Source organism: Streptomyces griseus subsp. griseus (genome assembly GCF_000720255.1).
Classification (GTDB): domain Bacteria; phylum Actinomycetota; class Actinomycetes; order Streptomycetales; family Streptomycetaceae; genus Streptomyces; species Streptomyces griseus_I.
Map to the genome: position 1 here is coordinate 57672 of NZ_JOJE01000048.1, position 57671 is coordinate 115342.

Consider the following 57671-nt stretch of genomic DNA (forward strand, 5'->3'; position numbering starts at 1 on the left):
GCGGATCCTTGCGCAGGGTCAGTCCGAGATCACGGGTCCACAGCCGCTTGCCGTTATCCGCGGAGTATGCAACGGCGCTGCCGTTCTTGCCGAACGCCAGGATCACGCCGTCCGCGACCGCACCCATCGGCATGCCGTCGACCGGGTGCTGCGACACCTTGCCCGAGCCGAGGTCGACGCGGGTCAGGGTGGCGGGCCCGGGGTCGCTCAAGTACTCCTGTCCGCCGGCCAGACCGCCCAGCAGCACGGCATCCCCGTCCGTGCCCAGGTAGACCGTCTGGCCCTTGACGTTCGCCACGGTCCGCGCCTCGCCGGTCGCCGGGTCCAACCGCACGACGGTGCTGCGTTGCGGGGCTTTCTCGCTGTCCGGCGAGCACATCAAGTACGGGACGCCGTCGATTGCGGCCCGGTCGCAATCGGCCTGCTTCCATGAGTGCGTCCACAGCGTCCGGCCCGTCCTCTCGTCGAGCGCGGCCACGCTCTTGAAGGTCGGGGAGTTGGCGAGGACCCCGCCGTCGAAGAGCACGGCAGAGGAGCGGGAGCGGCTGTCGTCGGCAAGCTCGTGCTTCCACAGCACCCTCCGGCTGCCGATGTCGAGGGCGACGAGATCGGTGCCGGCTGTGGGGGCCCCCGGGGCGTGATCCGCGTACGTGTACAGCACGCCGTTGCGGACGCCGGGCAGTGACCCTGCCGGAGAGCTGCCGCCGTTCACGTCCTTCGCCTTCTGCTGCCACTGGACCTTTCCGGTACCGATGTCCACACCGATTCCGTCGTACCGCGCCCCGCGGCAGTAGACGGCCCCAGGGCCGGTGCTGCAGGCGTCCCAGGAGGTGCCGGGCATCGTGGTCTGCCACAGCAGTTTGCTCTGGTTGCTCATCCGCGAAGCCGGCGGCTGCTGTGCCCTGTTGTCGTCGCTCGCGCCAGTGGCAAGGACCCCGCCGAAGGCGATGCCGGCCAGGCCGAGGGCCGCACCGGTGACGCGCACGAGGTTGCGCCGCCGCCGGCGGCGGACGATGCGGTCGGCGATGTCCGCGGGAGCGCTGGGGCTTTCGGGAGTCCACCTGTGCAGGACATCCCGGATTGCGCGGTCCAGCTGGTCGGCGTTCATGTGTGGGCTCCCTTCGCCAAGCTGCTGTTCGGGGCGGTGGCTGCGGCCCGGGACGGAGCATCCAGCTCCGGCGCGAGACTGCGCAGACGGGCCAGCGACCGGTGGGTGGTGCTGCGCACCGTGCCCACCGAACAGCCCAGGGTGCTCGCCACTTCGGTCTCGGACAGGTCTTCGAAATAGCGCAGCACCAGCATCGTGCGCTGCCGTGGGGTCAGTCGGGCGAGCGCCTGGCCCACGGTGATCCGCAGATCGGCGGCGGACGTGCCGTCGGCGACGCCGACGTCCTCCGGCAGCGCGGCGAACGTCGCCTCGCGGTGCGGGCGCCGCAGTCGCCAACGGCTGATCTGATGCCGGTACATCACCTTGCGCACGTAGCCCTCAGGGTCGTCGATGTGCCGCCAGCGCCCCAGCGCCTTCATCAGCGCGATCTGCACAAGGTCCTCGGCCTCGTGCCGGTCGCCGCCGGTGAGCAGGTTCGCCAGGCGTAACAGGGTGCTCCACCGGGCGTCGACGAAGTCCCGGAATCTTGCGTGGTCCTGTGGATCCATGGGCCCTCCCGTTCCGTAACACCCCCAAGGACGCGCGACCCACACCCGATCTATGCCTGCCGTTCCGAGCTTCTTCCGCGGAGTCCCGCTCGCATGTCCCCGGATGCCCACAGGAAGCGACGCCCGCCCACCCTCACCAACCCCGGGGCCCATATGAGTAACGTCGACTGCCACACAGCGTTAAGTGTGCTGTGTCAAACTCCGTCACCGCCTCACCCACGCCCGCGCTGCCGTTCCTGCTGACGACGAAGCAGGGGCACGCGGCGCGCACGCTGCTCTCGTACGTGGCCGCCCTTCCGCTGTCCTCGCCTGACGCCCAACTCCTCGCGGTGACCGTGGCCATCCGGGCCGCCCGAGGCGGTGTCGGCAATCTGACGGGAATCGATCTGCGGTCCATGAAGCTGACCGACCCGGAACAGGTTGTCGCCGATCTGCGCGGCCTGGGCTGGCAGATCCCCGACCAGTTGCTGGTCGGAGACCCGGAGAGTCCCGTCTCCGTCACGGTGCCCGCCCTCACCGCTCAGTCCGACCACCCCTTGCCTTTCGGCAAACAGATGCGCTCGCGGGTATCCGGCTGGACCACACGCACACTGGCTGCCAAGCCGGTCAGGAAGGCCTCGCCGGCGACACGCCTCGCCGCCCTCTTCCTGGCCGCCCACGCCTCCTCCATGCTCAACGGCACACTGCCCAGTGACCTCCCCGGCGCATGCCGGACCGCCCTGCCCGACCTGCTGGTCAAGAATTTCCTCACCGACCTCTCCGGCGACCACTACCGCCTCGATGCGGGGGTCCGGCACCTGACCGGCCTCCTCCCCCACCCCGCCGACCCCGAGGAACCAGCAGCCCCGGCGCCGCCGCGGCGTGTCGCCGAGCAGCCTCAGATCAGCCCGGCGGAATGGGCCCAGTGGAAGGCCCAGGTCAGCCCCGCCCTGAGGCGGCACGCCGAAGCGGTCGAGAACTGCCCCGTGTGCAAGCTGCCCGCCGACCAGGTCGCGACCGCCTTCACCGCCACCCGCCCCCTCGTCCCGTCCCCGCGGCACGTGCGGGAGGCCTACGGTGTGTGGAAGGAGCAGCACCCTGAACGCGGCCCGCTGGCCGCGCAGTTCACCGTCGCCTTCCGCGCGGAACACGGCCACGGCCCCTCATACAACCAGCTGTGCACCGGCCTGGGCTGGAACCTGCCTCGCACCGTGCGCACGTTCATCGTGCGTCGGCTCCTCGCGAACGAGTGGCTGACCGAGACCGCGCCCAAGCCGTGGACACTGAGGCCGGGGAACACCGCCCAGGCCCACGGGATCTCCCTGCCGCCCCAGGTCCGGTCGCGGTCTTGATCCGTTGGGCACTGGTGCAGTGCCCTGGCCTGGCCGGCGCGGGGTGGTGGCCTTCGACGTGGGGTTGGGCAGGAGCCGGTCAAGCCACCCGCAAAGGCGGCCGGCGATGCACCTGCCTCCCCCATGAGATGGCCTGCGAGTAGCCCGCGGGGAACTCGGCCGCCCTCAAGCACCGCGCCCGGCTTGATGTGGTCCTGTCCGACGAGGCGTACTCATCCCGCGTGATCCGCGACCACCTGAATCCCAGCGGACCGACACCAGGGCCGGGCGGAGCCACGGGCTACCAGGAGGCCAGTGAGCCATCCGTGTTGCGCCAGACGGGGTTGCGCCAGCGGTGGCCGCGTTCGGCGGCGGCCCGGACGGCGTTCTCGTCGATGGTGATGCCGAGACCGGGCGCGGTCGGGCGGTCGATGTAACCGTCGCGGAACGTGAAGGGCGTGGTGTCGGCGAGGTAGTCCAGCAGCCCACTGCTGTCGCCGTAGCCGATGCCCAGGGCCTGTTCCTGAATGAGGAAGTTGGGGATCGCGAAGTCGAGTTGGAGGCTGGCCGCGAGGGCGATCGGGCCGAGCGGGCAGTGCGGGGCCACCAGGACGTCGTACGTCTCGGCCATCGCGGCGATCCGGCGGCTCTCGGAGATGCCGCCGGCGTGGCTGATGTCGGGCTGGGCCACAGCGATGCCGTTCGGAGAGCACCGAGCGGAAGTCCCAGCGGGAGTAGAGCCGTTCGCCGGTGGCGATGGGGATGGAGGTGGAGCGTGCCACGGCGCCGAGGTCGCCGGAGAACTCCGGGAGCACGGGCTCTTCGACGAAGAGCGGCAGGAGCGGTTCGAGGAGCGGCAGGACGCGGCGGGACATCGCCCCGCTGAACCGGCCGTGGAAGTCCAGTGCCAGGTCGCGCTCCGGTCCGATGGCCTCGCGGACCGCGGTCACCCCGGCCACGATGGCGTTGATCGCGGCGGGTGTGGCGAGCGGCTCCAGTTGGCCGCAGGGGTTCAGCTTGACCGCCGTCATGCCCTTGGCGACCTGCTCGGCCGCTGACTCGGCCAGTTCCTCGGGGGTTTCGCCGCCGACCCAGCCGTAGACACGCACCCGGTCGCGCACGTGACCGCCGAGGAGTTGGTGGACGGGGACGCCGTGGGTACGACCTCTTCTCTTGGATCTACCGCTCCACCCTCTCGCTCTCGTCCGGGAGAGTGATCGACGCCTGCGTCCTGCCGCTCCCCTCGGGCGGCTACCGCATGTGGTACAAGGACGAGGCCGATCACGCGCACACCTACGCGGCGGACAGCGCAGACCTGGCGCAGTGGACCGTCCGGGGCCCCGCCGTCGAGTGCTCGGCGCACGAAGGCCCGAACGTCTTCGAGCTCGGCGGCAGTTACTGGATGCTCGTCGACGAATGGCACGGCTTGCGGGTTCTGCGCTCGCGGGACCTGGAGACATGGGAACCGCAGGGACTCATTCTCGACCGCCCGGGGCAGGGCACGGACGACGCGACGTATGGATTCCACGCCGATGTCGTCACCAGCGAACTCGGCGCCTTCTTCTTCTACTTCACACACCCCGGACGAACCGACGAGGGCGCCGTACGGCACGGCGACCACAACGACCGCCGAAGCTCGATCCAGGTCGCCCGCCTGCGGGTGAACGGAGACACCCTCGTGTGCGACCGCGACGAAGCCCTCGAGGCCCCCATCCTGCCTCTCGAAGGGCCGGTCCGATGACACGAGTCCAGCGCCGTCGGTTCCCGCGAGGCCGGCGCCCGCCCTTCCCCCTGTCCGCAGGAAGCGCAGGCGTCCGTCCTTGGGAAGGCGGGGCTGGTCATGCGGCTCCGCCCCGGGTTTCCCCTCCGACTGCTTCCTCGTCGCGGGTGCCGTCCGCGGCCGAGTCGGAGCGGGCCGAGCCGAAGCGGAAGGAGGAGAGGCGGAAGTCACCGTGCAGCGTCAGCCGCAGGTCGTGGACACCGTCGCCGGGCACGGTCGCGTCGGCGGTCACCGTCGCCCAGGTGTAGCGGCTGCCCGTCGCCGGTACGGCCGACTCGGCCAGGAGCTGATCGCCGGCCCGGACCTCGATGCGTGCCTCACCGGACCCGTCGCCCTCGCGAGCGACCTCCGCCTCGAAACGGGCGGAGCCGGACAGGTCGACGGAGTCGAACAGCAGGGTGGCGGGGCGCGCGGGATCGGTCGGGGTGACCGCGTCGCCGGCGACGCGGGTGGCGTCGACGAGCGTGACGTTCGCATGGTCGTCGAAGTCGGCTGCCCGGCTGCGCCGGCCGACCACCACCCGGGGGGCCGGGGCCGCGCCGGTCACCGTCAACGATGCGGTCAGGACGACGTGTTCGGCGGAGCGGGCGATGAGGACCTCGTAGGCGCCGGGGTCCACGGTGAACGCGCCCGTGGCGACGTCCCAGTGCGCGAACCGCTCGATCGGCAGCCGGAAGGTCAGTTCCCGGCTCTCGCCGGGGGCGAGCCGTACCTTGCGGAAGTCGGCGAGCCGCAGCCGGGGCGCCTGGTAGCGCGCGTCCAGCGCCCGGACGTAGAGCTGGACCACCTCGCTGCCGGGCCGGTCGCCGGTGTTGGTCAGCGTCACCGAGACGTCGAGTGCGCCGTCCCGCGCCGGCGTCGACGTGGACAGCCGCAGGTCGCTGTGGGCGAAGGCGGTGTAGGACAGGCCGTGGCCGAAGGCGTACCGGGGTGCGCCGCGGTGGTACTGGTAGGTCCAGCCCGCCTTGATGACGTCGTAGTCGAGGGGGTGCGGGAGTTCGTCGTCGCCCCGGTACCAGGTCTGGGGCAGTCGGCCGGTGGGATCGGCCTCCCCAAGCAGTACGGCGGCCAGCGCGCCGCCTGTTTCCTGCCCGCCGTGGGAGGTCCACACCACGGCGGGCAGGTACTCGTCGGCCCAGTCGAGGGCGTAGGGGTAACTGCTCATGACGATCAGGGCGGTCTCCGGGCGGACCTCGGCGACCGCGCGCAGCAGCGCCTCCTGGGTGCCGGGCAGCGCGATGCCCGTACGGTCCTCGGTCTCGCGGCCGTTGATGAGCGGGTGGTTGCCGAGGACGACGATCGCGATGTCGGCGGCCTCGGCGGCCGTGCGGGCTTCGGCAGTGCCGTCCCGCAGCAGCTCCCGCCGCCAGCGTTCGGCGGCCTGCGGGGTCTCGGCGGTGACGGATACCCGGCCGTCCGCGGGGTCGACGACCGCGTAGCGACCGGTGAGGACGTTGCGCAGCAGCACACTGTCGGCGTCGTCGGCCGGGTCGGGCTCCAGGACGAAAGTCTCGTTGATGAACCAGGTCTTGATGACCTCGCGGTCCGCGACGAGCGAGTCGTCGTCCTTGCGGCTGAGACAGCGGCCGGTCTCGGCGTCGCGCAGGGTCAGCACACCGTCGCCCCACTCCGCGACGTCGTAGGCGGTACCGCCGAGCCGTTCGCCCGAGGTGCGGGAGCGCAGCGCGATACGGTCGGCGCCCTCCACGGTGACGACGTCGCCGCCGTCTCCGAGCGCCGCGCGCAGCCCTGAGGCGATGCCCACCCGGTAGGGCAGGGTGCCGCTGTACCAGTCCTCGTGCAGGCTGTCGGCGAGCGGGCCGATGACGGCGACGCGGGGTGCCCGCTCCGCCTGGAGGGGCAGCAGGCCGTCGTTCTTGAGCAGCACCACGGACTCGGTCGCGGCGCGCAGGGCGAGGGCGCGGTGCTCGGGAGAGTCGATCGTCTCGGGGCCGATACCGGTGTACGGGTCGAGGTCAGGGTCGAACTCGCCGAGCCGGAAACGGAGTTGCAGCTGGCGCCGGGCCGCGCGGTCGATGTCGTCCTCGTCGATCAGGCCGCGTTCCAGGGCTTCGCGCAGTCGGCCGACCACGGTCGAGCTGTCCTCGTTCTGGTCGGTGAAGCTGTCGATGCCGGCTTTCAGTGCCGCGGCGTGGCCTGCGGGGTGGTCGTCGAAGTAGTGCTCCTGCTCGACCAGGTTGGAGGGTGCTTCGGCGTCGCTGACGACGAACAGCTCGTGTCCGGTCGGCGCGGCCCAGCTGCGCAGTTCCGTCTCCAAGAGCGGACTGACGTGGCAGGGGCGGCCGTTGACGAGGTTGTAGGCGGCCATCGCGCCGGTCGCCGCGCCGGAGGCGACGATGGGGCGGAAGGCGGCCAGGTCGTACTCCTGCAGGACACGGGGGCGCAGGCCGGAGGAGGTGACGCAGCGGTCGTCCTCGTTGTTGTAGGCGAGGAAGTGCTTGAGCACCGGGGCCACGCGCAGGTAGGTCGGGTGGTCGCCGGACAGGCCGCGGCAGTAGGCGGTGCCGAGCCGGGCGGTGTGCACGGGGTCCTCGGAGTACCCCTCCTCGTTGCGGCCCCAGCGCGGGTCGCGCAGCAGGTTCACCACGGGTGCCCACGCCTGGAGACTGTGGGTGCCGACGCCGTTCGCGGTGGGGCGGTGGTGGTGGAAGGCGCGCAGTTCCACCGAGACGGCCTCGGCGACCTCGTGCACGAGGTCCTCGTCCCAGGTCGCGCCGAGCCCCACGGCCTGTGGGAAGACGGTCGCCTCGCCGAGCCAGGACACACCGTGCAGGGCCTCTGTGCCGGTGCGGAAGGCGGCGACGCCGAGGCGCTCCACGGCCGGAGCGTACTGGTGCAGCAGCGCGATCCGTTCGTCGAGCGTGAGCCGCGCGAGCAGGTCGTCGACGCGCTTGTTCATCGGCAGCGCCGGGTCACGGAACGGAAGCCGGCCGACGGCGGACGGGGACGGAGAACCCACGAGGCATACCCCTATGAGCAGGCTGGTTGCGAAGGAGTGAAGCGCTTCGACGCTGCCACCGGCGCCCTGGACTGTCAATGAGCGGGGAACAAGAAAGTTTCTCGGGGCTATCACCCTTGTTTCGCGAGAAACATGTCATTAACGTTCGCCGCCAGGTGAAGCGCTTCGACGCTCCGAAGGGGAAGGGCCATCGCAATGAACACTCGACGCCGCACCCCAAGCCACCAACGCATCGAAAGGACTTGACTGCGTGTCAGGCAAGCAGCAGGCGGAAGCCACCGTCAGCAACCCCGTGATCCCCGGCTTCCACCCGGACCCCAGCGTCTGCCGCGTGGGCGACGACTACTACCTCGTCTGCTCCAGCTTCGAGTACTTCCCCGGCGTCCCCGTCTTCCACAGCCGCGACCTGGTGCACTGGACGCAGATCGGCAACGTCCTGGACCGGCCGAGCCAGCTCCACCTCACCGCCGACACCCCGTCGTCCGCCGGTATCTACGCCCCCACACTGCGCCATCACGACGGCCGGTTCTGGCTGATCGTCACCAATGTGACCGAGGGCGGCGGCAACATCCTGGTCACCGCCACCGACGCCGCCGGACCGTGGTCGGACCCGATCCGCCTCCCCGGGGTGCCCGGCATCGACCCGGATCTCGCCTGGGACGAGGACGGCACCTGCTGGTGCACGGTCGCCGGGGTCGCGCAGGTCCGCATCGACCCGTACACCGGGGAGACCTTCGGCCCGCCGCACCGGATCTGGTCCGGCACCCCCGGCTCCAAGGCCCCTGAAGCGCCTCACCTGTACCGGATCGGCGACTACTGGTACCTGCTCATCGCCGAGGGCGGCACGGAGCGGTGCCACGGTGTCTCGATCGCCCGCGGCCGCACCCCCGACGGCCCGTTCGAGCCCTGCCCGGCCAACCCGGTCCTGACCCACCGCGGCACCGACCGTCCCGTCCAGAACACCGGCCACGCGGACCTGGTCCAGGGCCCCGACGGTTCGTGGTGGATGGTTCTGCTGGGCGTACGGCCGGGCGGTGGCACCCCGGGCTGGCACGTACTCGGCCGGGAGACGTTCCTGACACCGGTGACCTGGGTGGACGGCTGGCCCGTCGTCGGCGAGGCGTCGCCCGACCTGCCCGCGCCCGCCTGGCCGCTCGTCCCCGGCCCCGTCGAGCCCGGTCGGGACGACTTCGACCTCAGCGAACTGCGGCCGCAGTGGATCTCCCTGCGCGATCGTCCGGCGGAGCGCTGCACCACCAAGGAGCGCGCCGGATGGCTGACGCTCCGCGCCCGCGGCGGCTCCCTGGACGACCCCGACGTCATGTTCGTCGGCCGCCGCCAGCAGCACCCGGCCTGCCGGGTACGCACCCTCGTCGACGCGACGGAAGGACGCGGCGGCCTGGCCGTCCGGCTGGACGAGGAGCACCACTACGAGATCGAGGCGTCCGGTACGGAGGTGCGAATGCTGAGCCGCGTCGGCCCACTGAGCACCGTCGTGGCGTCCCGGCCGGTGCCCGCCGGTCCCGTAGTCCTCGGCATCCGGATTTCCCCAACCCCGGTGCGGGGCCCCCGCAGCGGGCCCGACACCCTCGCCCTCGGCATCGAGGAGCCCGACGGCACGTTCGCCCCGCTCGGCACCCTCGACGGCCGCTACCTCTCGACCGAGGTGGCCGGCGGATTCACCGGCCGGGTCATCGGCCTGTACGCCGCGAGCGGCACGGTCCACTTCGACTGGTACGACTACGAGCCGCTCGCCCCCTGATCCGTACGACCACGGGCCGCTCGCCCTTCGAACCGGCGCCGTGCCGAGAGCAACGAGACGACCGGCCCCCCTCGGCCACCTGCCGCTCCCTCCCCCCACGAGCGGATCCCCGCTCGGCCAACCGAGAAAGGTCAGAGATGAAGGGAACGCACCAACTCGCCGACGGCCGCCGTAGCCGCGGACCCGGCCGTGTGCTCGGCCTCCTGCTGGCACTGGTCGCCGCGATCGGGCTGACCAGCACCACCGCCCTCGCCGTACCGGCGCACAACGACGCGTCCGTCGTACGGCTCCCCCGGCTCGCCGCGAGCCCGATGGACACGGTGGCGGCGATGCAGCCCAGCTGGAACCTGGGCAACACCCTGGACGCCATCCCCGACGAGACGTCCTGGGGCAACCCCCTGACCACCAAAGCCCTGTTCGACACCATCAAAGCCCAGGGCTTCCGCAGCGTCCGCATCCCCGTGACGTGGACCGACCACCAGTCCTCCACCGCCCCCTACACCATCGACGCGACGTGGCTGAACCGCGTGAAACAGGTCGTCGACTGGGCCCTGTCCGACGGTCTGTACGTCGTGATCAACGTCCACCACGACTCGTGGCAGTGGATCGCCACCATGCCCACCGACCACGACAACGTACTGGCCCGTTTCAAGGCCTCCTGGACCCAGATCGCCGCCAAGTTCAGGGATTCCCCGCAGTCGCTGCTCTTCGAGAGCGTCAACGAACCGCAGTTCAACAACACCACGGACGCCCAGGGCAACCAGTACCTCAACGAACTGAACACCGCGTTCCACTCCATCGTGCGCCAGTCCGGCGGCAACAACGCGACCCGTCTGCTCGTGCTGCCCAGCCTTGGCTGCACGCCCTCCCAGGAGCGCATCGACCCCCTGGTCAACGAGATCAGGTCGCTGAACGACCCCAACCTCGTGGCCACCGTGCACTACTACGGCTGGTACCCGTTCAGCGTGAACATCGCCGGCGGCACCCAGTTCGACGCCACCTCGCAGAAGGACATGACCGACACCTTCGCCCGGATAGGCAACTCCCTCGTCTCCAAGGGGATCCCCGTCTACCTGGGCGAGTACGGCCTGCTCAACTACCCCGACTACAACCACCCCCCGCGTGTCGAACAGGGCGAGGCACTGAAGTACTTCGAGATGCTGGGCTACCAGGCCCGCACCACCGGGGTGACCACGGCCCTGTGGGACGCCTTCAACTTCCTGAACCGCTCCACACTGCAGTGGCGTGAGCCCGAGCTGATCAACCAGATCAAGTCGAGCTGGACGACCCGCTCGGGGAGCGCCTCCTCGGACCGTGTCTTCCTGGCGAAGTCGAGTGCGATCACCTCGAGGACACTCACACTGAACCCGAACGGCACCGCCTTCCAGGGCATGTGGCAGGGCAGAACCAAGCTCGTCCAGGGCCGGGACTACACCGTCTCCGGCAATCAGCTCACCCTCACGGCCACCGCGCTGACCCGGCTCGCCGGTAACCGCGCCTATGGGATCAACGCGACGATCGAGGCCCGCTTCTCCCGTGGCCTGCCCTGGAAGATCTACGTGACCACGTACGACAGGCCCGTACTCTCCAACGCGACCGGCACCACCGGCGGTCTCACCATCCCCACCCAGTACCGCGGTGACCAGCTGGCCACCATGGAGGCCAAGTACGCCGACGGCAGCAACGCCGGCCCGACGGACTGGACTCCCTACCAGGAGTTCAACGAGGCATTCTCCCCCGACTACCCGGGCAACGGCCTCATCCTGACCTCCAAGTTCGTCAACTCACTGCGTGACAGCACGCAGGCGACGCTCACCTTCCATTTCTGGAGCGGAGCCACCGTGACGTACCGCGTGACGAAGTCCGGAGGCTCGGTGACGGGAACCGTCGCCTGATCGTGCCTCGCCCCGGGTGCCTCCCCGGCACCCGGGCTCTCCCCCGGTCCGCTCAACTCTTCGGCGGAGCCGTGCTCTCGCGGACGGTGAGGGTGGTGGCGATCTCCACTCCGACCTGGGGCACGTCCTCGCCCCGGCCCAGTGCCAGCGCCAGTTCGGTGGCGGCCACCGCCATGTCGGCGAGGGGCTGGTGCACCGTGGTCAGCGGCGGATCCACCCAGGCCACGGCCGGTACGTCGTCGAAGCCCACCACGCTCAGGTCGTCCGGGATGCGCAGACCGAGTTCACGGGCGGCCTGGTAGACGCCGAGGGCCTGCATGTCGTTGGAGGTGAAGACGGCGGTGGGGCGATCGGACCGGGACAGCAGGTCACGGGCCGCGGTGCAGCCGTCCTCGCGGGTGAGGAGGGTCTTGACCATCAGGTTCGGGTCCACCGGCAGACCGGCTTCGGTGAGCGCCGAGACATAGCCGGCGGTCCGCGCGAGACAGAAAGGATGATCAGGTCCGGTGATCATGGCGATGCTCCGGTGCCCCAGTTCGATCAGGTGCCGGGTCGCGGCCTGGCCGCCCCTCCAGTTGGTGGCACCGACGAACGGCACGTCGTCGGGGAGTTCCCGGCTCGGGTCGAAGACGACGAACGGGATGCCCTTCGCCTTCAGCTGGTCCCTCTCTCCCTCCGACAGCCACGCCACCGACAGGACGCACTGTGGGCGCCGCCCCACGGTCTCGTCGATGGTCCTGACCGGTGTGTCGTGAAGACCGAACTCCGACACCAGGACACCGACCTTGTTCCTGCGGGCCGCCCGTTCGACGCCGCGGATGATCTCCACGGCCCACATGCTCTCCAGCTCGCGGAACACGAGCTCCACGAGGTTGCTGCGGTTCTTCGGCGGCTTGCGGTAGCCGTACCGCTGGATCAGTTCCTCGATGCGGGCCCGGGTCTCGTCCGACACGCCCGACCGGCCGTTGAGCACCTTCGACACGGTGGGGACCGAGACGCCTGCGGACTCGGCGATGTACGCGATGGTGACCGCTGCCGGCCCCTCACCGCCGGTGCTCTGTTCGTCCGGCTCTTCCGTGGAAGGTGCTTCTGATCGGTTGTCCGGCACGCGCCTTTCCCCATCCCCTCGCCCGGTGAAGCCGTCATTGTGGCACCCCTCACGCTACCCAGGGGTAGCGAAAGCATACCTGGACTTTCGTGGCTTCACAGAGGCCGCGAGAGGCGCCGCTACATGCCTGCTGACCAGTGCAGAAGGTGGACCACAACACCTCCCGCAAGACATGATCACCACGAGGAGCGTCGCGATACTTTCGCGTCGCGCAGAGGAGTGTCAGGCAGTCGAAGGACCTTCCCCAAGGGCCGGGAGGGCCGTGCCGTCTGGCGGCACGGCCCTCCCGGACACCGGTCAGAGGCTGACGAGTTGCCACTCCTGGTTGGTGCCGCTCCCGATGGGCCACTGGATGACGCTCGCACTGTCGTCGGTCGATCCGCCGGCGACGTCGGCACACCATCCCGTGTGGACGTTGACGAGCCGGTAGTAGCCGCTGGTGGCCGAGGGGACCAGCATCCACCACTGGCTGTCGTCACCGCTGTCGGTGCCCTGGGTCAGGGTCGCGCCCTGGATGGAGCTGGGACTCTGCAGGAGCTTGCCGCTCTTGACGTTGACCAGCCGCAAGGAACCATCGGTGTTCGGCAGGAGGCTCCACTGCTGGTTGGCCCCGCCGCCATAGGGATACTGAATGAGGGTCGCGCCGTCGGCGGTCGACGCGTTTTGGACGTCCAGGGCCTTGCCGCTCTTGCGGTTGATGACCTTGTAGGTGCCCAGGTCCGCGGTGAAGGGCCGGTCGTAGACCTCCAGACTGCGGATGGACGCCCACACGTTGGCCGGCAGGCCGGTGACGGTGACGCGGACGTAGCGTGCCTGGGCCTGGAAAACGGCCGCCTGGACCTGGCTGGTACTCGTTGTGGCGGTGTTGTCGACGAGTGTCGTCCAGGTGCTGTTGTCGGTGGAGCCCTCGATCTTGTACCGGTAGTTGGTCTTGTCCATCTCCCAGGCGATCCGGGTGCCGGTGAGCGACCGGGTCGAGCCGAGGTCGACCTTGAGCCAGTGACCGGTGTTGCCGTCGTTGGCGCACCAGCGGGTGGAGGTTTCCCCGTCGACCGCCTTGGTCGCGAGGTTGCCTTTGGACGTCTCCTGGCTGTCGGCGGTCGCGGTCTTGCCGGCGGCGATGTCGGCCGGCTGCACGGAGCGGTCCAGGGTTACGCCGACGACACTGTCCTGGGGGTGGGTGGTGCGGTCGATGCCGTTGATCGTGACGCGGCCGTCAGTGCTTACCGTGAACGCCAGGTTCCCGCCGGAGCGCACGTCGAAGACGCGTGTGACCTGGGCGTCGCCGATGGAGGGGGTGGTGAAGGTGGTGCCGCTGTAGCCGGGCAGCAGATGGGTGTAGAAGGTGTTGTCCTTGTAGGTGAAGCCGTACTGGCCGTCGACCGGGTTCCAGGGGCCGCCGCGCGTGTTGTAGACGGACTGGCCACAGGCGGTCATGAAGGTGCCGATCTGCCGCAGCAGACTCGCCTGGGCGGCGGGAACCGTGCCGTGCCGGTCCGGGCCGACGTTGACGATCGCGGTGATGTTGCGGATCCAGCAGTTGACCAGGATGTTCATCGCCGTGCCGTAGCTCATCACGGACGCCGAGGAGTTGTAGCCCCAGGACCCGCAGACGGTGAACGCCTTCTCGACGAGCCTGCCGGTGCGGATCGCCCCGCTGGGGACCGAGCCGCCCTCGTCGCTGTCGTAGTCGCCCATCCAGCCGGAGCGTGAGGTGGCGACGATGTCGGGCTGGTGCTTGCGGACCATGCCCATCAGGCCCAGCGGCTTGCCGCTGGCGTCCTTCTCACCGTAAGTGTCGTCGACGAGCCACTGGTTGGCGGTGTCACGGAACTGGCCGGGCTCCCAGAAGAACTCGCCGGAGGCGTCGCTGCCCTGCTCGGCGATCCACCCGCCGTCCCACCACAGGTCGTCGATCACGCCGTACTGGGTGACCAGCTCCTTGACCGACTCGTACACCTCGGTCTTCATGATCCGCGCGTTCTCCTTGTGCGCGGGATCGGTGGTGTAACCCCAGGGGTTGGTCGCGCAGTTGGTGCCGGTGACGTCGTAGTAGCCGGGGTAGCGCCAGTCGATGGGCGAGTAGTACAGGCCCACCCTCAGTCCGGCCGCCCGCACCGCCGACACGTAGTCAGCGACGAAGTCACGGCTCAGCGGTGCCTGACCGGAGTTCCAGCTGTTGGGGTGGTTCAGCGGCCACAGCGCGAACCCGTCGTGGTGGCGGGTGGTCAGCGTCGTGTACTTCGCTCCGAAGTCCTTCGCCAGCTGCGCCCAGGCCGTCGGGTCGAAGGCGTCCGCGGTGAACTGCTGACTCGTGGCGTCGGTGACGAACTTCTGGTAGTCCGTCGGCGTGACGGGCGCGTTGTGCATGTACCACTCACCCTTGGCCGGGCCCGAATACACACCCCAGTGGATGAACATGCCCAGCTTGGCGTCCTGCAGCCACTGGACCTTGGAGTTCGGCTGCTGCTCCACGCCCATGTCGACCTTGGGGATACGCAGCGGAGGCAGCGGCAGTGGGGTGGCGGCCGTCGCCGCGAACGCGGGCGTCGCCCCCGCGAGGGAGCCGACCGTGGCAGCCACTGTCATGGCCGCCATGCCGGCGAGAACTGATCTTCTGGAGATGGATTCCGGCACCGTGGTTCATCCTGTTCGATCGCAGGGTGGCAGCGCGGCTCGGCCAGTGGGTCCGGGCCCGTAAGAGCCTCGGACCCACGGCCCGCTCCACTGAGACATCGGATGGATTAACGGATAAGACGAGTGCCCCTGTCTAGCCGTGTGCAGCATTTTTCTCCGCTGTCCCCTTGCATGATCCCCCGAGCGGAAGACTGACGACTGGGACCAACATCGGATGTATTGAAGGATTGACGGGGTTGCTGCCGCGCCCTACCGTGCTACACGGAAACACACAACTTCTGTCAATTACCCACGTTCGTTTGTCCATCGATGCCACACCAAAGGCCCACGCGCCGTTTCTTCGCAGGCTGCACCATCCGCGATGCTGCCCGGGGGGCCGCAGCCGCTGTGGTTGTGGCGTGAACCCCGCGCAGTGGAACCCGGTCAGCGTCGCGAACCGGTCCGGCGGCTGTCACTTCCTGGCCGCGCCGGGTTCCCCGCTGATGGATTCCTGGCAGGCATCCGCGTAGGTGGGAGAGTCCTTGATCAGGTCGTCGCAGAACGCGGCGACGTCCGTGCCGATGAGTTCCAAAACTCCCTTGCCCGCGGCGACGCCCCCCTCGAAGAAGTCGACGATTCCAGGGAGGAGGGGCCCGTCGGACAGGCTGACCGGTCCGACCTTGAACAGGTACTTCTGCATCTCCTTATAGACGATCTGGTAGTCCGGCGGGAGCGCCTTGACCCGGGCAACGTGCGCCCGCCACTGTTTCTTGCCTTCGATGATGTCTTGGATGGTCACGTCAGCCTCCCAGCCGGCTCATTTTCCTTGCGACGTTCCTGTTCAACTGCTCGCGCCACCGGTCGCGATGAGTCCGGGCCCCTGCTCCGCCGGCCAGCGCCGTGCAGAAGCCCTGGATGTCGTCGCCGAGCACCTCGTGGACGCTCTGCCCGTCCGCTGCCGACACTTCGAGCAGCCCCAGGGCGGAGTCGAGGATCGGTGTCAGGTTGCGGCCGGTGAAGTCCCCGTAGGGGAAGAGATGGGCGACGATCTGGTCCCACGCCGCCCGGTAGTCGTCCGGCAGAGCCTCGACCCGTGCTCCGAACGCCTTCCAATCCCGGGTGAGATCGCTGCCTGTGACCTTCTCCCAGAAGTTCATCTCCCGCCCTCCTTGAGCCTGTCGATGCGTGATGAGAGGTACTGCCACTTCGCCCAGAACTTCGCGAGTTCCTCGCGTCCGGCGTCGTTGAGCGCGTAGAACTTGCGCGGCGGACCGACCCCGGATGGACGTTTCGTCACTTGGACGAGCCCGTTCCTCTCCAGCCGCAGCAAGATCGTGTACACCGTCCCCTCGATGACGTCGGCGAAGCCGAGCCCGTTCAGCCGGCGAGTGATGGCGTACCCGTAGGTTTCCTCGCTGCCGATGATTTCGAGCACGCATCCTTCGAGCGTGCCCTTCAACATCTCCGTCAGGTCGTCCATCCGGTGCCCCTCAGCCCTGCCGGTACTACGTGATACCGAGTACCACTATACGGTATCACCGAGTAGCGGAACGGCAACGCTGCTGCCCGGTCACCGGTTGAGCTGACGGGTGGGCCGTTGCACGTCAAGATGTCGAACTTGACACGCTCGTGGACGTCGCCGACGCCGCCCTCGGTCTGCTCTCACCTGATGCCCCGGTCGGTATCGCGCTGGATGCCAACACCCTGACCCGAGGTGGCTCCCGGAGAACTCGACATCCGTGGTGGCACTGCCGCCCACTCGCCGTTCCTGTCGGTGTCGGGCCGAGTTACGGACATCGTCACGAAGCTGGGCTGACACCAAGATTCGCGATGGCGCCACATCTCTTGCCCCAGAGAAGTGCCTGTGCGCCCATCCTCTCGGATCGCCGCGGTCAGTCCCTCGGGGACGCCGGCGCTTCAGTTGTTGACGAGGATGTCACGGCGCGGTCGGTGGTCCAGAAGGTGCCATCGGGGTAGTGGTATTCGGTGATGGAGTCGTGTCGCATGGTGGCGGAGAAGCCGGGTGCGAGGGGGGCGGTGTAGTGGCCGTCGCGGATCACCACCGGGTCGGGGTGCCGTCCTCGCGCCAGGACATGATGCCGGGCGTGCCGTTGACGAGCGCCGCCCGCCCCTGTGTGGCTGCGTCGGCGGACAGCCGCGCGCCGGCCGCGACCTTGCTGGCGCCGAGGGTCACGACCACGCCGGACGGGGTGTCGACGGTCAGTTTCACCTGAGGGTCGAGTACCCGCAGCAACTTCTCGAAGTCGCCACGGCGAGCCGCCGCCAGGAACGCTTGGACCACATCCCGCTGCTCCCGTCCGACGCCGGTCGGCCGCTCGGACGTCTGCACCTTCCTGCGGGCCCGGCTGGCGAGCATCTTGGTGGCGGCGGTGGACTTGCCGAGGATCTGGCCGATCTCGTCGAACGGCACCGCGAACAGGTCGTGCAGCACGAACGCCAGCCTCTCGCTCGGCCGGAGCGACTCCAGGACGACGAGGAGCGCGAGCCCGACCGAGTCGGCGAGCACGGCGTCGTCCTCGGGAGCAGGACTGTCGTCGAGCGTGACCACGAGTTCGGGACAGACGGTCGTCGTAGGACGCCTCCGGGCGGGCCTGGCGCGATCGCAGGCTGGACCTGGTGAGCCGCCGACCATCAGCCGCGATGGTCTCAGTTCTCCAGCACGAAGATCGGCTTGTGGCCGGCGTGGCCTGAGGTCAGTACTTCGGGGATCTCGTCCCAGTCGTGGATTCCGCTCGTGACCAGCTCGGGGTGGAGCGTGCCGGCGGCCACCGCTTCCAGGGTCGGTGTCATGTTCGGCCGGGCGTGGCCCTTGCCGTTGTGGAAGTGGACTCCACGCTGATACAGCGCGAGCAGCGGGAGTTGGACCTCGTCGAAGTAGATGCCGACGCTGTTGACGTACCCCTCGGGCATGACCGACAGCAGCGCCTTGCGCAGTCGCTCGGGGTCGCAGCCGGCGTCCACGGCGAGGTGGAAGTCCTTCTCGCGCTTGCCGCGGATGTCGTGGACCTCGGCGCCGAGTTGCTCGGCGACCTTCATCCTGACCGGGTCGTCGTCGTAGTAGACCGTGCGGGCGTTGGCGCAGTGGACCGCGACGTCGACGCAGTACAGGCCGATGGAGCCGGTGCCGCCGAAGACCGCGATCTTCGGGTCGGAGATCCCGGCGACGGTCGGCATCACCGTCTCCCAGCCGAGGGCGAGGTTGTCGCCGATCGACGCCAGGTGCACGGGGTCGACCCCCGCGGGCAGCTTGGCGAGGTTGAAGTCCGCGTAGGGCACGCGGATGAGTTCGTCGAAGGTCCCGCCCCAGGCCCCGTTCACCGGAAGGCCGTACTGGGCGTCACCATGCAGGAGACAGCGGGCGGTATGCCCGAGCTTGCACTGCGCGCAGGTGCCACACGCGATGTGCCACGCGACGCCGACGACGTCCCCCACCGCGACGTCCGTGCAGTCGGGGCCGACCTCGACCACCGTGCCCACGCATTCGTGGCCCATCGGGAACGGGCCGAATCCGGAGAACGGGGTCTTGTCGTCGATGACATGGTGGTCGAGATCGCACGTCGTCGCCGCGAGCGGGCGTACCAGCGCGTCCGTGCCCTCGACGATGGTGGGGGCGTCGACCTCGTCGAAGCGCAGTTGCCCAGGGGCGACGAACATCAGGCTCTTCATGGGAAAGCTCCTCGGTTGCATCGGGGATCCGGGCCGGACGGCGCGTCCGTCGGCCCGGTGCCCGCGTACGGTCAGATGGCGCCGGACTCCGGGGCGCCGACGGGGATCGCCTCCAGGAAGAGCGCCTCCGGGGGGCCGGCCAGTGCCTGTGCCAGGGCGACGCCGATCTCACGCATCGCGGCGCCCTTCATGTGCGCGCCCAGTGCCTCCTGCGAGGCCCACTTCTCGATCATGACGAACTCACCGGTGGCGCCGGCCTTGCGGTGCAGCGCGTACAGCAGGCAACCGGGTTCGGCGTGCACCGCGGGTATGGCCGCCCTGAACGTCTTCTCGACCAGCTCTTCCTGGCCCGGCTTGGCGACCAACGTGGCCACCAGGACTACCGGCTCGGACATGGGTACACCTCTCTCGATATAACACTCGTCATAATCATGGCAGATGTCGCGGGCCACTGGTCACAGCGGCTGGTTTTCCTGAGGACCGGCGAAACTCACTGGAGCACCTTCAGTCCAGGGCCCCGAAAGCGGCGTTGACGTACTGGGCCGTGCGGTCGCTGCCGAGCAGCCCGGTGCCCATGTTGTTCATGACGTACGAGATCGCGGCCCGGCGGTCGGCGTCGATCACGACCACCGATCCGCCCCAGCCCACCCAGAAACAGATCCGTCCTGGTGGGAGATACGGCACCGCCGGGGACGGCAGTGCGAACCCGATGCCGAAGCGCAGATGCGCCCCGAGCACCAGGTCCGGTCCGTCGGTCTGCTGATCGAAGATCAGGTCGATGGTCCGTGGCGACAGCAGGCGTACGCCGTCGAGCGTGCCCCCGCAGGCGATGACGGAGTGGATCCTGGCCAGCGACCGGGCGTTGCCGTGGCCGCTGGCCGCACCGATCTGCGCGCGACGCCATTCGGGACGCCACGACTCTTCGGCACCGCCCAAGGGACCGGTGAAGGTCTTCATCGCCACACCGTTCGGATCGGCGCCGGCGAGATCGCTCGAGCGGAACGGTGGCGGAACGACATCGGCGACCCTGGCGAACTCGGAGTCCGGCAGACCGATGTGGAAGTCGGCGCCGAGCGGACCTGCGATCTCCTCGGCGACGAACCGCCCCAGGGTGCGCCCGTCGATACGCCGGACCAGCTCGCCCACCAGATGCCCGTAGTTGAGCAGGTGATAGCCGGACGCCGTGCCCGGAGACCACCACGGCGCCTGCGCGGCCAACCGGGCCGTCGACACCGGTACGTCACGGACGTCCGCGACGGTCACGGGCCGGTCCCACCCCGAGACGCCGGAGGTGTGCGACAGCAGGTGCCGGACCACTACACCCTCCTTGCCGCGCGCGGCGAACTCCGGCCAGTACCGGGCCACCGGCGCGTCGACGTCGAGCAGTCCTCGCTCCACCAGCAGCAGCGCGGCCAGGGACGTGACCGTCTTCGTGCACGACCAGACGTTCGTGATCGTGTCGCGCCGCCACGGCGCCGTACGGCCCTGGTCGGCCCATCCGCCCCACAGGTCGACCACCGGCTCCCCGTCGACCTGGACCGCGATCGAGGCGCCGAGTTCGTCGCCCGTGTCGAGGTTCTCCGACAACCACGCCGCCACCTCCGCGAAGCGCTCGTCGCACACTCCGTGCAGATCCGCCACGCTCAGCCTCCAGCCGCGATGTTGTCGCCGACGCCCCGGAGTCCGGGCGGCCGCACCGACGCGCGGGGCACACCGCGCAGCTCGCGGCGGAGGCCGGCGCGGGCGATGTCGGCGGCGTCCAGCAGGTAGGTCTGGCGCATCCGCCACGGTGCGCGGTGGCCCTGCCGGGGGAAGCTCTGGACGCCCCGCTGGACGTAGCCGGACGCCAGCTCGATCATGGGCCGTTCCCGTACGCCGGGCTCTGCGGGCGGGGTGACCACCGCGAGGTCCTCGCGGCGCATGTGGTTGAGGATGCGGCACACCAGCCGCGCGGTGAGATCCGCCCGCATCGTCCAGGACAGGTTGACGTAGCCGAAGCAGAGCGCGAAGTTCGGCACGTCGCTGAGCATGGTGCCCCGCCAGAGCAGGTGGTGTGCGGGGTCGACCTGCTCGCCGTCGACGCTCACCGCGATGTGCCCGAACGCCAGCATGCGCAGTCCGGTCGCCGTCACCACGATGTCGGCGGGCAGTACCTCGCCGGACCGCAGCCGGACGCCCTCGGCGACGAAGCGGTCGACGTGATCGGTGACCACGTCGACTTCGTCGCGCTGGATCGCCTTGAACAGGTCCGCGTCGGCCGTGACGCACACCCTCTGGTCCCACGGCGCGTACGACGGGGTGAAATGCTCACGCGCCGCCTCCTCGCCGATCCGCCGCGCGGTGCCCCTCGTCAGCAGCGCCCGCGCCCGGTCCGGGAAGCGCCGGCAGTAGTGGTAGAAGGCGTTGGAGTAGGCGGCGTTGCGTGCCCTGACGACCCGGTGCGCGGGCCCGGCGGGCAGCCACCGCCGGACTCCGGCCGCGAACCGGTCCTTCCGCGGCAGAGCGGTGATCCAGGTCGGCGTGCGCTGCAGCATGGTCACTCTCGCCGCGTCGCGGGCCATCGCGGGGACGAGGGTGATCGCGGTCGCACCACTGCCGATCACGACGACACGCTTGTCTGCGTGGTCGAGGTCCTCGGGCCAGAACTGCGGATGCACCACCGTGCCGGCGAAGGCCTCGATCCCCTCGAACTGCGGGTCGTGCCCACGCTCGTAGTCGTAGTAGCCGGTGCACAGGTAAAGGAACGCGCAGGTCACGGCGGACCTTCGCGATCCGTCCTCGCCGTCGCTCCGCTCGACGGTCACCGTCCAACGGGCTTTCTGGTCCGACCAGTTGGCCGAGACCACTTTCGTGGAACAGTGGATGTGGCGGTCGATGCCGAAGCGGTCCACGGTGCGCCGCAGGTAGTCGAGGATCTCGTCCCCGTCGGCCATGGAGTTCTCGCCGGTCCAGGGCTGGAACGGAAAGCTGAGCGTGTAGATGTCGGAGTCGGCCCGGACTCCCGGGTACCTGAAGAGGTCCCACGTCCCGCCCAGGGACTCCCGGGCCTCCAGTACGGCGTACGACCGGTCGGGACACTGCGACTGCACCCGGTACGCGGCGTCGATGCCGGAGATCCCCGCGCCGACGATCAGCACGTCGACATGGGCGGGCAGCGGGGAGAGCGGTGGGCTGGTCATGGCACACGAGTATCGAAGCGCCCGGGCGGCTCCGCTTAACCTTGGACGACAATTATTTAACCCTGCGCGACACCCCGTCATGGACGCCGGTATGTGGCCTCACGTCGGACCTGGGACGGCGTCCTGCCGAACCACCGGCGCGCCGCACGGGTGAGTGCCGACTGTCCGGCCAGCTCCACCAGCGACGCCACCTGCGAGAACGGCATGTCGGTCCCCGTCAGCAGTCGGTGCGCGGCGTTCTTGCGTACGTCGTCGAGAATCGCCTGGAACGAGGTGCCCTCGTGCGCCAGCCGCCGCTGCAATGTGCGCGGATGCAGATGCAGCCACTCCGCGACCAGATCGATCCGCGCCGGGACCGTGCCCAGCGCGCGGCTGACGGCCGACCGCACCGTGGTCGCGACGCCCTCGCGAGGGTCGGTGTAATGCGCCTCCAGGTACTCCACGACCATGCGCCTCAGTTCGGGGTTGACCGGGGTCGACATCGGCTGGGCGAAGAGCTTCGTGGGCACCCGCAGCAGGGCGCGACCGGTGTCGAAGTGGACCGGCGCGCCGAAGAACTCGGTGTACACGGACTCGTCGGTGAGCGGCGGATGGGGCATGTAGACGCCGAGCAGCTCGTATCCGCCGCTCATCGTGATGAGATTGCGGTGCAGCAGGCCCAGACCGGCGTCGATCGTCTGCGGCTCGTACGGGACATCCGGATGCAGCATCCGATACTCGACGGCCCCCACCCCCGCATAGCGCTCGGGATCATCCGCGCGAGACAGACGAATGCCCTGGTTGTGCACGAACAGAAACCGTGACGCGCAGTCCAGGCCCTCCCCGACGGTGTCGCAGTTCCCGACCGCCAGGGCCAGCGGACCGAGCATCGACATGTCCTGATACGCCGCCAGACGCAGCCCGAGGTCCGGGCAGTCCAGCTCCTTCGTCGCGCGGCGCAGGATCCGTCCGGCCGTCACCGTCGGCAACAATCCATGATCGGAGTCCAGGTCACCGGGCGAAACACCGAACTCGGCCAGCAGCCCCTCCCCGTCGCCGCCGAGACCGTCGACAAGGCGGTCGATGCCCCGGATCGCAGCGGCCCGGATCTCCATCTGCATGCGTCAAACGGTACCGCCGAGGGGCGGTGTGCTTGGCGGTGTGCGCCAGTTCGACGCCCCACGGATCGAATGAGCGAGCATCGGGGCCCCGGTCACGGAAACGCCGTGGCCGGGGCCCCAGGATCAGTTGCCTCGGAAGGTGCCGACCGAGGCTAGTTCCGGTACCGGAACACGATCCGGCCGCGCGTCAGGTCGTACGGCGGGAGTTCCACCAGCACCCGGTCTTCCAGCATGATCTTGATGTAGTTCTTGCGGATCTTCCCGCTGATGTGCGCGAGCACCTGGTGGCCGTTCTCGAGCTCCACGGTGAACATGGCGCTGCGCAGGCACTCGACGACCTTGCCCTCGACTTCGATGACGTTCTTGTTCTTGGTCATCGCACCAGCTCCAGGTTGCTGCTCATCGGCCGAGCGCCGATGCCCTCGAACAACGCCGAGGCTGCTTGGTTGGACTCGTGGACTTCGGTCCAGGCCGCGGCGAACCCGGCGCCGTGCAGCGTCCCCAGCGCGTGGGCCAGCAGCGCCCGCGCGATGCCGCGGCGCTGCTCGCCGGCCCTGACCGCGACCAGCCCGATGCGGGGCCGGTTCACCGTCACCACTCGGATCAGACCGAGGTAGCGGTCCGGCGCCGCGGCCACCGCGTACTTCGACGGGTCGACGATGGTGTCGCCTTCGGGGCGGGGAATCACCTCCGCGGGCATCGACTGCCACCCGACGAGGGCCCCGACTTCCTCACGGATCGCGCGGTCCACCGCCCGCAGCAGACTCTCGTCCGCCTGACCTGCGGGCACGATCGTCACGCCCGGAGGCGGCAGCACCGCTTCGAGCCCTGCGACCCTCGGGTCGGTCGGGACGACGTACTCCCACTCGCGGCGCCGGATCGTGAACCCGGCCCGCCGCCAACCGGCCGTCAGCTCGACATCTGCTTCGTCGACCACCGTGTACAGCGGCGTCGGCAGTTCCGCCAGCATCACCTCGGCGAGCCGGTCGAAGGTGGCGTCGCGCCAGGCGTCGATGCCGACGAACAAGCGTCCGTCGGGCCGGTGATGCGCATACCCGCGGCCGACCACCAGGTCGTCATCCAGCGCATGCCATTGCCTGTCCGCGACGCGCGTGATCACCACGGCGTCTTCGCTCAGGCCAGATGTGAATGGCTTTGTATTCATCGCAATGCCCTTCCAGGAGTGCCTCGATCTCAGGCGCTCCTGGCGACACCGAACGTCAGCCGCCGGACCGTGACGGATTGAGGGAGCACCCATGGGTGACTGTGTTCACGGGGCTCACCTCCCTACGACGACTTCACGGTCCAGCAGGAAAGTAGCAGCGGGGCGCCGCCTCGCTCAAACCTTTTTCCGTGGCCCCGGGAGGCACGGGCGGCGGTCACGAAGACCGCAGTAGAATATGACAATTGTTATAGCCACAGGGGTCGGAAGGGGTCGCGTACGTGACCAAGAACAACCCGTCAGCGCGCGACCGGATCGTGGCCGGCGCAGCCGACATGATCAGTAGGCGCGGCCTGAACGCGACAAGCATCCGGGAGACGGCCAAGCACGCCAGGGCGCCGCTCGGCTCTACGTACCACTACTTCCCCGAGGGCAAGCAGCAGCTGGTCACGGAGGCAGTCCGCTTCACGGGCGAGTGGACCGCGCGCAGCCTGCGCAAGGAGTTGCAGGCGGGGCCGGTCGCCGGCCTGCGGGCCTTCCTCGCCCTGTGGCGCAAGATCGTCGTCGAAAGCGACTTCCGGGCCGGCTGCCCCGTCCTCGCCGTCTCCATCGAGGAACCCCCCACCGACGAGACGTCAGCCGCCCTCGCCGCCGCAGCCGACGTCTTCACCACATGGGAGAACCTGCTCGCCGACTCGCTGCGCGAGCACGGCGTCGAGCCCGATCAGGCGGCCCAGCTCGCGACGCTGATCGTCGCGGCGGTCGAGGGAACGGTGGCCATGTGCCGCGCCAAGCACAGCACCCAGCCTCTCGACCACACCGCCGAGCAGTTGCAGGCGCTCATCCTGGCCACGATCAAAGGCTGAGCGCCCGGCACTCCAGACCTCAGAGACCCAACGCGGCGCGCACCGCCTTGACCCGCTCCTCAGTGAACACCCCGCTCTCCAGCAGCGGCAGGATCGACAGCACGCCCCCGGACGAACCCCAACTGCCCTCGTCGATCACCCGGAAGTTGACCCACCAGCCCGGCGCCGGCTTCTCCAGTCCGCACGCCGCCGCCAGCGCGGCGAGGACCCGCTCGATGACCTCGGCCCGCACCTCCGGCCCCCAGGCGGCATCCATGACCGCGAGATCGATCACCATCACATCCAGTTCCGGGTCGGCGTCCGCCAACAGCCGGCCGCCGATGGCCATCATGTCCCGCTCGCGCTCCACGAAATGCACCTGGAACCCGACCCGGGCGGCCGGGGCATGCTGCCCCACCTCAGGCACCAGCACCGCGTCCGTCAGGGTCTCGGCCAGCTCACGGCGCTGCTCCAGACTCAGGCGCCCCGTCGGCGCGCTCACGGTGATGATGGTCACGGCATCCTCCTATGACAGTCGTTATAGACGACAGGCTACACATTCCTATAACGGATGTCATAGCAAGATGGCCCTTCGACTCCCTGCCATGGTTCGCCCGGCCACGAGCACCGGAGTCAGCGTCGGCCCGAGTTCTCGTAGAGCTTGACGCGGTGGCACCGCCGACCATGCGGCGACGGCCGGCCGGGGCAGCCCGGACCTTCGCCGGAAGCTGCCGGTGACGGGCGAAGTGACTGCTCCCGGCGGCCGGCCTTCGGGCCAATGGACCATCGCGACCAGACTTGGCCTTCGCTGCCGCCAAAATCGGCCTGCATGTTCACGGACGGGAACCTGGGGAGCGCGTGTTCCGGCTCACGACCCGGACTGAGCCACCACCGGGTCGCTACCCGGGGACCGGGGCGCCGCGCCGTGGCGACGGGCGCCGAGCGGGCTGAGTTCGAAGGCCAACCGTCCCATCGCAATGAGGGTGCCCTGCCCGAAGACGAGAATCAGCCACCACCCGTCATCCCAGTACCAGTTCTCGGTCCAGGGCTGTGTGATCGCCAACGTCCCGATCAAGTGCGAGACGGCGACGACGATGCCCGTCCGCCGCCGACGGGGACAGAGGAACGGCAGCATCGCCCAGAGCACGGAGGCCGGCACCAGCCAGGGGGCGAAGAACGGCAGACCGGACACGATGGGCCTCAATATCGGTAGAGAGCACAGCCTGCCTACCGTCGCACCGGCGGGCCCGTGGAACCAGCTCGGCTGGATATCGCACGGATCACGATGCACCCCTGCCGGCCCGCCGGAACCGGCAACCGGCAACCGGCAACCGGCAACCGGCAACCGGCACATCCCCCCGGCTGCTGCTCGGCTCACCGCTGCGGATCCGACCATGGCGAGCACTCTTGGCCGGCTCCGCTCGATCGCGGTGCCGCGCGGACCGGCTCGACCACCGACGCCGACACCGCGTAAGCCCGCCGGTCCACAACAAACCCAGGGCTGCGACTCCGACGTCACGCTCCGGCAGCTCTCGCGAAAGCCCGCCCGGGCGCCTCGCCTGCTCTCTGTCGACAGACGTTCATGGGACGTTCCGCCGCCCGAGCGGTCACCCGGAGGCTGTTGTCATGTCCGGGTTGCCGTAGTACGCGTCAGGGCCGTGCTTGCGGGTGTAGTGGCGGTTGAGCAGGTGGCTGGGCGGTGGGGCCGTCGGGGCGAGGCTGAGGGTGTGGAGGGCGATGTCGGCGACCGCCTCGCAGATGATCGCGTGTTCCAGGGACTTGCGGGCGGTGGCGCCCCAGGCGAAGGGGCCGTGGTGGGCGACGAGCGCGGCCGGGACCTCGACGGCTTTCTGGTCTGCCTCCTCCAGCAGGTCGACGATGACGCGGCCGGTGTTGTACTCGTAGTCCTTCGCGCACTGGTCGGCGGTGAGGTCGGGGGTGCAGGGGATGGGACCGTTGAAGGTGTCGGCGTGGGTGGTGCCGAGGACGGGTATCTCGCGGTGGGCCTGGGCGAAGGCGACGGCGTGGGTCGAGTGCGTGTGGGTGACGCCGCCGATCGAGGGGAACGCCAGGTACAGGCAGCGGTGGGTCTCGGTGTCGGTGGAGGGGCGCAGGTCGCCGTCGACGACCGCGCCGTCCGACAGCCGTACGGTCACCAGGTGGTCGATGGTGAGGTCCTCGTAGGGCACCCCGGAGGGCTTGATGACGAACACCCCCGCCTCGCGGTCGACTCCGCTGACATTGCCCCACGTCAGGGTCGCCAGGCCGACCTGGGGGATGGCGAGGTTCGCGTCGAGGACCTCCTGCCGCAGACCGTCGCGTACAGCTACGGGCATCGCTCGACTCCTTCGTCACGGTCGTCGGTCACAGGCTCTGGGCGAGTCGGTGGTAGGCGGCGTTCCACCGGATTTCCTTGGCGAGTTGCTCGACGTCGGTGTCCGCGCCGATGGTGAGCAGTTCGACGCCGGTCATGGCGGCGTAGTCGGTCAGTGTCTCGGCATCGACGGCCGAGCTGAGCACGGTGTGGTGCGGGGCGCCGGCGAGCAGCCAGCTCTCGGCCGATTCCGCGAGCGAGGGGCGTGGCTTCCACACGGCCCGGGCCACGGGAAGTTTGTGCAGGCGCTCGCTGGGGGCGACGACGTCGACCTCGTTGGCGGTCAGCCGGAAGCGGTCGCCCAGGTCGGAGAGGCCGACGACCAGGGCGGGGCCCTCGGCCGCGTCGAAGACCAGGCGGACCGGGTCCTCGCGTCCGCCGATGGACAACGGGTGGATCTCGCAGCGCGGGCGGTCGGCGGCCACCGAGGGGCAGACCTCCAGCATGTGCGCACCGAGGATGCGGGGTGTTCCGGGGCCGAGGTGGTAGGTGTAGTCCTCCATGAAGGTGGTGCCGCCGGGCTGTCCCTGTCCCATCACCTTCATCACGCGCAGCAGCGCGGAGGTCTTCCAGTCGCCCTCGCCGCCGAAGCCGTAACCGTCCGCCATCAGCCGCTGGACGGCCAGGCCGGGGAGCTGGCGCAGTCCGCCGAGGTCCTCGAAGTTGGTGGTGAAGGCGGTGAAACCGCCCTCGGTGAGGAAGGTGCGCAGGCCGAGTTCCTGGCGGGCGGCGTACAGCAGGGACTCGTGGCGGATGCCGCCGGGACGCAGGGCCGGGACGACGTTGTACAACTCGACGTATTCAGCGGCGAGTTCGGCGGCCGCCTTGTCCTCGACGGCGTCGACCACGGCGACCAGGTCGTTGACCGCGTAGGTGTTCACGGAGAAGCCGAAGCGCATCTGGGCCTCGACCTTGTCGCCCTCGGTGACCGCGACGTCCCGCATGTTGTCGCCGAAGCGCGCCAGGCGCAGGGTACGCGCCGCCTGGCGACCGGCGGCGGCCCGCGCCCAGGCGGCGATACGCCGGATCACGCGCGGGTCCGTCGCGTGACCGGCGACGATCTTGCGGTCGATGCCGAGCCGAGCCTCGATGTGGGCGAACTCGCGGTCGCCGTGGGCGGCCTGGTTGAGGTTCATGAAGTCCATGTCGATGCTCGACCAGGGCAGCGACAGGTTGTACTGGGTGTGCAGGTGCAGCACGGGCCGGTCCAGTGCGCTGAGTCCGGCGATCCACATCTTGGCCGGGGAGAAGGTGTGCATCCACACGATCACCCCCACGCAGACGTCGGAGGCGGTGGCTTCCTGGCACAGGCGGCGGATCGCCTCGGCGTCGGTGAGGACAGGCTTCCACACGACCCGCAGGGGGATCCGCTCGGCCGAGTCCAGCCTTTCGGCGATCTGCCCGGCCTGGTGGGCGACCTGGCGCAGCACGTCGTCGCCGTACAGTCCCTGGCTGCCGGTGAGAAACCAGATCTCCTGGCCGTCGGACGGCTTTTCGGGGGTCATCACGGGGTCCTTTCGAGTTCAGCGGCTTGGGGCGGGAGTTGTCGGGCCGCTCAGGCGGAGGCGTCGGCGCGGATGCGGCGCAGGCGGTGCATGACGTCGTTGGTGCCGCGGCCGAAGTAGTCGTGCAGCAGCCGGTACTCCTCGTACAGGCGGTCGTAGGCCGCGGCGCGTTCCGGGTCCGGCTGGTAGACGCCGGGGTCGGCCTTGCCCATCGACCGGGCGGCGGCCTGGATGTCGGGGTACGCCCCCGCCGCCACCGCGGCGTGCATCGCCGCGCCGAGAGCGGGGCCCTGGGTGGAGCCGATGACGCCGAGGGGACGGCGGGTGATGTCCGCGTAGATCTGCATCAGCAGCGCGTTCTTCGTCAGACCGCCCGCGATGATCAGCTCCTCGACCGGCACCCCGGCCGTCTCGAACGCCTCGATGATGGTCCGGGTGCCGAAGGCGGTGGCTTCCAGCAGCGCGCGGTAGACGTCCTCCGGGCGGGTGGACAGCGTCAGTCCGACCAGCACGCCGCTCAGGTCGTGGTCGACCAGGACGGAGCGGTTGCCGCTGTGCCAGTCCAACGCGATCAGCCCGTGTTCGCCGACCTGTTGTCCGGCCGCGAGGGCCGTCAGGTGCTCGTGCGCGTCGCGGCCGAGGGCGGCGGCCTGTTCGGCGTACGCGGCGGGGAATCCGGTGCGCACGAACCAGCCGAAGATGTCCCCGACGCCGCTCTGCCCGGCCTCGTAGCCCCACAGGCCCGGCAGGATGCCGCCGTCGACCACGCCGCACATGCCCGGCACCGTCTCGTTGCGGTCGGAGCTCATCACATGGCAGGTCGAGGTACCCATGATGGCGACCATCTGCCCCGGCTCCACCGCGCCCGCCGCGGGCGCCGTCACATGCGCGTCGACATTGCCCACGCACACCGCGATGCCCTCCGGCAGCCCCGTCCAGGCCGCCGCCTCGGCCGTCAGCTGCCCGGCCTTCGCGCCCAACTGGCCGATCGGCTGCTCCAGTTTGTCCGTCACGAAGTCGGCGAAGCCGGGGTTGAGTGCTTCCAGGTAGGCACGGGAGGGGTAGGCGCCGTCCTGGAACTGGCCCTTGTAACCGGCGGTGCAGGCGTTGCGCAGGTACGTGCCGCACAGCTGCCAGACGATCCAGTCCGCCGCCTCCACCCACCGCTCCGTGCGGTGGTAGATCTCGGGGTCCTCCTCCAGGAGCTGGAGCGCCTTGGCGAACTCCCACTCCGAGGAGATCTTGCCGCCGTACCGCTGCAGCCAGGGCTCCTTGCGTTCGGCGGCCAGGGCGTTGATGCGGTCGGCCTGGGCCTGGGCCGCGTGATGGCGCCACAGCTTCACGTAGGCGTGCGGACGGCCGGTGTACTCGGGCAGTTCGCACAACGGGGTGCCGTCGGCCAGCACCGGCAACACCGTGCAGGCAGTGAAGTCCGTGCCGATGCCGATGACTTGTTCGGGTCGCGCCCCGGCGGCCGCGAGCGCCGCCGGCACCGCGTGGCGCAGCACGTCGACGTAGTCCGACGGCACCTGGAGGGCCCAGTCGGGGGGCAGCCCCGTGCCGTCCGGCAGTTTCCGGTCCAGGACCGCGTGCCGGTACTCGTGCTCGGCCGTCCCCAACTCAGCGCCGTCCCGCACGCGGACCACGACGGCCCGTCCTGACAGGGTTCCGAAATCAACTCCCACGACGCAGGGTTCCGGGTTCCCCGCTGTCTCATGTCCGGTGCTCACCATCAGCCTCCTCCACACAGAGGTGTTCGATATATCGATCACCATTCGAAAGATTGAAGACGCAGGCGGCATCCTGCGTATGGATCAGCGGAGTCGTACGACGTCCTAGCTCCGGCTCCGGCCGAAGTAGCGGGCGCGCACCCGGTCGAGCAGGATGGCGACGCCGAGGACCGCTCCCTGCACGACCTGCTGGTCGTACGGGCTGACCTTGAGTGCGAGCAGGCCGTTGGTGATGAACTCCAGCAGGATCGCGCCCGCCGCGATGCCCGCGATACGCCCCTCACCGCCCGAGAGTGACATCCCGCCGACCACCGCGGCGGCGATCGCGGTGAGTTCCCAGCCCGCGCCGACGGAGGGGTCGGCCACGTTCATACGGCCGATCACCAGGATGCCGACCAGGCCGGCGAGGGCGGAGCTGGCGACGTAGGTGGAGGTGATCCGGCCGGCGGTCGGGATTCCGGCGAGCCGGGCGGCCTCCTTGTTGCCGCCGACCGCGTAGATCTGGCGGCCCACGTACGTGCGCTCAAGCACGAACCAGGCGATGACGGCGGCGCCGACGAAGAACAGCGCGGGGACCGGCACTTCGCCGAGGTAGTACTGGCTCAGGTTGCTGAACAGCGGGTCGAGGTTGTTGATGGGCGAGCCGCTGGTGATCGCGAGCGCGGTGCCCTGCGCGACGGTGTAGGTCACCAGGGTGATCACGAAGGGCGGAACGTTGAGGCGCGTGACCATGACGCCGTGCCACAGACCGACGCCCGCGGTGATCACCAGCGTGAGCAGGATCGCGAGGGGGGCGGGCAGGCCCTCGTTGACGTTCATCCAGGCGGCCAGGATGCCGGCCAGACCGGCCAGCGCGCCCACCGACAGGTCGATGCCACCGGTCAGGATGACCAGCGACTCGCCGATCGCGAGGATGCCGACCTGCGACAGGTCGCGGCCCATCACCTGGAGGTTGCCCACCGCCGTGTACGTCTCCGCGTTGGCGGCGATCGCCACGAACACCACCACGCAGGCGATGATCACACCGGCCTCCGGGGAGGCGGCGAGTCTGCGGGCGAGGGTCGAGACGGCCGAACGGGACCGGGGCGCGACCTCGTTCGGGGCGAGCGTGCTCTGCGCGCTCATGCTGTGGCTCCGTTCGTCACTTGGTGCTTGTCGAGGGGAGCGGTGCCGGCCGCGGCCGTCATGATCCGTTCCTTGGTGGCGTCGGCCCGGTCGATGACCGTGACCACCCGCCCGTGGTTCATCACCGCGATGCGGTGGCAGATCCACAGCAGCTCCTCCAGTTCGGAGGAGGCGACCACGATCCCCATGCCCTGCTCCGCCGCGCGGTCGATCAGCTTGTAGATCTCCGCCTTCGCGCCGACGTCCACGCCACGGGTCGGCTCGTCGAGCAGAAGCAGGCGCGGTTCGGCTGCGAACGCCCGGCCGAAGATGGCGCGTTGCTGGTTGCCGCCGGACAACGAGCCGATCGGCTGCTCCACCGACTGCATCCGCACGTTGACGTTTTCGGTGATCCTTTGCGCCTCGGCGCGTTCCCGGCCCGGTCCGAGCAGGCCCTGGGTGCTGATCCGCTTCAGCACCGAGACGACGACGTTCGCCCGGATCGACGCGAACAGGACGAGCGACTGCTCCTTGCGATCCTCGGGGATCAGCGCGATCCCGGCCGCCACTCCGTCCCCCGCGCCGCGCGGTTGGTAGGACTCGCCGCCCAGTCGCATCCGGCCACCGGTCGAGGGCTGTGCGCCCGCGATCGTATGGACCAGGCGGCTGCGGCCCGAGCCCATCAGCCCGGCCACACCCAGGATCTCGCCCTCGCGGACCTCCAGGTCGACCGGTCCGAGACCGTCCGCGGTCAGGCCCTCGGCCTGGAGCAGGACCGGGCTCGTCGCGGGCGGCGCCTTCGGCTCGCCCTGCGCGACCTCGCCGCCGACCATCTCCCGGATCAGCCGTTCCTCGGTGGCCTCCGCCGGTTCGAGGTCGGCGACCAGTCTGCCGTTGCGCAGCACCAGGACGCGGTCGCTGATGTCCCTCACCTCGTCGAGCCGGTGCCCGATGAACAGCACCGTGCCGCCGCGTTCGGCGAGTGTGCGGGCCAGGCCCAGCACCATCGCGGCCTCGACCGGGCCCAGTGAGGAGGTCGGCTCGTCCAGGATCAGCAGCCGGGGTTCGCGGCCCCAGGCCTTGGCGATCTCGATCATCTGCCGGGTAGGCACGGGGAGGGCGCGTACCTCCCCGTTCACCGGGATCGTCTCGGCGGACAGGCCGATCTCCGCGAGCATCGCCTTCGCCTCGGCCCGCTGTGCCGTGCGGTCCACCAGGAACCGGCGCTTCGACTCACGCGGGCGGCGGCCAAGGAGCAGGTTCTCGGCCACCGAGAGCTGCCCGACCAGCGGGAACTCCTGCGAGACCATGGCGATGCCGAGCTGCCCCGCGGCCTCGGTGGACCCCGCCACCAGGGGCTCGCCGCCGATCAGGATCTCGCCACCGTCCCGGTGGACCGATCCGGCCAGCGTGCCCATCAGCGTCGACTTCCCGGCGCCGTTCTCGCCGACCACACCGATCACCTGACCTGCGTAGAGGTCGAGTTCGGGCAGGTCGAGGACGCGCACCGGTCCGTAGGACTTGTGCACCCCCCGCAGCCGCGCGGTGATCGCGCGGCCGGGGGCGTTCTTCGTGGCCGTCATGCTCAGCCGATCCCGAGCTGGGACTCGAGGGACTGGTACGCGCCCAGGTCGGACTTGGTGACCAGGCCCACGCCGGAGCTCAGGGTCGAGCCGTCCTTCTCCAGGTAGGGCTTGACGAGCGCCATCGTCTTGGCCTTGCCCAGCACCTTCTCCGCGGCCAGGATGTACGCCCCGGTGTAGCCCTGCTGGTACGGCATCTGCACGACGGTGCCGGAGATCACCCCGGACTTGATGAACTTCAGCGTCTGGGCGTCGGAGTCGTCGGAGACGATGTGCACCGAAGCCGTCTTGCCCGCCGAGGTCACCGCCTGCGCGAGCGCGGGGCCGTCGTAGGAGTAGACGCCGTAGAGGCCGTTGACGTCGGGGTTGTTGGCCAGGATGGTCTCGGCGTCGGAGGTCGCGGTGCTGGCCTGGAGGTTGTCGTTGACCTTCTGGGCGACGGTGATCTGGGTGCCCTTGAGCGCGTCCTCGAAGCCCTGGATACGTTGCGTCGCGTTCGACGCGGTGAGCGAGCCGACCAGGATCGCCACCTTGCCCTTGCCGCCCAGCACCTGCTTCATCGCGGTGCCCGCCTGGAAGCCGGCGGTGTAGTTCGGGGTGCCCAGGTAGAGCGAGGCGGCGTCGGTGCCCGGCAGCGGTGAGTCGATCGCGAGGACGCCGATGCCCTTCTGGACGTCGGTGTGGATGGTCCCCGCGGCCGATGTCGGATCGATCGCCGAGATCGAGTAACCGGTGACGCCCTGCGAGCGCAGGGTCTCCAGCTCCGAGTTCTGCTCCGTCAACTTGCCGTTGGGCGGGGCGAAGTACGTGCACTTGTTCTTCGCGATGCCGAGGTCGGAGCAGCCCTTGAGGAAGCCGACCTGGCCGGCCTTCCAGTAGTCGGCGGCCACGTTCACGACCATCGCGATGTCGACCTTGGACAGGTCCTTGCCGGCCAGTGCGGACTTCAGCGCCGCGTCGAGCTTGGCGAGGTTCGTCTGGTTGAAGGTGACCGAACCCGCCAGCGTGACCGGGGCGGCCTTGGCACCCGAGTCGCCGGCGCCGCCCGAGCTGGACGCGTTGGACCCGTCGGCGTTCTTGGAACAGCCGGCTGCCGCGAGCGAGAGGAGCACCGCGATCGCGGCGGCCACGGTGCGGGAGGACCTTCTGGTACGGAACATTGTTGATCAGCGCCCTTCTAGGCGTGTCGGTGGGCGTGTCGGGTCGGTCGGGAGGAGTCGACGGCCCGACCGGAGGAGGGGTGCGTCGGGGACGGGCATGCCGGTACCGGGGGAGGCGGGCAGAAGGCGTGGTCGTCCACTCGGGAGCGGTGCGTGGCGGAGGGCGCCGCTGTCGCAGGGGGCGGCCGACCGTGGTGGGCGCGGCGACAACGGGCGGGCGCCGGCGAGGGGGCCTGACGGTGGTGCGGGACGTGGGAGCCGACCGCTCGGGGCGGCGGGCCGCGGTGGAGCTGTCCCGCCCGGTTGACGTCACGGCCGATCGACGTGAGGGGGGATCGCAGCCGGATCCTGCGCGGTCACGCTAACAGCGTTGCTGTCATCTCGGACTTCCTGAGGTGCCGGGGGCGGGTCGCCGAGGTCCGCACCACAAGACTGGGCGGTATGACGATGTGGGGTGCCTCGCCGGACGCCGGGATGCCCGCGTCCGGATCACCGACGATCTCGATCAGCGCACGCAGAGCACGCCGGCCGAGTTCGTCGAAGTCCTGGCGGACACTGGTCAGTGACGGGCCGAAGTACTCGGTTTCCGGCATGTCGTCGAAGCCGACGACGCTGATGTCCTCGGGCACCCGGCGCCCTGCTCGTTGCAGCGCTCGCAGCAGGCCGAGGGCCATCTGGTCGTTGGCGCAGAACACCGCGGTGACGTCGGGGTCGGCGGCGATCCGTTGGCCGAGCTCGTGCCCGGTACGGGCCGTCCAGTCGGTGCCGACCAAGGGTTCGACCACGGGAGCGCCCCGCTTCTCCAGGGCACTGCGCCAACCGGCCTCGCGTTCCTGCGCGTCGAGCCAGGATCGCGGCCCGACCAGGTGGTGCACCGTGCGATGGCCGAGGTCGAGCAGGTAGGAGGTGGCGAGTTCGGCACCCGCCTCGTTGTCCACGGCGACCGAGGCCAGCGCGGTGTGGGTGCCGCAGCCGACCGCGATCAGGGGTACGTCCGGCGGTACGTTCGCCAGTGCGCCGACCGCGGCGGTCTGCGGCGCGATGACGATGATTCCCTCCACACCCTGGTCCCGGAGCCGGTCGACGGCGTCCAGCACCGAACGCCGGTCGAGCGTGCCGACCGCGGCCACGGTGACGAAGTATTCGTGCTGTCTGGCCGCCTGCTCGATGCCGTAGAGCATGCAAGCCGGGCCGTACAGCGTGGTGTTGAAGCTGATCACACCGAGGGTGCGGGTGCGGCGGGTCGCCAGGGTGCGGGCGGCGGCGTTGGGGCGGTAACCGAGTTCACGTACGGCGGTGAGCACCCGGTCCCGGGTGGCGGGCCGCACGTTCGGGTGGTCGTTGAGGACCCGCGAGACGGTCTGGTGCGAGACTCCCGCGAGCCGGGCCACGTCCGCCATCACCGGTGCACGATCCCCCTCCATGCTCCACCTCCCCACGCGCCATGAACGTCTCCGATCGGGTGCTGCTCCGGTGGGAGTCAGCACTCCGTGACGAATTGTTAACGCACACATTCAGTAGGGGTCAAGGCGGGTCAGACCCCTCGCTTTAGTAAATTCCCGACCTTCTTGCGCTTACAAAAAACCCTTCTGACCTGGCCGTATTCCTCATAGGAAAGGCTAGTTCCAGCACCGCCACACACTCGAGTAAACAGACTGCACAGCTTTTGTTTCCGCACTCTTGACGGTCCCACGGTGTTGACCCGGTGTTCATCGCGCCGTAAAAAGACGGGGTCGCGAGACCGGTCGATCAGCAGCCGGCCACGCGAGAACGGCACACACACAAGTCCCCGCACAGTCCGCAGCCTGGACCGAACCGCCGCTCTGAAGTGCTGTGACACGCTCGGCGACGCTGCTCGACCCGAGCAGCACACAGTCCAGCCGGACCTCCATCACCCCCTCCCGTGCAGCTCGAACGAGTGATGGCACTCGAGGGCCCGGATTGTTAGCGCTCACATTCACTCTCCCGGCGCCTGCGGCGCCGTCCGAGAGAAGAACGCACGACGGAAGAGGTTCACAGTGATAGCAAGACACCTGCGAGGGCTCCGGCTGAGGGTGGTGGGCGCGGTACTCGCACTTGTCGCCGGCATCCTGGTCGGGGCGATCGGCACCGCGGGTACGGCCGAGGCCGCCTCGTCGCTGCCCTGCGACATCTACGCCTCCGCCGGAACCCCCTGTGCGGCGGCGCACAGCACCACACGGGCGCTCTACGGCTCGTACAACGGCCCTCTCTACCAGGTCAAGCGCGCCTCGGACTCCGCCACCACCAACATCGGCGTACTCAGCGCCGGCGGCTACGCCAACGCCGCGGCGCAAGACTCCTTCTGCTCCGGCACGACCTGCGTCATCACCAAGATCTACGACCAGAGCCCGAACCACAACGACCTGACCATCGAGGGACCGGGCGGCAATGGCGGACAGGACGTCGGCGCGATCGCCAACGCCCTTCCGGTCACGGTCGGCGGCCATGCGGCCTACGGCGTCTTCGTCTCGGCCGGCGTCGGCTACCGCGACAACAGCACCACCGGCATCGCCACCGGCAGTTCCCCCGAGGGCGCCTACATGGTGACCAGCGGCCACCACGTGAACAACCGGTGCTGCTTCGACTACGGCAACGCCGAGACGTCCACCAACGACACCGGCAACGGCCACATGGACGCGATCAACTTCGGCACGGAGTGCTGGTTCTCCCCCTGCTCGGGTTCGGGTCCGTGGGTCCAGGCCGACCTCGAGAACGGTCTGTTCGCCGGCGGCAACGGCTCGAACACCAACAACAAGGGCAACTCCAGCGAGTACGTCACCGCCATGGAGAAGAACAACGGCACCACCACCTACGCGATCAAGGGCGGCAACGCGCAATCGGGCTCATTGACCACTTGGTACAACGGGGCCCTACCCAACCTGGGCGGATACACCCCGATGCACATGGAGGGTGCCATCGTCCTCGGCACCGGCGGTGACGACAGCAACGGGTCCGACGGCTCCTTCTTCGAGGGCGTCATGACCTCGGGCTACCCGACCGACGCCGCCGACAACGCCGTACAGGCCAACATCACCTCCGTCGGCTACACCACCCCGGCCGCGACCTTCCCCGTCGCCGGCACCGCCTACCGCCTGACCAACACCAACTCCGGCAAGGTCTTGGACGCGGTCAACTGTGGTACCGCCAACGGGACTTCGATCGACATTTGGGCCTCCCTCGGCAACACCTGCCAACAGTGGAAGTTCGCCAGTGCGGGCAACGGCCACTACACCATCACCAACGTCAACAGCGGCACGGTCCTGGACGACAAGAACTGCGGACAGAGCAACGGCACGGCCGTCCAGCTGTGGGCCTCGCTCGGCAACACGTGCCAGCAGTGGGACGTCACCCCGGTCGGCAGTCACTACACCATCACCAACGTCAACACCGGTATGACGCTGGACGTGGCGAACTGCGGGACGGCCAACGGCACCGTGGTCCGCCAGTGGCAGCAGCTCGACAACGCCTGCCAGCAGTGGAACATCGCCCCCTGACGGAACGACCGGGACAACGCGGGCCCGTCGGCCCTCCCACCGACGAGCCCGCGCTCGCCCCCCAGCAGGTCTCCGGCCTGCGACCGCGGTCGCCCCAGGACGAACGCGGGCCCGCCAACTGTGCGCGCTCCCGGTGCCGTTCGCCCCGTGGCAGCGCCGACGTCGGCCTCACGGCCCCGGCTGCGGTCACGCAGGGGACGACGGCTGGACGTTCATGACCAGCCGCCGGTTCGCCGTCTTCCGCGCACCCGGCAGCAGGGGCGCCGTCCCGACCAGGCCCGGTGGCCCCATCATCCGTCCGAACAAAGGAACTCGCGCATGCCCTCAGAAGCCGGACCGTCCCGCAGGACCCTCCTGACAGCCCTCGGCGCCGCGTCCCTGGCCGGGACCTTCGCCGCCTCCGCTCCCGCCGGGGCCGCCGAACGCACCGGCACGCCCGCGGACACCACTGCCCCGGCTCTCCCCGCCGCGGCCGCGCACTGGACCTTCGACGAGGGCTCCGGCACCTCCGCCGCCGACTCCTCCGGCAACGCCCACCCCGCCACGCTCCAGGGCGCGGCCGGCTGGGACACCGGCAAGGTCGGCGCGCACAGCCTGAGCCTCACGGCAGGCGGCAACGCCACCGCGTCCGGGCCCGTCCTCGACACCTCCAAGGCGTTCTCGGTGGCGGCCTGGGTCAACCTCAGTCAGCTGGGCGGCTACCAGACCGCCGTCAGCATCGACGGCAAGGTCGTCAGCGCCTTCTACCTGGGGCTGCGCGACGACACCGGCACCTTCGCCTTCGCCCGGCTCGACTCGGACGCCACCCAGGGTGCCGCCGTGGCAGCCGCCGCCTCGGCCCCGACCACCGGCACCTGGACCCACCTGGTCGGCGTCAGCGACCCCTCAGCCGGCGTCACCCGCCTCTACGTCAACGGCGTACTCGAAGGGGAGACCGCCTACACGGCGGGCTGGGCCGGCACCGGCGACACCGCCATCGGCCGCGCGCTCTACGGCGGCGGGCAGGTCGACCAGTGGCACGGCCTGATCGACGACGTGCAGATGTTCCCGACCGCTCTCACCTCCGACCAGGTCGCGACGCTGGCCGGAGTGCCGGTGGAGAGCACGACACCGCTGCTGAGCGTGGACGTCGCCAACCCCGCGCACGCCGTGTCCCCCATCCTTCCCGGCCTGATGTTCGAGGACATCAATCACTCCGGCGAGGGCGGCATCTACGCCGAACTGGTGCAGAACCGCTCGATGATGGCAGACGACACCACACCCGTGCACTGGTCCGCCGTCGGCGGCACGAGCCTCGCGCTCGACACCACCACCCCCCTCAACGACGTCCTCAAGCGTTCTCTCAAGGTCGTACTGCCGAGCGGTACCGGCGCCGGGAGCCGGGCCGGGGTGGCCAACGACGGTTTCTGGGGCATACCCGTGCACCCCCGGACCGCCTACACCGCCCGCCTCTTCGCCAAGGCGTCGCGCCCCATCGGTCCCCTCACCGTGGCCATCGAGTCGGCGGACGGCGCGACGGTGTACGCCTCCGCACGGACGCCGCACGTCGGCACCGCGTTCCCCGACCGCCCCTTCGAGCTGACCCTGCGCACCGGTTCAGGCGCCCCCGTGACCGGCGACGCGGTGCTGACCGTGACCACCACCGACGCCTCCGCCGCGGGCGAGACCCTGTGGCTCCAGCACGTCTCTCTCTTCCCTCCTACCTACAACGACCGCCCCAACGGCCTGCGCATCGACCTGGTGGAGAAACTGGTCGCGCTGAAGCCGAAGTTCCTGCGCTTCCCCGGCGGGAACTTCCTCGAGGGCAACACCATCGCGACCCGGTTCAACTGGAAGAACACCATCGGTCCGGTCTGGGAGCGCCCCGGCCACATGGACGACGCCTGGGGCTACTGGTCCACCGACGGGCTCGGACTCCTCGAATACCTGGAATGGGTCGAGGACATGCGCGCCCAGCCGGTCCTCGCCGTCTTCGCCGGCTACACGCTGAAGGGCGACCACGTCACCGGTGACGCACTCACGCCGTACGTCCAGGACGCCCTCGACGAGATCGAGTACGTCACCGGCCCCGCCACCAGCACCTGGGGCGCGAAACGGGCCGCCGACGGGCACCCGGAGCCGTTTCCCCTGGAGTTCGTGGAGATAGGCAACGAGGACTGGTTCGACTCCTCGGGCTCCTACGACGCACGGTTCACGGCCTTCCACGACGCGATCAAGGCGAAGTACCCGCACCTGAAGCTGATCGCCACGACGACGGTGACGAGCCGCACGCCGGACCTGATCGACGAGCACTACTACCTCGCGCCATCAGCCGCCCAGGCCTCCACCCACAAGTACGACAACCGGGACCGCAATTCGACCAAGGTCTTCGTCGGTGAGTGGGCCGCGCAGGAGGGCCGCCCCACACCCGACCTCAACGCCGCGCTGGGCGACGCCGCTTGGCTGGCCGGACTGATCCGCAACTCGGACCAGGTCCTGATGGAGTGCTACGCGCCGCTGTTCTCCCACGTCAAGAACAACGTCTGGGCGACCAATCTGATCGCCTACGACAACCTCACCAGCTACGTATCGCCCAGCTACTGGGCGCAGCAGATGCTGACGAGCAAGCTGGGCAGAACGGTGCTGCCGGCCACCGCACGCGCCCTGCCCGGCCTCGCCACCGTGGCCACCCGCTCCGGGAACCGCCTCTACCTCGCGGTCGTCAACTCCGGAACGGAGAAGGCGACCGTGCCGGTCGAACTGAAGGGGCTGGCCAAGGGGGTCAACAAGAACGCCACCGCCACGGTCCTGACCGGACCCGCGCGCACCACCACCAACACGCTGACCCAACCCACCACACTCGAGCCCAGGACCAGGACCCTCACCGGCGTGGCAGCGGCGTTCACCAGCACCCTGCCGCCGCTCTCCGTCACCGTTCTCGAACTCATCCTGACCTGAGACCCGCCACGCCCACGACATGCCCTGCCCGCCTGCTCACCGCAGGCGGGCCACAGCACCGAACGCTGTCGCCGGTGATGCCGGAACGGCCTCGGTCAGCCCTATCCGGTCACGAAGGTCGTCAGGCTCTGAGGGGGAAGCTGCCCTGTGAAGGAGCCGTTCGACACGGTGATCCTGCCCTGGGACGCGAGGTTCCTGCTTGCGTCCGTCAACCAGGACGACACGCCGGACGAGGTGTTGTTCCGCAGGGTGAACTGCTGACTCACTCGCGAGGTTCCCTTGTTGACGGCGACGATGACCAGCCGGGAACCGGCGCCTCGGTACGCCGAGAGGTAGACGTTCGGCTGGGGATTCGGGGTCACCGCGATCCGCACATGCCCTGGGCGGACGAACTTCGAGAAGTGCGCCATGCCGGCACCGCGTTTACTGATCCGCCCGTCCTCCCGCATGGGGCCGTAGCCGCGCCGGATGTACCACCACACGTATGCCTGGAACTCGGCATCCACCATCGCGCGGTGGATGTGCTCTCCGACGTCGAGCGCCTGGGGCCAGAGATCGGCCGAATCGCTGCTGTTGGGGTAGTAGACCTCGGTCATCCACAGTTCCTTGCCCCCGCCCTTCTGCTTGAAGAGGGGATAGGGGAAGTTCTGGAACGATGTGCCGTAGAGGTGCGCCCCGAGAATGTCCACGTTGGCAAGCGCACCGGCGTCGTTGAGGATCGGGTCCGAGAAGCTCTTCACGTACTGGAAGGACTCCGGGGCGATGACCTTGGTACTGATCGAGCCGGCGTTCTCCCGCAGGAACCTGGTCATCTCGGTCGGAGTCCACCACGTCCAGTCATGAGCGTAGTCGGGCTCGTTCTGCACGGAGATGGCATACAGATTCACTCCGTTGGTCCGCATGAACCCGACGAAGTCGTTCAGGTGCTGCGCGTAAGCGCCGTACATGTCGTACCGGAGCCGCTTCGCGTTGGTCTGTTGGCCGCGGACGAAGGTCTCGACCATGTGAGCGGGGGGATTCCACGGCGACGCGAAGACAGTGGCCCCGAGCTCGATCGCACGCTTGGCCGTCGCGACCTCGCGGTTCCAGTTCGCCCGGTCCTCGGAGACGAAGATTCTCAGCACGGAGAACCCGAGCTGTCCTTCGCCGTTGCCGAAGGCCGTGTCCCTCTGGGCAGATGTCAGGTCACCGATCCAGAGCGGGTGGTTCATGCCGCCGAATCCCCGAATCGTCTGCCGCGTCGCCGACGGGTCGACGGTCACTGCAGCCGCCGCCGCGGACGGTGTTCGGGGTGCTCCCACAGCCGGCGTCGTGGTCGCGAGAACCGGCAGGGCACCCATCGTCGCCAGGACGGCCCGACGACTCGGGAATTCCGGCCCCGAATTGCTGGATCCACTACGGTGTAACGTCATTGTTCCTCCTTGTGGACTTGGCACTGCTGTGTGCTTTCGTGTCCCCGTCTCGGTGACGCCGCTTCCCGTGCCTCGCACTGACACCGTGCCGAAACTTTCGCCCGCCTCGCCCCGGATACCGGTCCGGGTGGTCGCGCCGACGGAAGGAGAAGCTCTCGTTCGCCTTCATGCAGCGCGCTCGCCCCCCTGGCTGCCGGCTCAGTCGGCTGTGCGGATGCGGACGTGAGGATCACTCCGCGGGGAGTGATGCATGGTGGACGTGCTGTTCCTCGCGCCCGAGCTGGCAGCCTCCACCGGGCCCTTGTTTCGGCTCTGCACTTGGCGCCTCGGAAAGGCGCGATCATCCGGTCGGAGGAGTACGGCGGTTCGACGGGACCGATGGCGGAGGGTGCGGCTGCGCTCCCTCCTCGTCGAATGTTTCGGGAGATCGACCGATCGTGTGGCGGTGTAGGGGACCGTAAGTGCGCCCCCTTACATCGTCAAGGCTTTGAGGAGACCCTTGTCGCGTTCGGCCTGCGGGCGGGCGGCGGGTGTGCCGCTCAGGGCGGTCAGGTGTTGCGGCTGCGCATGCCCGCGGTCGCGCACACCACTTCCGTCAGTAGGTCGGGTGCGGTGCCGGCGCACGGGATGACGCCCCGGCGCGAAGCGGCGCCGGGCCGGGCGATGTCGACGCCGACCTCCACCACCCGGCCGGGGCGCGCAGCGACGAGGCCGGCGGACAAGATCCCCGCCACGCGTAGGCCCGCCGCCGCGTCCCGCCGGGCCCGGAGGCCCCACCGGCCGCCCCTCAGGTCAGAGGCCAGGAATGATCACGTCCGCCACGCCTGCGAACCGGCCGGTCACCGTCACCGGCACCTCGACGGCACCGGCACGGAGATCGCCCGTCGGCTCGCCTCCCGCGGCTACCGCACCAGGCAGAGCCGGGCCCTGCGCGCCTGCCCGCGCCTGCGCACGCCGACGCCCGCCGCCGCGATGTCCTGATCGCACCCCTGCTCGCGGCGGAGACGCCTGTGTCTATGCCCGGGGCGTCCCGTCCCAGCGCCATGTGGTGAGACGCGGGTGTCCGGGTAGTTCGGCGCGTCCGGTGGCCCACAAGAGGGTGGTCCAGGCATCCGTGGACGATGGCGCGTCCGGGAACAGCCGGGCGAGTACCCGAGAACACAGATCGGCAGGCGGGTTCCATGCGAGACGGAGCCCTTGTGCCAGGTCGTGTGTGTGCACCAGGGTCTCCACGATTCCCATGGCGGCGAAGCCCTCGGGGTCCGAGACGCCGAAGACGTGGTGCGCCCGGGTCTGCGGAGGCGTCGTGCGCACCATGGCGACCAACAGGGCGCCGCTCGCTTCCAGGACCTGCAGCAGGCCGGCGGGCCCCGCGTCGCGGTTCGCGTGAATGGCGTTCGCTGGACCGCCGGGGCGTCGGCTCTCCCACACGAAGGGAACCTCGCCGTCCAACGGCGGTGTTTTGGGACCCAGTTGCGCGGCGTAGGCGAAGAGGTCGTCGCTGAGGTGCTCGACGGTTTCCCAGCAGTCCCATTCGAGCGAACCGGCCTTGCTCTCCCACGCAGTCGAGGGCGCCTCGCGAAGGGCTGCCACGGCGAGCTGCACGGCGAGGTCGAGGTCATCCGCGGTGACGGAGGGCAGGGAGAGGCCGACATCGGCTGCTCGGGACATGGCAGAACCGTATCGCGATCGCAAGGAGCCACCCCTCCTGAGCTGGTGTGTGGTCAGCGGGCCGGTCGAGCCCTCGGAACCCGCTCACTTCGGCAGGGGTGCCGAAGCGGGAGGCGATCTGGCGAAGGGTCGTGGTACGACGCCCCCGCACCGTTGGCGCCCGGTCGGCGGCAGGCGTACCGCACAAGGCGGCGACTGGTGCACGGATCTGGAAGCAGGGCCAACCGCCAAGGAGGGAACGGAAGGAGGTTACGGTCGGATGGCCGGGCGCCGATCAACAGACCGAACGCGTGCGCTAGATTTTGCCTCGCCTTGACCGCGATCACTCACGATCTCTCACGCTAGGGAGTCGGCAACCCCATGAGCGACATCGTCAACGGACTCGGGCGGGCCATCGCGTACGGCGGCCTGGGGCTGGTCCTGCTGGTCCTCGGTATCGTCCTGGTCGACGTGCTGACGCCTGGAAAGCTCGGCCGGCAGATATGGGAGCAGCGCAATCGCAACGCTGCCGCGGTGCTCAGCTCCGCGCTCCTCGGCATCGGCGGCATCGTGTTCACATCCATCTGGACGACGTACGAGAACTTCGGCAAGGGACTGGCGTCGACCGCGGCGTTCGGGCTGCTGGGTCTGGTGATGATGGCCGTGGCGTTCCTGGTGGTGGACCTGATCACGCCGGGGCGCCTGGGTGCGACGCTGGTCGAGTCAGAGCCCCATCCCGCGGTCTGGGTGACGGTGTCCTGCAACCTTGCCGTTTCCGCCATTGTCTCGGCGGCCATCGCCTGACGCCCGCTCCCCGTGTTCCGTGACATCGGTCACACCGGTTTCGCTAACTAAGCGCCCCGGATAGTAGACGCCACCCTGGCGACATATAGGATTTGTCTGGCTTGGTACGGGTGTGTGTCACGCCAGGCTTGACGCATGCCGCACGTTCGGCACTTCCCCTCAGCCATCCCGGAACGGGTGGTTCCTGACGGAGCGACAGAATTCCTGAGCGTACGCGGGAGCCGAATCAGCACGCGTCCACGCCTATGGCAAGGGTCGTGCAGACCTACGAGGCAGCGTAGTACGACGCGCCTTTGCCCCCACGCGAACCCGTCTTAAGAATGACGACCCGCCGGGCATCTCCGCAGCTCAGAAGCCGAGTCTGCGTAGACACAGCCGCACAAGGGGCGCTCGGCGATTACCGAGTGAGGTCATTCATGGGTAAGCACCGCAGAAGAGGGCATTTCCGGCGAATATTCATCGTTACCGTCGGCGTGGGCACCGTGGGCCTGCCGTCCGTCGCACTGGCCTGTACCGACTGGCGGGACAGCGGAGGGCACCAGCTCTACAGCGCCGAGAACATCGCCGCCAAGGACTGGTGGAGCGACGCCGCCCAGGATCGCCCCCGGCACGGCCACTGGGGCCACGGCTGGAACGGCAAGGAGCACAGCGGGCCCGGTTCCGCAGCGTCAAAGAGTCCGACCGCTGCTGCGAGCACTCCGAAGAGCACCGCGCCGAAACCCAGGACCACCGCGCCTACGAGCACGGCGAAGAACACGCCGAAGAACACGGCTCCCGCGCCCAGGACCACCGCGCCTACGAGCACGCCGAAGACCACCGCCTCAGCCACTCCGACATCGCCCAGCTCCCCGAAGGCCACCGCCTCGGCCTCCGGGGTCGCCGCTCGCATCGTGCAACTCGTCAACGCCGAGCGCAGCAAGGTCGGTTGCTCACCCGTGACACTGAACGCGGTTCTGACCAAGGCCGCCCAAGCCCACAGCGAGGACATGGCAGCCCACCGGAACATGTCGCACACCGGATCCGACGGGTCTTCCCCCGGCGACCGGATCACGAGTGCCGGCTACATCTGGAGCACTTACGGCGAGAACGTCGCGTACGGTTACGCCACACCCGAGCAGGTCATGGCGGGCTGGATGTCCAGCCCCGGCCACAAGGCGAACATCCTCAACTGCGCGTTCAAGGACATCGGAGTCGGACTGGCGCAGCCCGACAGCTACTGGACGCAGGACTTCGGCACTGCCCGGTAGCGAACAGCACAGAGCACCGGACAACGCCTGAGCGCCAGGCACACTTCGGATCAACTACTGGCACGCCGAAACCACCGGTCGGCCGGGATGCCACGAACCGCTCCTCTCCCTGATCACCGGCCTCGCCGCCGCAGGCCGCCGCACCGCTCATGGCTACTGGCGCTGCGGCGGCTGGACGGCGCACCACAACATGGACATCTGGCGCAGCATCAGCCCGGTCCGCCGACTTCACCGCGTAAGCTGTATACACAGAAGTGTGCAGTGAGATGGACAGGGAGTCTCATGGCCCGGGCGAGTGGCAAGAGTGAAGCGGTTTACGAGCGACTGAAGGGTGACATCGAGTCGCTGCGGCTGCGCCCGGGGGCCAAGCTGAGTGAGGTGCAGCTCGGGGAGGACCTGGGTGCGTCGCGGACGCCGGTGCGGGAAGCCATCCGGCGGCTGGCCCGGGAGGGGCTGGTCGATTTCGCACCGGGTGAGGTAGCCCGGGTGGCCGCGATCTCGCTCGGCGGGGTGCGGGCCCTGTTCGAATTCCGCATGCTGCTGGAGCCCGCGGCTGCCGCGTCCGTCTCGGCGGCAGGCATGGCCGATGAGCGCGTGCTGGTGCCGTTCCATGACCTGCTGGAGCGCCTGGAGGATTTCGACGAGTCCTTCCGCGCGCTGGACACGGCCGCGCAGGCGCGGTCGTACCAGGAGTTCTACGAGGTGACCGAGGGCTTCGACCAGGCGATCATCTCCGCATGCCGCAATCCCTACCTCGCGCGCACGATCCACGATCTGCGCAGCCAGACCGTGCGGCTGCGCCACCTCTCGCACAGCGGGCCGCGCCGTATGCTCACCTCCCTTGAGGAGCACCGGGCGATGTTGAAAGCGATCGTGCACGGCGATGCCCAGGCGGCGGAGGCGGCATGCCGGCACCACCTCGCGCAAACCCTCCAGGCCCTGATCGAAAGCCTGACAGGCCAGGACCTCGCAATCGGCGTGAACGTGCAGCTGGACGTCACGCGCTGAGCCGACCCACCGGGACTCACGACGCCATGCGCTCCCCGCCGTCGGAGGCTTCTGAGGGACGACGCCACGTCGTCGCCCTGTTCCGGCTCGCGGTGTCCCGTCCATGGCTTACCTCGACCCCCTGATGTATACAGGAATGGATACAACTTCTTCTCGACGCGAGGGGCCCTCTCATGCCGCGCACTGTCGGCGCCGCTGACCTGCTGGAGTTCGCCGCCGCCACCGCCGAAGCCCATGGCGTGCCGCCCGCGGACGCTCGTCTGCTCGGGGACACGCTGGTGACCGCGGAACTGTGGGGCCATCCCTCCCACGGGGTGCTGCGCCTGCCCTGGTACCTCGCCCGTCTCGCGACCGGTGCGACAGCCGCGGTCGCCGCGCCGGAGGTAGTGAGCGACAACGGCGCGGTCCTGGTGGTGGACGGTCGCGACGGTCTCGGGCAGGTCCTCACCGACCAGGCGGTGACATGGGGCGTGGAGCGCGCCCGTCGGCACGGGATCAGCGCGGTCGCGGTGCGCAACTCAGGCCACTTCGGAACCGCCGCGTACTTCACCCGCAGGGCCGCCGAGCAGGGCTGTGTGGCCCTGCTGATCACCAATGCCAGCCCGGCGATGGCTCCTTGGGGCGGCCGGGAGAAACGAGTCGGCACCAACCCGTGGTCGATCGCCGCCCCCGGCGGCCGCTACGGCACGGTCGTGATGGACATCGCGAACACGGCTGTGGCGCGCGGAAAGATCTATCACGCAAAGGAGCGTGGCGAGCCGCTTCCCGAGGGCTGGGCCGCCGACGCGGACGGTGCGCCGACCACCGATCCGCGCCGCGCGATCGAGGGCCTGATCCTTCCGATGGCCGGGCACAAGGGCTACGCCATCTCGTTCATGTTCGACGTGCTGGCGGGCGTGCTGACCGGCAGTTCCTTCGGCTCGGCCGTCGTCGGCCCGTACCGGCCCGCCGGCCGCAGCGGCGCCGGGCATCTGCTGATCTGCATCGACATCCGGTCGATGGCCGACCCGGCCGACTTCGAGAAGCGGATGGAGGCACTGATCGAGGAGACGAAGTCCACGCCGACCGCACCGGGCACGGCCGAGGTCTTCGTCCCCGGTGAGCCTGAGATCCGCACCGCCGAGCGCCTGCGCAGCGAGGGCATCCCGCTCGCCGACGACACCTGGGCCTCCCTCGCCGACGTGGCCGCCACCACCGCCGTACCCCTCCCCCTCCCCCGTACTCCATAGGAGTTCCCCTCATGATCGCTCTGACCGTGTCCCTCCAGGTCGTCCCCGGCTTCCGCGACGACTTCCTCGAGGCCATCGAGGAGAACGCCGAGCGTTCCTTCACCCACGAGCCCGGCTGCCGCTATTTCGACGTCGTGTGCGACCTCGACGACGACCACCACTTCGTCTTCCACGAGATCTACGACGACGAGGCTGCCGTCGAGGCCCACCGGTCCGCGCCCCACTTCGCGGCCTGGCGCGAGGCGGCAGCGAAGTACGTCGTCCCCGGCAGCCAGGTCAACACACTCTCCCGCCGTCTCTTCCACCACTCCTGATCGGAACCGTCGCCATGTGCACCGAGCACCCCGCCGAGCCGAACCTCCTGATCCACCCCGACGAGGTCGAACGCTTCGACCGCGGTGGCGGAGTGGCCACCATCCCCTACGTCGGCAAGTGGAACTCCGACAAGGCCGTCATCACCACCGGCCAGACCGTCTTCCAGTCCGGCACCGGCCTGCCCCTGCACAGCCACAACGTAGAGGAGTCGGTCCTGATCCTCGAAGGTGAGGCCACCGCGGAGATCGACGGTGAGTTCTTCGACCTGGAGGCCGGGCAGGCCACCTGGGTCCCGGCCGGAATCCCGCACCGGTTCTTCAACCGGGGTGAGGGAGTCATGCGGATCTACTGGGTCTACGGCGGCCGGGACGTCACCCGCACCATCACCGCCACCGGCGAGACCTTCGAGCACCTCTCCGCGAACGACAAGGGAGGGGCCCCCACCTCATGACGGGCACCATCCAGACCATCAACCCCACCACCGGCCGGCCCCTGGAAGCGTACGAAGCGTGGGGTGCCGCACAGATCGAGACCGCCATCGCACACGCGCACGCGGCATCGCGGGCCTGGGGCCTGGTCCCCGTCCCCGAACGGGCGGCGCGTGCGCGCACTTGGCCCGCATCCTGCGCGAGCACAAGGCGCGTCTCGCCTCCCTGGCCGTCCTGGAGATGGGCAAGCCGGTCGGCGAAGCGGAGGGCGAGGTCGAGAAGTCCGCCCTGACCGCCGAGTTCTACGCCGAGCAAGGGCCCGGGATCCTCGCCGACGAAAAGGTACCCGTAGACGGCGCCGAAGCCTGGGTGGCGCACGAGCCCGCCGGGCTGGTCCTGGCCGTCATGCCGTGGAACTTCCCCGTCTGGCAGGTCATGCGCTTCGCCATCCCTTCACTGGTCGCGGGCAACGGCGTCCTGCTCAAGCATTCCTCCAACGTCACCGGCAGCGCGCTGGCCCTGCAGGATCTCTTCGCCGAGGCGGGCTTTCCCGCCCACCTGGTGACCAGCCCGGTCGTCGCGGACCCCGACGTCCCCGAGGTCACCGCGCGGCTCGTCGAGGACGACCGCATCGCCGCCGTCACCCTGACGGGAAGCAACAGGGCCGGGGCCGCGGTCGGCGCGGCGGCCGGCCGCGCGGCGAAGAAGTCCGTTCTGGAACTGGGCGGTTCGGATGCCTTCGTGGTCCTGAACGACGCCGACGTCGACGCCGCCGCCACGGCCGCGGTACGGGCACGCTTCACCAACTCCGGCCAAAGCCGCGTGTGCGCCAAGCGGTTCATCGTCGGCAGGACGGTGGCGGATGCCTTCACCAAGGCGTTCGTACGGGGCGTCGAGGAACTGCGGATCGGCGATCCGCAGGACCGTGCCACCCAGGTCGGCCCACTCGCCCGTGACGACCTGAGGGCGGCGATCGCCCGCCAGGTCGAGTAGTCCGTGGCAGCGGGCGCCCGCCTGCTGACGGGCGGAAAATCCCTGCCCGGCGAGGGGTTCTTCTTCCAGCCCACCGTACTGGCCGACACCGGCCCCGGCATGGCGGCCTTCGACGAGGAGACCTTCGGCCCACTGACCGCCCTGGCCGTCGCACGCGATGACGACGACGCCGTACGGTTGGCCAACGCCACCCCCTTCGGCCTCGGGCTGAGCATCTGGACCGCCGACACCACCCGAGGCCTCGAGCTGGCTCGCCGTGTCACCAGCGGAGCGGCCTTCGTGAACGCCGTCGTCGCCTCCGACCCTCGCCTGCCCTTCGGAGGCACCAAACGCAGCGGCTACGGACGCGAACTGGCCACCGCCGGCATCCGCGAGTTCACCAATACCCGCACCTACTGGGTCGCCCGCTGACCTGACCCCGGGGGACGAAGAGCCTGTTGGATCGGGGCACCTGGTACGGCGCCAACTCTGAGTCCATCAGCTGCTGACAACGAGACGAGCGAGTCGGCACCTCACGCTGCTCTCCCACCGGTGAGTGCCTGTCGACTCGGCGCCCGGCTTCCCGCGCTGTTCTTACGGCTTGTGCGCGGTGGTGAGGAAGTCCAGGACGAGGGGGCCGGCGTGGGTGCGGCACTCCTCGAAGTAGGCGTGCCGGGCTTCGGGGATCAGATGGAGTCGGGCGTTGGGGATGCGGTCGGCGAGCAGGGGTGCGTTGGCGGTGGGGTTGAGCAGGTCGTCGCTTCCGTGGACGACCAGGGTGGGTGCGCCGATGTCCGGCAGGAGGTCCCAGGCGTTGTGCTGATTGCTGGCCGCGAGGTGATGGCGGCGGGCGTGGGCAGGCATGCGAGGGTCGCCGAGGGTGTGGTGCGGGCCGGGATGGGAGGCGAGCCATTTTGGGGTGTACATCAGCTCCAGCAGGGCCTGTCGCGCGGCTCCAGGTTGCGGTTGCGTCAGGGCTCGGCGGACGTCGTTGCCGCGTTCGACGCTGTGCGGGCCGCCGGGTGACGTACAGCCGAGAACCAGGGCGCCTACCCGGTGGGGGTGGCGGGCCACCGCCGGGACCCCCGGAGACGGGCAGGCCCACGGTACGCGGGCTGAGTTGTGCGCGACGCTCCTTGAGAAAATCTCCCATTTCCGACGAATACGCTTCGCTGTACATAGCCGTTAGTGCCGCAGCCCTCGACCGGAAGAAGAGGGGGAGAGTTTTCTCCCAGGGGTACGGGCGATCGCCGTACGCGCAGTTACGGGCGGCAATCCGCCAGTCCGCGTCAAGGGGGTAAGGATTATTCCCTGGATAAGCCTTTCCCAGGATGAAATTCTCCCCTTTGCGGGCTCACGCGAGGCTGGCAGGGTCGCTGACACGGCCGGCCTTCGAATGCTTCGTGGCTGTCACGGGTGTTCCGCGTTTCCACGCGGCTGACAGTGCATCTGAACCCGGGACCCGGCCGAAGACCGGTCGCCCCGAAGTCCCTGAACACACGCTAGGAGCACCACCGCATGACCGAACGGAAGAAGTTCGCGCCGCCGGCGATCCAGGAATTCGCCCCCAAACTCGCGGAAGTGACCGACACCGTCCTGTTCGGCGACATCTGGGAGCGACCGGGGCTGTCCCCGCGCGACCGCAGCCTGGTCACGGTCACCGCTCTCGCCTCCCTGTACCGCGCCGACCAGCTCGGCTTTCACCTCGGCAAGGCGCTGGAGAACGGCGTGACCAAGGACGAGCTGGTCGAGGCCATCACTCACCTGGCCTTCTACGCCGGCTGGCCCAACGCCATGACCGCCATGAACCAGCTCAAGGCGATCGTGGACAACGCCGACCAGTCCGGCTGACTCCTCCCTGAAGCCTGCACCACCACCGCAGGCTCAGTCCCCCCGCCGCCTCTCCCAGCTGACCCCTGGTTGCCCGGCACCCTCCAGCACAGCGGCGCCCGTTCCCTCGGTCTTCCCGGCTTCAGGAGTCCACGCATGCCCGCCCCGCTCGCCGCGTCACCGCCGATCGCCGATGGCGCCCAGCAGCGTCGCCCCTCCCCCGTCCACGCGCTGTCGGCATCCCTACTCGGCTTCTTCGTCATCACCCTCGACGCCTCGGTCGTCAACTTCGCCCTGCCCGACATCCATGACGACCTCGGTGGTGGCCCCGACGACCATGACGAGCCCTTCCACTTGCCCCACCGCCACTACAAGATCGGAGAAACACCGATGCCGACATGGACCAGCGACGAACTCGACCGCATCGCCGGGGCCGACGAGCTGGAGATCGCGCCGCTCCGCCGTGACGGCACCCTGCGGGGGCCCGGCCCGATCTGGGTCGTCCGTGACGGGAACGACCTGTACGTCCGCTCCTTCCGGGGCACGGACGGCGGCTGGTGGCGCACGGCCCGCGCGGGCCGACGGGGGCACATCAGCTCCGGCGGAGTCGACTAGGACGTCACGTTCGTCGAGGTACCGGACCCCGAGATCAACGACCGCATCGACACCGCCTACCGCACCAAATACGGCCGCTTCGGCGGTACGTACGTCAATCCCATGGTGGCGGCTCGCCCGACAACGCTGCAGCTTCTGCCCAGATGAGCAGGACATTCCCGGTGGAGACAGCTGAATTCCCGTCGGCAGTCCGCCCGCCACGGGAGCAAGCATCGTGATCGGACTCGAACTCGTCGTGCTCCTCGGCGTGGCGGTGCTGGCCGGCCAGGCCGTCGCACAACGCCTCGGCGTCGCGCCGCCCGTCGTGCTGCTTGCCGTGGGAGTTCTTGCCGGGCTGGTCCCAGCCGTGCGCCAGGCCCAGCTTCCGACGTGGTGCTGCTGCTCTTCCTGCCCGTGTTGCTGTACTGGGAGAGCCTCACCACGTCCACGCGCGAGATCCTCAGCAACCTGCGCGGCATCGTCCTGCTCAGTACGGTCCTGGTGATCCTCACCGCGGGGGCCGTGGCGGTCGCCGGGCACGCGCTGGGACTGCCGTGGGGACCGGCGTGGGCGCTGGGCGCGGCCGTGGCAAACCACTACCAAGGAGACAGCGCATGAGGATCGTCATCACGGGTGGCTTCGGCTTCCTGGGACGCGAGATCACCGGCACGCTGGTCAGGAGGCGGACCTATCGCGGTGCACCGATCGATCGCCTGGTGCTCGCCGACCGGTTCGTGCCGGCCGGAGCGCTGAAGGCGGCCGACCCCCTCGTGGAGATCGTGCGGGGTGACCTCATCGAGTGCCTCGACGAGGTGTTCGCAGAGCCGGTGGACGTGGTGATCCACCTCGCCGCCGCCGTGTCGGCCGAGTGCGAGGCCGACTTCGACCTCGGCATGAGCGCCAACCTGGACACCACCCGCGCGCTCCTCGAAGCCGCCCGGGCACAGACGGCTGCCGGCGGGCCGACACCATGCCTGGTGTTCTCCAGCAGCGTGGCGGTCTACGGTTCCGACCCGGCGCTTGCCCTCCCGTCGGTGGTCAGCGAGTCGACCCTGGCCACGCCCCGGTCGAGCTACGGGATCCAGAAACTCATCTGTGAGCAGCTGGTCGCGGACTACACCCGCCGGGGTTTCGTCGACGGACGCGTCGCCCGCCTGATGACGGTGGCGGTGCGGCCCGGCAAGCCGAACGCGGCCGCATCCGGCTTCCTGTCCGGCATCATCCGTGAGCCGCTCGCGGGCCTCCCCGCGATCTGCCCCGTGCATCCCAACCTGCGGGTTGCCCTGTCTTCGCCACGGCGCACGGTCGCGGCGATCCTCCGCATCGCGGAGGTCGAGCGCGGCACCGGGAGGGGGCGGCTCGGCGGTGCGCTTCCGGTCAACCTTCCGGCACTCACCGTCTCGGTCGCCGAGATGCTGGCCACGCTGCGGCAGGTGGCCGGCGACGCCGTGAGCGATCTGGTGACGATCGCCCCCGATCGTGACATCGAGGCCCTTGTGGGTTCCTGGCCGTCCGTCTTCGACCACACGCGCGCCGCCACGCTCGGGCTGGAGCCCGACCCGAGCTTCGCGTCGGTGGTGCGGGACTACATGGCCGACCACCCCGACGCGATCCTGGTCGACCCACCGCACGCAGCAGGCGGGACGGCCGGGCCCGGAGCAATGGGCTGAATATCAGGTTCCCGCTGAATATCAGGTCCATGGTGAGCGGTTGCGTCCGGCTCGCGGACGAGGTCGCCGCGACGCTCGGAGGAGATCGAGTCGGCGGCCGGCCGAGGGCGACCGCCTGCCGACCGAGGTGGAGCTGGTCAAGCAGCTGGGCGTCAGGCGCACGGTCGTGCGCGAGGCCGTCTGAAGACTCCGCAACACGGGCTTGATCGAACCGGGCCAGGCAATCGGTGTGTTCGTCCCACCGCGGCGCACACATCGGCGAGGGTGTGGATGGCCTGCGATTACGCGACCGGCCTCTGCGACGGTTCATGATCAGGGCCGGGGCCCGGATCACCGGGCAGCGGCTGCTCGAACCAGACCACCTTCCCCGTGCTCAACCTTGTGGCCCCCCAACGCTGTGCCATCTGGTCCACGAGGAAGAGTCCCCGGCCGCCCTCGTCGCTCAGTCGGGCGTGCCGCATCCTCGGTACGAGCGGCGAGTCGTCGCCCACCTCGCAACGCAGTACGCCCGTGCGGAGCAGTCGCAGGGCGATCGGCCGGGAGGCGAAGCGCACGGCGTTGGCGACGACCTCGCTGACCATGAGCTCCGTGGCCTCCACCAGCGAGTCGAGACCCCAGTGGTGCAGTGTTCTGCGGGTCAGCCGACGGGCCTGTCGAGCGGTCTGCGGGCGCGGAGCCAGATACCAGTTCGCGACGGTCTCAGGCAGGATGCCTTCGAACCGGGCGGCGAGCAGCGCGATGTCGTCCTCCCGATCTCCCGCGCCCAGTGTGCCGAGCGCCTGATCGCACAGTTCTTCCAGCCCCGGGCGGGCGGATCCCGAGGTGGCCGCCCCCAGCCTTGCGCGCAGACGGTCCACCCCGGCCAGCGCGTCCGATTCGCGGGACTCGACCAGTCCGTCGGTGTACAGCATCAGGGTCGCTCCGGTCGGTGCGTGCATCTCGGTGGACTCGAAGCCACCGCGGCCCACGCCGATCGGCGCTCCGGGCGGGACGATCAGAGCCTCCGCACTGCCGTCGGGGTGCAGGAGGACCGGCGGAAGGTGGCCGGCGCTGGATGCGAGCAAGCGGTGCCGTACGGGGTCGTACATCGCGTACAGGCAGGTCGCCGTGTGCTCGGTGCCCAGACGCGCCGCCTGCTCGTCGAGGTGGTGCAGAATTTCGTCCGGCGGCAGATCGAGTCCGGCCAGGGTTTGCACGATGGTGCGCAGCTGTCCCATGATCGCGGCCGACGTCAAGGAATGGCCCATCACATCGCCGATGACCAGCGCGACCCTGCTGCCCGGCAGTGGAATCGCGTCGTACCAGTCGCCGCCGACCTGCGCGGTTCGCGAGGCCGCCAGATAGCGACTGGCCAGCAGGACTCCGGCCGGCTCGGGCAGCGACGGCGGGAGCATCGTGCGCTGGAGCGCGTCCGCGACGGATGCCTCACGCTCGTAGAGCACCGCCTTGTGGATCCCGAGAGCCGTGTGTGTGGCGAGTTGGGATGCGACGAGCAGGTCGTCACCGGTGAACTCGGCCCGGGTTGGTCCGCGGATGAGGACGACACTGCCCATGGCATCGCTCCGGCCGTGCAGCGGAGCGAGGATCATCCGTCGCCCGGCCGGCACCGCGTCGGCGAAGTCCGTCACTCCCAGCAACTCGGCCACCGCCGAACGGTTTTCCGGAAGGTCCCCGAACACCGGCCTCCCGGCCCGTAGCAGCTTGGCGAGCAGGCCTGTGGCTGCCGGGCGTGCGACCTCTGCCGCCTGGATGGTGCCGACAGCGGGCGGGGGTGGCGCGGAGCGGAGCGTGGCCGCCTTGCGCGGCGGTGGGGGTTCGGTGGTGCGCAGCCGCAGGGCCCCGGGGGGAGCGTCGTTCTCGTCACCGACCGGAAGCGGGTCGTACAGATGAACGAACACCACGTCGGCGAACGTCGGGACCGCCGCCCGCCACAGTTCGCGCAACGTCTCGTCGAGGTTCATGCCGCGGGCGATCTGTCGGGTCGCCACGTCGAGGTAGCGCAGCCGGTCGGTCTGCGCCTCGTCGGCGGGGGGTCGGGCCCCCTTCGGTTGCTCGGCGGGCGTGTGCGCCGCCGGCATGCGCATCGCTCGACCACTGCCCCCGGGGCAGGGGCTCTCACCTGACGGCGCGCGTGCCTCGTCGGCGTGGTCGCCGGACCCGGGTGACGGAGCGGGGCGCTGCGGTCGGTGGAGGCGAGCCGTGGACTCGTGCACACCGGCATCCTGCCCGCGGGTGTCTCCATCGGCTCCGAGGTGCTTCGTCACGCGTTTCCCTCCGGCCCTACGGGCCCGCGCCGCGGCGGGCAGATCAGAGGTGGTCAGGCGGCCAGTCTGCAGCGCAGGAAGATCTGCACCTCGGGCGGGACGTCCACGGTGGCCGGAGCGTACGTGTACAAGGACTCGTCGACGATCTCGAAGCCCGCCGCCTCGACGACCTCACGCAGCTCGTCCCGCAGAAAGCCGGACACCCGGATGGTCTTTCCGATGAATGGGATCGAGAAGTCGTCCACATCGGCCTCCACCATCGACAGCGCGAACAGGCCTTCGGGAAGCAGCAGGTGGTGGACGGTCCGCAGCGCGAGGGGAATCTCGGGGCGGGGCAGCATGAGCAGGGAGAAGAAAGCAGTCACCGCGTCGAAGCGGCCGAGGTCCAGGGGTCCGCCGGGCCGCAGATCCGCGATGTCCGCCTGGTGGAACTCCCCGGTGGGCACGTACCTTCGGGCAAGAGCCACCATCCCGTCCGACAGATCGATACCCACCACCCGCAGGCCCGCCTCCGCGAACTGGCGGGCGGTGGGGGTCCCGGTGCCGCACCCCAGGTCCAGTACACATGACCCGGCCGGCAGGGACCTGATGAGCCACTCGGCGGACGCGACCTGCCCTTCCTTGTGGGGGAAGGCCTCGTCGTAGTGGTCGCCAATGGCGTCGAAGGCCTCGGCCTGGCCGGTGCGGTCGAACCGCATGCCCCCGTAGTCGAGCTCGTCGGCGGTGTTGCTCACGAGGGATCTCCTTCTGCCTCGCATGGTGCTTCCATACTTGTACAGACTTGCTGCGGTCACATCCGCTAAACCCGGTGGAATGTGGTGCCGCGTGGCTACGCATCGTGGATCCGCGTTATACGCGCGGCGAGGAGTGCGGTGTCCTTGTGCCGCAGCCGCAGTCGCAGCCCGGCGGGGCGGGTGAGAAGGAGGCGGGTCCGGCGCTGCGGGGTGGTGGAGGAAGGATCGGCGGCGCGGCAAGGGCGCAGACGTTCGCGGTCGGGCTCAAGTTGCGGAAGTCACCGTGGTGGCGACCCTACGGGCGGACGTCGAGAAGGTGGCCGAACGACGAGCGATCGTGCTGAGCCGGTGCGTGCGCCAGGGGCCGACTGAAGGAGCGCCGATTCGCGGGCTGCCGGCCCCGGCCGGAACGGCGCGGCGCGCCCGGACCGCGGGTCCGGGCGCGCCGTTGTCTCACGGGGGTGTGCTGGTGGTTTGTTCAGCGGTCCCCGACACGACGGTGTGGGGGTCAGTGACGGTGGTGGCC

At 69.4% G+C, this 57671-nt stretch carries 48 protein-coding genes and 5 pseudogenes (2 of these 53 cut by a window edge); 20 read left to right on the forward strand and 33 right to left on the reverse strand.

What is annotated here, in order from left to right; translation table 11 throughout:
* Positions 1-1108, reverse strand: partial view of an outer membrane protein assembly factor BamB family protein gene (locus IG99_RS37905; protein ID WP_037682447.1) — the 5' portion only. The gene continues 266 nt to the left of window position 1, outside the view; the window shows 1108 of its 1374 coding nt (coding positions 1-1108); its start codon is at positions 1106-1108; its stop codon lies off the left edge, out of view.
* Positions 1105-1656, reverse strand: coding sequence for a SigE family RNA polymerase sigma factor (locus IG99_RS37910; protein ID WP_037682448.1), 552 nt, complete (start codon positions 1654-1656; stop codon positions 1105-1107). Before IG99_RS37910 ends, IG99_RS37905 begins: the two co-directional genes overlap by 4 nt.
* 191 nt (positions 1657-1847) lie before the next feature.
* On the opposite strand from IG99_RS37910, the gene IG99_RS37915 reads away from it, so the two are divergent.
* The gene (locus IG99_RS37915; protein WP_037682449.1) at positions 1848-2987 is read left to right on the forward strand and encodes a hypothetical protein; all 1140 of its coding nucleotides are present in this window, start codon (positions 1848-1850) and stop codon (positions 2985-2987) included.
* 280 nt (positions 2988-3267) lie between these two features.
* Here the strand turns inward: IG99_RS37915 and dgoD are convergent.
* Positions 3268-4132 (reverse strand): annotated as a pseudogene (gene dgoD / locus IG99_RS37920) (galactonate dehydratase); the annotation flags it as partial.
* Between the two features lie 47 nt (positions 4133-4179).
* On the opposite strand from dgoD, the gene IG99_RS49830 reads away from it, so the two are divergent.
* The gene (locus tag IG99_RS49830) at positions 4180-4707 is read left to right on the forward strand and encodes a glycoside hydrolase family protein (protein WP_199815697.1); all 528 of its coding nucleotides are present in this window, start codon (positions 4180-4182) and stop codon (positions 4705-4707) included.
* Positions 4708-4804: 97 nt separating this feature from the next.
* On the opposite strand, the gene IG99_RS37930 is transcribed toward IG99_RS49830, so the two are convergent.
* Positions 4805-7666: a glycoside hydrolase family 3 protein gene (locus IG99_RS37930; RefSeq protein ID WP_107056130.1), complete on the reverse strand. Its 2862-nt coding sequence runs from the start codon at positions 7664-7666 to the stop codon at positions 4805-4807.
* 310 nt (positions 7667-7976) lie between these two features.
* Between IG99_RS37930 and IG99_RS37935 the strand changes: the two genes are divergently transcribed.
* Together IG99_RS37935 and IG99_RS37940 are read left to right on the forward strand one after the other, a co-directional pair.
* Complete coding sequence (locus IG99_RS37935) at positions 7977-9488, forward strand: glycoside hydrolase family 43 protein (protein WP_037682450.1); 1512 nt, start codon at positions 7977-7979, stop codon at positions 9486-9488.
* Positions 9489-9625: 137 nt separating this feature from the next.
* Entirely contained in the window at positions 9626-11383 is a 1758-nt protein-coding gene (locus IG99_RS37940; protein WP_037682451.1) for a cellulase family glycosylhydrolase, read from the forward strand.
* A gap of 52 nt (positions 11384-11435) precedes the next feature.
* Here the strand turns inward: IG99_RS37940 and IG99_RS37945 are convergent, their stop codons facing one another.
* The 13 genes and pseudogenes from IG99_RS37945 to IG99_RS38005 form a co-directional block, all read right to left on the reverse strand.
* Positions 11436-12491, reverse strand: a complete 1056-nt coding sequence (locus tag IG99_RS37945) for a LacI family DNA-binding transcriptional regulator (RefSeq protein WP_037682452.1) — start codon at positions 12489-12491, stop codon at positions 11436-11438.
* A gap of 297 nt (positions 12492-12788) precedes the next feature.
* Positions 12789-15080: an alpha-L-fucosidase gene (locus IG99_RS37950; RefSeq protein WP_234312092.1), complete on the reverse strand. Its 2292-nt coding sequence runs from the start codon at positions 15078-15080 to the stop codon at positions 12789-12791.
* Between the two features lie 499 nt (positions 15081-15579).
* Positions 15580-15906 carry a DUF1048 domain-containing protein gene (locus IG99_RS37955; protein ID WP_037682454.1) on the reverse strand — a complete coding sequence of 109 codons (327 nt, stop codon included), beginning with the start codon at positions 15904-15906 and terminating at the stop codon, positions 15580-15582.
* Between the two features lies 1 nt (position 15907).
* Positions 15908-16264, reverse strand: coding sequence for a DUF1048 domain-containing protein (locus IG99_RS37960; RefSeq protein WP_037682455.1), 357 nt, complete (start codon positions 16262-16264; stop codon positions 15908-15910).
* Positions 16261-16587, reverse strand: a complete 327-nt coding sequence (locus tag IG99_RS37965) for a PadR family transcriptional regulator (protein WP_037682456.1) — start codon at positions 16585-16587, stop codon at positions 16261-16263. Before IG99_RS37965 ends, IG99_RS37960 begins: the two co-directional genes overlap by 4 nt.
* A gap of 588 nt (positions 16588-17175) precedes the next feature.
* A pseudogene (locus IG99_RS37970) lies at positions 17176-17734 on the reverse strand (sigma factor-like helix-turn-helix DNA-binding protein); the annotation flags it as partial.
* Positions 17735-17774: 40 nt separating this feature from the next.
* Positions 17775-18794 (reverse strand): zinc-dependent alcohol dehydrogenase, encoded by a 1020-nt coding sequence (locus IG99_RS37975; protein WP_037682457.1) that lies wholly within the window; start codon positions 18792-18794, stop codon positions 17775-17777.
* 71 nt (positions 18795-18865) lie between these two features.
* Positions 18866-19189 carry a putative quinol monooxygenase gene (locus IG99_RS37980; RefSeq protein WP_037682458.1) on the reverse strand — a complete coding sequence of 108 codons (324 nt, stop codon included), beginning with the start codon at positions 19187-19189 and terminating at the stop codon, positions 18866-18868.
* 109 nt (positions 19190-19298) lie between these two features.
* Positions 19299-20435, reverse strand: coding sequence for an EstA family serine hydrolase (locus IG99_RS37985; protein WP_037682460.1), 1137 nt, complete (start codon positions 20433-20435; stop codon positions 19299-19301).
* Positions 20436-20437: 2 nt separating this feature from the next.
* On the reverse strand, positions 20438-21973 hold the full coding sequence (locus tag IG99_RS37990) for a flavin-containing monooxygenase (protein WP_037682461.1): 1536 nt from the start codon (positions 21971-21973) through the stop codon (positions 20438-20440).
* Between the two features lie 77 nt (positions 21974-22050).
* Positions 22051-23073 carry an AraC family transcriptional regulator gene (locus tag IG99_RS37995; RefSeq protein ID WP_037682462.1) on the reverse strand — a complete coding sequence of 341 codons (1023 nt, stop codon included), beginning with the start codon at positions 23071-23073 and terminating at the stop codon, positions 22051-22053.
* A 152-nt stretch (positions 23074-23225) separates the two neighbouring features.
* Positions 23226-23450 (reverse strand): translation initiation factor IF-1, encoded by a 225-nt coding sequence (gene infA / locus IG99_RS38000; protein WP_010981942.1) that lies wholly within the window; start codon positions 23448-23450, stop codon positions 23226-23228.
* On the reverse strand, positions 23447-24238 hold the full coding sequence (locus IG99_RS38005) for a GNAT family N-acetyltransferase (protein WP_037682466.1): 792 nt from the start codon (positions 24236-24238) through the stop codon (positions 23447-23449). The genes infA and IG99_RS38005 overlap by 4 nt, the downstream gene beginning before the upstream one ends.
* A 278-nt stretch (positions 24239-24516) precedes the next feature.
* Here IG99_RS38005 and IG99_RS38010 point away from each other — a divergent pair, with 278 nt between their 5' ends.
* On the forward strand, positions 24517-25101 hold the full coding sequence (locus tag IG99_RS38010) for a TetR/AcrR family transcriptional regulator (protein WP_037682468.1): 585 nt from the start codon (positions 24517-24519) through the stop codon (positions 25099-25101).
* Positions 25102-25120: 19 nt separating this feature from the next.
* Here the strand turns inward: IG99_RS38010 and IG99_RS44515 are convergent, their stop codons facing one another.
* The 9 genes from IG99_RS44515 to IG99_RS38050 form a co-directional block, all read right to left on the reverse strand.
* Positions 25121-25597 carry a tautomerase family protein gene (locus tag IG99_RS44515; RefSeq protein ID WP_051866393.1) on the reverse strand — a complete coding sequence of 159 codons (477 nt, stop codon included), beginning with the start codon at positions 25595-25597 and terminating at the stop codon, positions 25121-25123.
* A gap of 351 nt (positions 25598-25948) precedes the next feature.
* Positions 25949-26272 (reverse strand): hypothetical protein, encoded by a 324-nt coding sequence (locus IG99_RS38015; RefSeq protein ID WP_037682471.1) that lies wholly within the window; start codon positions 26270-26272, stop codon positions 25949-25951.
* 415 nt (positions 26273-26687) lie between these two features.
* A complete protein-coding gene (araD, locus tag IG99_RS38020; protein ID WP_037682472.1) occupies positions 26688-27416 on the reverse strand; it encodes an L-ribulose-5-phosphate 4-epimerase AraD in 729 nt (242 codons plus the stop codon).
* Positions 27417-27444: 28 nt separating this feature from the next.
* Positions 27445-28959, reverse strand: a complete 1515-nt coding sequence (gene araA, locus IG99_RS38025; protein ID WP_037682473.1) for an L-arabinose isomerase — start codon at positions 28957-28959, stop codon at positions 27445-27447.
* 50 nt (positions 28960-29009) lie between these two features.
* Positions 29010-30692, reverse strand: coding sequence for a ribulokinase (araB, locus tag IG99_RS38030; protein WP_051866395.1), 1683 nt, complete (start codon positions 30690-30692; stop codon positions 29010-29012).
* A 102-nt stretch (positions 30693-30794) separates the two neighbouring features.
* A complete protein-coding gene (locus IG99_RS38035) occupies positions 30795-31814 on the reverse strand; it encodes an ABC transporter permease (RefSeq protein ID WP_037682474.1) in 1020 nt (339 codons plus the stop codon).
* Positions 31811-33376, reverse strand: coding sequence for a sugar ABC transporter ATP-binding protein (locus IG99_RS38040; RefSeq protein ID WP_037682475.1), 1566 nt, complete (start codon positions 33374-33376; stop codon positions 31811-31813). The genes IG99_RS38035 and IG99_RS38040 overlap by 4 nt, the downstream gene beginning before the upstream one ends.
* A 2-nt stretch (positions 33377-33378) precedes the next feature.
* Positions 33379-34536, reverse strand: a complete 1158-nt coding sequence (locus IG99_RS38045) for a substrate-binding domain-containing protein (RefSeq protein ID WP_037682476.1) — start codon at positions 34534-34536, stop codon at positions 33379-33381.
* Positions 34537-34892: 356 nt separating this feature from the next.
* The gene (locus IG99_RS38050; RefSeq protein WP_063768382.1) at positions 34893-35960 is read right to left on the reverse strand and encodes a LacI family DNA-binding transcriptional regulator; all 1068 of its coding nucleotides are present in this window, start codon (positions 35958-35960) and stop codon (positions 34893-34895) included.
* Positions 35961-36554: 594 nt separating this feature from the next.
* Here IG99_RS38050 and IG99_RS38055 point away from each other — a divergent pair.
* Both IG99_RS38055 and IG99_RS38060 read left to right on the forward strand, forming a co-directional pair.
* Positions 36555-38051: an arabinofuranosidase catalytic domain-containing protein gene (locus IG99_RS38055; protein WP_051866397.1), complete on the forward strand. Its 1497-nt coding sequence runs from the start codon at positions 36555-36557 to the stop codon at positions 38049-38051.
* 318 nt (positions 38052-38369) lie between these two features.
* Entirely contained in the window at positions 38370-40988 is a 2619-nt protein-coding gene (locus IG99_RS38060; RefSeq protein WP_037682479.1) for a LamG-like jellyroll fold domain-containing protein, read from the forward strand.
* Positions 40989-41089: 101 nt separating this feature from the next.
* Here IG99_RS38060 and xynC read toward each other — a convergent pair whose 3' ends face one another.
* The 3 genes from xynC to IG99_RS38075 all read right to left on the reverse strand — a co-directional run bounded on the left by xynC (position 41090) and on the right by IG99_RS38075 (position 44071).
* Positions 41090-42400 (reverse strand): glucuronoarabinoxylan endo-1,4-beta-xylanase XynC, encoded by a 1311-nt coding sequence (gene xynC / locus IG99_RS38065; RefSeq protein WP_037682480.1) that lies wholly within the window; start codon positions 42398-42400, stop codon positions 41090-41092.
* Between the two features lie 548 nt (positions 42401-42948).
* Positions 42949-43134, reverse strand: coding sequence for a hypothetical protein (locus IG99_RS38070; RefSeq protein ID WP_037682482.1), 186 nt, complete (start codon positions 43132-43134; stop codon positions 42949-42951).
* 280 nt (positions 43135-43414) lie between these two features.
* Entirely contained in the window at positions 43415-44071 is a 657-nt protein-coding gene (locus tag IG99_RS38075) for a maleylpyruvate isomerase N-terminal domain-containing protein (RefSeq protein WP_037682484.1), read from the reverse strand.
* A 360-nt stretch (positions 44072-44431) separates the two neighbouring features.
* On the opposite strand from IG99_RS38075, the gene IG99_RS38080 reads away from it, so the two are divergent.
* From IG99_RS38080 to IG99_RS38110, 8 genes and pseudogenes are all read left to right on the forward strand, one after another.
* Complete coding sequence (locus IG99_RS38080) at positions 44432-44854, forward strand: DUF350 domain-containing protein (protein WP_037682486.1); 423 nt, start codon at positions 44432-44434, stop codon at positions 44852-44854.
* Positions 44855-45327: 473 nt separating this feature from the next.
* Entirely contained in the window at positions 45328-46101 is a 774-nt protein-coding gene (locus tag IG99_RS38085; RefSeq protein WP_324606164.1) for a CAP domain-containing protein, read from the forward strand.
* 49 nt (positions 46102-46150) lie between these two features.
* A complete protein-coding gene (locus tag IG99_RS52190; protein ID WP_394298071.1) occupies positions 46151-46366 on the forward strand; it encodes a glycosyl hydrolase family 95 catalytic domain-containing protein in 216 nt (71 codons plus the stop codon).
* A 17-nt stretch (positions 46367-46383) separates the two neighbouring features.
* On the forward strand, positions 46384-47109 hold the full coding sequence (locus IG99_RS38090; RefSeq protein ID WP_037682491.1) for a GntR family transcriptional regulator: 726 nt from the start codon (positions 46384-46386) through the stop codon (positions 47107-47109).
* Between the two features lie 173 nt (positions 47110-47282).
* Positions 47283-48338: an Ldh family oxidoreductase gene (locus IG99_RS38095; RefSeq protein ID WP_037682494.1), complete on the forward strand. Its 1056-nt coding sequence runs from the start codon at positions 47283-47285 to the stop codon at positions 48336-48338.
* 11 nt (positions 48339-48349) lie between these two features.
* Positions 48350-48652 (forward strand): putative quinol monooxygenase, encoded by a 303-nt coding sequence (locus tag IG99_RS38100; RefSeq protein ID WP_037682497.1) that lies wholly within the window; start codon positions 48350-48352, stop codon positions 48650-48652.
* Between the two features lie 14 nt (positions 48653-48666).
* Positions 48667-49104, forward strand: a complete 438-nt coding sequence (locus IG99_RS38105) for a cupin domain-containing protein (protein ID WP_078948156.1) — start codon at positions 48667-48669, stop codon at positions 49102-49104.
* Positions 49101-50485, forward strand: a pseudogene (locus IG99_RS38110) (aldehyde dehydrogenase family protein). The gene IG99_RS38105 and the pseudogene IG99_RS38110 overlap by 4 nt, the downstream one beginning before the upstream one ends.
* Positions 50486-50647: 162 nt before the next feature.
* On the opposite strand, the pseudogene IG99_RS38115 reads toward IG99_RS38110, so the two are convergent.
* Positions 50648-51124, reverse strand: a pseudogene (locus tag IG99_RS38115) (alpha/beta fold hydrolase); the annotation flags it as partial.
* Between the two features lie 447 nt (positions 51125-51571).
* Here IG99_RS38115 and IG99_RS38120 point away from each other — a divergent pair.
* The 5 genes and pseudogenes from IG99_RS38120 to IG99_RS50920 all read left to right on the forward strand — a co-directional run bounded on the left by IG99_RS38120 (position 51572) and on the right by IG99_RS50920 (position 54331).
* Positions 51572-51904 carry a carboxymuconolactone decarboxylase family protein gene (locus IG99_RS38120; protein WP_037682499.1) on the forward strand — a complete coding sequence of 111 codons (333 nt, stop codon included), beginning with the start codon at positions 51572-51574 and terminating at the stop codon, positions 51902-51904.
* 135 nt (positions 51905-52039) lie between these two features.
* Positions 52040-52645 (forward strand): annotated as a pseudogene (locus tag IG99_RS52195) (DUF2255 family protein).
* Between the two features lie 222 nt (positions 52646-52867).
* Entirely contained in the window at positions 52868-53095 is a 228-nt protein-coding gene (locus tag IG99_RS50915) for a cation:proton antiporter (RefSeq protein ID WP_037682501.1), read from the forward strand.
* Positions 53092-54147, forward strand: a complete 1056-nt coding sequence (gene denD / locus IG99_RS38135; protein ID WP_037682502.1) for a D-erythronate dehydrogenase — start codon at positions 53092-53094, stop codon at positions 54145-54147. Before IG99_RS50915 ends, denD begins: the two co-directional genes overlap by 4 nt.
* Positions 54148-54274: 127 nt before the next feature.
* Positions 54275-54331 (forward strand): hypothetical protein, encoded by a 57-nt coding sequence (locus IG99_RS50920; protein ID WP_234312097.1) that lies wholly within the window; start codon positions 54275-54277, stop codon positions 54329-54331.
* Between the two features lie 97 nt (positions 54332-54428).
* Here the strand turns inward: IG99_RS50920 and IG99_RS38140 are convergent, their stop codons facing one another.
* From IG99_RS38140 to IG99_RS38150, 3 genes are all read right to left on the reverse strand, one after another.
* Positions 54429-56231, reverse strand: coding sequence for a SpoIIE family protein phosphatase (locus IG99_RS38140; protein WP_078948157.1), 1803 nt, complete (start codon positions 56229-56231; stop codon positions 54429-54431).
* Between the two features lie 233 nt (positions 56232-56464).
* Positions 56465-57109: a class I SAM-dependent DNA methyltransferase gene (locus tag IG99_RS38145; protein WP_234312099.1), complete on the reverse strand. Its 645-nt coding sequence runs from the start codon at positions 57107-57109 to the stop codon at positions 56465-56467.
* Between the two features lie 544 nt (positions 57110-57653).
* Positions 57654-57671, reverse strand: partial view of a lamin tail domain-containing protein gene (locus tag IG99_RS38150; RefSeq protein WP_037682505.1) — the 3' end only. 486 nt of this gene lie beyond the right edge of the window; the window shows 18 of its 504 coding nt (coding positions 487-504); its start codon lies beyond the right edge, outside the window — the gene reads right to left on this strand; it ends in the stop codon at positions 57654-57656.

Bases quoted from the DNA above. Each gene is read 5' to 3' on its own strand.
- IG99_RS37965 (WP_037682456.1), bottom strand. From the start codon at position 16,587: ATGGACGACCTGACGGAGATGTTGAAGGGCACGCTCGAAGGATGCGTG.
- IG99_RS37950 (WP_234312092.1), bottom strand. From the start codon at position 15,080: ATGACAGTGGCTGCCACGGTCGGCTCCCTCGCGGGGGCGACGCCCGCG.
- IG99_RS38040 (WP_037682475.1), bottom strand. From the start codon at position 33,376: ATGACGGCCACGAAGAACGCCCCCGGCCGCGCGATCACCGCGCGGCTG.
- IG99_RS37930 (WP_107056130.1), bottom strand. From the start codon at position 7,666: ATGAACAAGCGCGTCGACGACCTGCTCGCGCGGCTCACGCTCGACGAA.
- IG99_RS38105 (WP_078948156.1), top strand. From the start codon at position 48,667: ATGTGCACCGAGCACCCCGCCGAGCCGAACCTCCTGATCCACCCCGAC.
- IG99_RS38090 (WP_037682491.1), top strand. From the start codon at position 46,384: ATGGCCCGGGCGAGTGGCAAGAGTGAAGCGGTTTACGAGCGACTGAAG.
- IG99_RS37940 (WP_037682451.1), top strand. From the start codon at position 9,626: ATGAAGGGAACGCACCAACTCGCCGACGGCCGCCGTAGCCGCGGACCC.
- IG99_RS37990 (WP_037682461.1), bottom strand. From the start codon at position 21,973: ATGACCAGCCCACCGCTCTCCCCGCTGCCCGCCCATGTCGACGTGCTG.
- IG99_RS38045 (WP_037682476.1), bottom strand. From the start codon at position 34,536: ATGTTCCGTACCAGAAGGTCCTCCCGCACCGTGGCCGCCGCGATCGCG.
- IG99_RS38080 (WP_037682486.1), top strand. From the start codon at position 44,432: ATGAGCGACATCGTCAACGGACTCGGGCGGGCCATCGCGTACGGCGGC.
- araB (WP_051866395.1), bottom strand. From the start codon at position 30,692: ATGGTGAGCACCGGACATGAGACAGCGGGGAACCCGGAACCCTGCGTC.
- IG99_RS38075 (WP_037682484.1), bottom strand. From the start codon at position 44,071: ATGTCCCGAGCAGCCGATGTCGGCCTCTCCCTGCCCTCCGTCACCGCG.
- xynC (WP_037682480.1), bottom strand. From the start codon at position 42,400: ATGACGTTACACCGTAGTGGATCCAGCAATTCGGGGCCGGAATTCCCG.
- IG99_RS38145 (WP_234312099.1), bottom strand. From the start codon at position 57,109: ATGCGGTTCGACCGCACCGGCCAGGCCGAGGCCTTCGACGCCATTGGC.
- IG99_RS38120 (WP_037682499.1), top strand. From the start codon at position 51,572: ATGACCGAACGGAAGAAGTTCGCGCCGCCGGCGATCCAGGAATTCGCC.
- IG99_RS38005 (WP_037682466.1), bottom strand. From the start codon at position 24,238: ATGAATACAAAGCCATTCACATCTGGCCTGAGCGAAGACGCCGTGGTG.
- IG99_RS38060 (WP_037682479.1), top strand. From the start codon at position 38,370: ATGCCCTCAGAAGCCGGACCGTCCCGCAGGACCCTCCTGACAGCCCTC.
- IG99_RS38095 (WP_037682494.1), top strand. From the start codon at position 47,283: ATGCCGCGCACTGTCGGCGCCGCTGACCTGCTGGAGTTCGCCGCCGCC.
- IG99_RS38035 (WP_037682474.1), bottom strand. From the start codon at position 31,814: ATGAGCGCGCAGAGCACGCTCGCCCCGAACGAGGTCGCGCCCCGGTCC.
- IG99_RS38050 (WP_063768382.1), bottom strand. From the start codon at position 35,960: ATGGAGGGGGATCGTGCACCGGTGATGGCGGACGTGGCCCGGCTCGCG.
- infA (WP_010981942.1), bottom strand. From the start codon at position 23,450: ATGACCAAGAACAAGAACGTCATCGAAGTCGAGGGCAAGGTCGTCGAG.
- IG99_RS37960 (WP_037682455.1), bottom strand. From the start codon at position 16,264: ATGAACTTCTGGGAGAAGGTCACAGGCAGCGATCTCACCCGGGATTGG.
- araD (WP_037682472.1), bottom strand. From the start codon at position 27,416: ATGCCCGTAGCTGTACGCGACGGTCTGCGGCAGGAGGTCCTCGACGCG.
- denD (WP_037682502.1), top strand. From the start codon at position 53,092: ATGAGGATCGTCATCACGGGTGGCTTCGGCTTCCTGGGACGCGAGATC.
- araA (WP_037682473.1), bottom strand. From the start codon at position 28,959: ATGACCCCCGAAAAGCCGTCCGACGGCCAGGAGATCTGGTTTCTCACC.
- IG99_RS37975 (WP_037682457.1), bottom strand. From the start codon at position 18,794: ATGAAGAGCCTGATGTTCGTCGCCCCTGGGCAACTGCGCTTCGACGAG.
- IG99_RS37995 (WP_037682462.1), bottom strand. From the start codon at position 23,073: ATGCAGATGGAGATCCGGGCCGCTGCGATCCGGGGCATCGACCGCCTT.
- IG99_RS37980 (WP_037682458.1), bottom strand. From the start codon at position 19,189: ATGTCCGAGCCGGTAGTCCTGGTGGCCACGTTGGTCGCCAAGCCGGGC.
- IG99_RS37910 (WP_037682448.1), bottom strand. From the start codon at position 1,656: ATGGATCCACAGGACCACGCAAGATTCCGGGACTTCGTCGACGCCCGG.
- IG99_RS38140 (WP_078948157.1), bottom strand. From the start codon at position 56,231: ATGCGCATGCCGGCGGCGCACACGCCCGCCGAGCAACCGAAGGGGGCC.
- IG99_RS38100 (WP_037682497.1), top strand. From the start codon at position 48,350: ATGATCGCTCTGACCGTGTCCCTCCAGGTCGTCCCCGGCTTCCGCGAC.